This window comes from Thioalkalicoccus limnaeus (genome assembly GCF_041197575.1).
Taxonomy (GTDB): domain Bacteria; phylum Pseudomonadota; class Gammaproteobacteria; order Chromatiales; family Chromatiaceae; genus Thioalkalicoccus; species Thioalkalicoccus limnaeus.
This window is the reverse complement of the sequence record NZ_JBDKXB010000016.1, coordinates 1-57,671: the sequence shown is the minus strand read 5'-3', so window position 1 is coordinate 57,671 and position 57,671 is coordinate 1. Positions and strand designations below refer to the sequence as shown.

The 57,671-nt window shown below is 65.2% G+C and carries 47 protein-coding genes (1 of these 47 running past the window's edge); 19 read left to right on the top strand and 28 right to left on the bottom strand.

Annotated features, from left to right (window positions below):
- From ABC977_RS12270 to ABC977_RS12260, 3 genes are all read right to left on the bottom strand, one after another.
- Positions 1 to 272, bottom strand: partial view of a DUF3422 family protein gene (locus ABC977_RS12270; RefSeq protein WP_369667555.1) — the 5' end (the start) only. It extends 1,036 nt beyond the left edge of the window; only the first 272 of its 1,308 coding nucleotides appear in the window; its start codon is at positions 270 to 272; the stop codon falls past the left edge of the window.
- Between the two features lie 191 nt (positions 273 to 463).
- Positions 464 to 2,143 (bottom strand): BatD family protein, encoded by a 1,680-nt coding sequence (locus ABC977_RS12265; protein WP_369667554.1) that lies wholly within the window; start codon positions 2,141 to 2,143, stop codon positions 464 to 466.
- Positions 2,144 to 2,337: 194 nt separating this feature from the next.
- Positions 2,338 to 3,390 carry an AAA family ATPase gene (locus tag ABC977_RS12260; RefSeq protein ID WP_369667553.1) on the bottom strand — a complete coding sequence of 351 codons (1,053 nt, stop codon included), beginning with the start codon at positions 3,388 to 3,390 and terminating at the stop codon, positions 2,338 to 2,340.
- Positions 3,391 to 3,696: 306 nt separating this feature from the next.
- On the opposite strand from ABC977_RS12260, the gene ABC977_RS12255 reads away from it, so the two are divergent.
- The 3 genes from ABC977_RS12255 to ABC977_RS12245 all read left to right on the top strand — a co-directional run bounded on the left by ABC977_RS12255 (position 3,697) and on the right by ABC977_RS12245 (position 9,180).
- On the top strand, positions 3,697 to 4,368 hold the full coding sequence (locus tag ABC977_RS12255; RefSeq protein ID WP_369667552.1) for a protein-L-isoaspartate(D-aspartate) O-methyltransferase: 672 nt from the start codon (positions 3,697 to 3,699) through the stop codon (positions 4,366 to 4,368).
- 527 nt (positions 4,369 to 4,895) lie between these two features.
- Positions 4,896 to 8,753 carry a DUF3683 domain-containing protein gene (locus ABC977_RS12250; protein WP_369667551.1) on the top strand — a complete coding sequence of 1,286 codons (3,858 nt, stop codon included), beginning with the start codon at positions 4,896 to 4,898 and terminating at the stop codon, positions 8,751 to 8,753.
- Positions 8,754 to 8,847: 94 nt separating this feature from the next.
- Positions 8,848 to 9,180 (top strand): SMR family transporter, encoded by a 333-nt coding sequence (locus ABC977_RS12245; protein WP_369667550.1) that lies wholly within the window; start codon positions 8,848 to 8,850, stop codon positions 9,178 to 9,180.
- A gap of 163 nt (positions 9,181 to 9,343) precedes the next feature.
- On the opposite strand, the gene phoU is transcribed toward ABC977_RS12245, so the two are convergent.
- From phoU to lapB, 4 genes are all read right to left on the bottom strand, one after another.
- The gene (gene phoU / locus ABC977_RS12240) at positions 9,344 to 10,027 is read right to left on the bottom strand and encodes a phosphate signaling complex protein PhoU (protein WP_369667549.1); all 684 of its coding nucleotides are present in this window, start codon (positions 10,025 to 10,027) and stop codon (positions 9,344 to 9,346) included.
- Between the two features lie 342 nt (positions 10,028 to 10,369).
- Complete coding sequence (gene galU, locus ABC977_RS12235) at positions 10,370 to 11,242, bottom strand: UTP--glucose-1-phosphate uridylyltransferase GalU (protein WP_369667548.1); 873 nt, start codon at positions 11,240 to 11,242, stop codon at positions 10,370 to 10,372.
- A 128-nt stretch (positions 11,243 to 11,370) separates the two neighbouring features.
- On the bottom strand, positions 11,371 to 12,102 hold the full coding sequence (pyrF, locus tag ABC977_RS12230; RefSeq protein WP_369667547.1) for an orotidine-5'-phosphate decarboxylase: 732 nt from the start codon (positions 12,100 to 12,102) through the stop codon (positions 11,371 to 11,373).
- Positions 12,103 to 12,120: 18 nt separating this feature from the next.
- On the bottom strand, positions 12,121 to 13,323 hold the full coding sequence (gene lapB, locus ABC977_RS12225) for a lipopolysaccharide assembly protein LapB (protein WP_369667546.1): 1,203 nt from the start codon (positions 13,321 to 13,323) through the stop codon (positions 12,121 to 12,123).
- 448 nt (positions 13,324 to 13,771) lie between these two features.
- On the opposite strand from lapB, the gene ABC977_RS12220 reads away from it, so the two are divergent.
- Positions 13,772 to 14,155 (top strand): hypothetical protein, encoded by a 384-nt coding sequence (locus ABC977_RS12220; RefSeq protein WP_369667545.1) that lies wholly within the window; start codon positions 13,772 to 13,774, stop codon positions 14,153 to 14,155.
- Positions 14,156 to 14,250: 95 nt separating this feature from the next.
- On the opposite strand, the gene ABC977_RS12215 is transcribed toward ABC977_RS12220, so the two are convergent.
- The 10 genes from ABC977_RS12215 to gyrA all read right to left on the bottom strand — a co-directional run bounded on the left by ABC977_RS12215 (position 14,251) and on the right by gyrA (position 26,492).
- Positions 14,251 to 15,003, bottom strand: a complete 753-nt coding sequence (locus ABC977_RS12215; RefSeq protein ID WP_369667544.1) for a hypothetical protein — start codon at positions 15,001 to 15,003, stop codon at positions 14,251 to 14,253.
- A gap of 379 nt (positions 15,004 to 15,382) precedes the next feature.
- Positions 15,383 to 15,751 (bottom strand): PilZ domain-containing protein, encoded by a 369-nt coding sequence (locus ABC977_RS12210; RefSeq protein ID WP_369667543.1) that lies wholly within the window; start codon positions 15,749 to 15,751, stop codon positions 15,383 to 15,385.
- Positions 15,752 to 15,818: 67 nt separating this feature from the next.
- The gene (gene mgtE / locus ABC977_RS12205; protein ID WP_369667542.1) at positions 15,819 to 17,177 is read right to left on the bottom strand and encodes a magnesium transporter; all 1,359 of its coding nucleotides are present in this window, start codon (positions 17,175 to 17,177) and stop codon (positions 15,819 to 15,821) included.
- 379 nt (positions 17,178 to 17,556) lie between these two features.
- Positions 17,557 to 18,003: a hypothetical protein gene (locus ABC977_RS12200; protein WP_369667541.1), complete on the bottom strand. Its 447-nt coding sequence runs from the start codon at positions 18,001 to 18,003 to the stop codon at positions 17,557 to 17,559.
- A gap of 369 nt (positions 18,004 to 18,372) precedes the next feature.
- The gene (locus tag ABC977_RS12195; protein WP_369667540.1) at positions 18,373 to 19,290 is read right to left on the bottom strand and encodes a prephenate dehydrogenase; all 918 of its coding nucleotides are present in this window, start codon (positions 19,288 to 19,290) and stop codon (positions 18,373 to 18,375) included.
- Positions 19,287 to 20,399 (bottom strand): histidinol-phosphate transaminase, encoded by a 1,113-nt coding sequence (gene hisC / locus ABC977_RS12190; protein ID WP_369667539.1) that lies wholly within the window; start codon positions 20,397 to 20,399, stop codon positions 19,287 to 19,289. Before hisC ends, ABC977_RS12195 begins: the two co-directional genes overlap by 4 nt.
- Positions 20,400 to 20,448: 49 nt before the next feature.
- Positions 20,449 to 21,531 (bottom strand): prephenate dehydratase, encoded by a 1,083-nt coding sequence (pheA, locus tag ABC977_RS12185; protein WP_369667538.1) that lies wholly within the window; start codon positions 21,529 to 21,531, stop codon positions 20,449 to 20,451.
- Between the two features lie 15 nt (positions 21,532 to 21,546).
- Positions 21,547 to 22,722 carry a phosphoglycerate dehydrogenase gene (locus ABC977_RS12180; RefSeq protein ID WP_369667537.1) on the bottom strand — a complete coding sequence of 392 codons (1,176 nt, stop codon included), beginning with the start codon at positions 22,720 to 22,722 and terminating at the stop codon, positions 21,547 to 21,549.
- A 48-nt stretch (positions 22,723 to 22,770) separates the two neighbouring features.
- Entirely contained in the window at positions 22,771 to 23,853 is a 1,083-nt protein-coding gene (gene serC / locus ABC977_RS12175) for a 3-phosphoserine/phosphohydroxythreonine transaminase (RefSeq protein ID WP_369667536.1), read from the bottom strand.
- A 29-nt stretch (positions 23,854 to 23,882) separates the two neighbouring features.
- Complete coding sequence (gene gyrA / locus ABC977_RS12170; RefSeq protein WP_369667535.1) at positions 23,883 to 26,492, bottom strand: DNA gyrase subunit A; 2,610 nt, start codon at positions 26,490 to 26,492, stop codon at positions 23,883 to 23,885.
- A gap of 383 nt (positions 26,493 to 26,875) precedes the next feature.
- Here gyrA and ABC977_RS12165 point away from each other — a divergent pair, with 383 nt between their 5' ends.
- On the top strand, positions 26,876 to 27,055 hold the full coding sequence (locus ABC977_RS12165; RefSeq protein WP_369667534.1) for a hypothetical protein: 180 nt from the start codon (positions 26,876 to 26,878) through the stop codon (positions 27,053 to 27,055).
- 168 nt (positions 27,056 to 27,223) lie between these two features.
- Here the strand turns inward: ABC977_RS12165 and rlmD are convergent, their stop codons facing one another.
- The gene (gene rlmD, locus ABC977_RS12160; RefSeq protein WP_369667533.1) at positions 27,224 to 28,564 is read right to left on the bottom strand and encodes a 23S rRNA (uracil(1939)-C(5))-methyltransferase RlmD; all 1,341 of its coding nucleotides are present in this window, start codon (positions 28,562 to 28,564) and stop codon (positions 27,224 to 27,226) included.
- A gap of 11 nt (positions 28,565 to 28,575) precedes the next feature.
- Positions 28,576 to 29,466: a cysteine synthase CysM gene (cysM, locus tag ABC977_RS12155; RefSeq protein ID WP_369667532.1), complete on the bottom strand. Its 891-nt coding sequence runs from the start codon at positions 29,464 to 29,466 to the stop codon at positions 28,576 to 28,578.
- Positions 29,467 to 29,726: 260 nt separating this feature from the next.
- Here cysM and ABC977_RS12150 point away from each other — a divergent pair, with 260 nt between their 5' ends.
- Genes ABC977_RS12150 through ABC977_RS12140 form a run of 3 tightly spaced genes read left to right on the top strand, consistent with a single transcriptional unit; the run spans position 29,727 to position 31,560 of the window.
- On the top strand, positions 29,727 to 30,095 hold the full coding sequence (locus ABC977_RS12150; RefSeq protein WP_369667531.1) for an Hpt domain-containing protein: 369 nt from the start codon (positions 29,727 to 29,729) through the stop codon (positions 30,093 to 30,095).
- Positions 30,096 to 30,102: 7 nt separating this feature from the next.
- Positions 30,103 to 31,002: a penicillin-insensitive murein endopeptidase gene (gene mepA, locus ABC977_RS12145; protein WP_369667530.1), complete on the top strand. Its 900-nt coding sequence runs from the start codon at positions 30,103 to 30,105 to the stop codon at positions 31,000 to 31,002.
- A gap of 3 nt (positions 31,003 to 31,005) precedes the next feature.
- Positions 31,006 to 31,560, top strand: coding sequence for a hypothetical protein (locus ABC977_RS12140; protein ID WP_369667529.1), 555 nt, complete (start codon positions 31,006 to 31,008; stop codon positions 31,558 to 31,560).
- Between the two features lie 22 nt (positions 31,561 to 31,582).
- On the opposite strand, the gene ABC977_RS12135 is transcribed toward ABC977_RS12140, so the two are convergent.
- Both ABC977_RS12135 and ABC977_RS12130 read right to left on the bottom strand, forming a co-directional pair.
- A complete protein-coding gene (locus ABC977_RS12135; protein ID WP_369667528.1) occupies positions 31,583 to 32,476 on the bottom strand; it encodes a DMT family transporter in 894 nt (297 codons plus the stop codon).
- Between the two features lie 175 nt (positions 32,477 to 32,651).
- Positions 32,652 to 32,843 carry a hypothetical protein gene (locus tag ABC977_RS12130; RefSeq protein ID WP_369667527.1) on the bottom strand — a complete coding sequence of 64 codons (192 nt, stop codon included), beginning with the start codon at positions 32,841 to 32,843 and terminating at the stop codon, positions 32,652 to 32,654.
- 341 nt (positions 32,844 to 33,184) lie between these two features.
- Between ABC977_RS12130 and ABC977_RS12125 the strand changes: the two genes are divergently transcribed.
- Entirely contained in the window at positions 33,185 to 33,541 is a 357-nt protein-coding gene (locus tag ABC977_RS12125; RefSeq protein WP_369667526.1) for an HPF/RaiA family ribosome-associated protein, read from the top strand.
- Here ABC977_RS12125 and ychF read toward each other — a convergent pair.
- On the bottom strand, positions 33,531 to 34,622 hold the full coding sequence (gene ychF, locus ABC977_RS12120) for a redox-regulated ATPase YchF (protein WP_369667525.1): 1,092 nt from the start codon (positions 34,620 to 34,622) through the stop codon (positions 33,531 to 33,533). The two genes, ABC977_RS12125 and ychF, sit on opposite strands and share 11 nt — an antisense overlap.
- 186 nt (positions 34,623 to 34,808) lie before the next feature.
- Here ychF and ABC977_RS12115 point away from each other — a divergent pair, with 186 nt between their 5' ends.
- The gene (locus tag ABC977_RS12115) at positions 34,809 to 35,810 is read left to right on the top strand and encodes an NmrA/HSCARG family protein (protein WP_369667524.1); all 1,002 of its coding nucleotides are present in this window, start codon (positions 34,809 to 34,811) and stop codon (positions 35,808 to 35,810) included.
- A 113-nt stretch (positions 35,811 to 35,923) separates the two neighbouring features.
- Here ABC977_RS12115 and ABC977_RS12110 read toward each other — a convergent pair whose 3' ends face one another.
- Positions 35,924 to 37,411 (bottom strand): mannose-1-phosphate guanylyltransferase/mannose-6-phosphate isomerase, encoded by a 1,488-nt coding sequence (locus ABC977_RS12110; RefSeq protein WP_369667523.1) that lies wholly within the window; start codon positions 37,409 to 37,411, stop codon positions 35,924 to 35,926.
- A 228-nt stretch (positions 37,412 to 37,639) separates the two neighbouring features.
- Here ABC977_RS12110 and ABC977_RS12105 point away from each other — a divergent pair, with 228 nt between their 5' ends.
- The 3 genes from ABC977_RS12105 (at position 37,640) to ABC977_RS12095 (ending at position 41,078) form a co-directional block, all read left to right on the top strand.
- Positions 37,640 to 37,972, top strand: a complete 333-nt coding sequence (locus ABC977_RS12105; RefSeq protein ID WP_369667522.1) for a hypothetical protein — start codon at positions 37,640 to 37,642, stop codon at positions 37,970 to 37,972.
- Positions 37,973 to 38,132: 160 nt separating this feature from the next.
- Entirely contained in the window at positions 38,133 to 40,667 is a 2,535-nt protein-coding gene (gene hrpB, locus ABC977_RS12100; protein ID WP_369667521.1) for an ATP-dependent helicase HrpB, read from the top strand.
- Positions 40,668 to 40,736: 69 nt separating this feature from the next.
- Complete coding sequence (locus ABC977_RS12095; protein WP_369667520.1) at positions 40,737 to 41,078, top strand: metalloregulator ArsR/SmtB family transcription factor; 342 nt, start codon at positions 40,737 to 40,739, stop codon at positions 41,076 to 41,078.
- On the opposite strand, the gene ABC977_RS12090 is transcribed toward ABC977_RS12095, so the two are convergent.
- Positions 41,059 to 43,599 (bottom strand): penicillin-binding protein 1A, encoded by a 2,541-nt coding sequence (locus tag ABC977_RS12090; RefSeq protein WP_369667519.1) that lies wholly within the window; start codon positions 43,597 to 43,599, stop codon positions 41,059 to 41,061. The two genes, ABC977_RS12095 and ABC977_RS12090, sit on opposite strands and share 20 nt — an antisense overlap.
- 139 nt (positions 43,600 to 43,738) lie before the next feature.
- Between ABC977_RS12090 and ABC977_RS12085 the strand changes: the two genes are divergently transcribed.
- The 5 genes from ABC977_RS12085 to ABC977_RS12065 all read left to right on the top strand — a co-directional run bounded on the left by ABC977_RS12085 (position 43,739) and on the right by ABC977_RS12065 (position 50,110).
- Complete coding sequence (locus ABC977_RS12085; protein WP_369667518.1) at positions 43,739 to 44,785, top strand: efflux RND transporter periplasmic adaptor subunit; 1,047 nt, start codon at positions 43,739 to 43,741, stop codon at positions 44,783 to 44,785.
- Positions 44,786 to 44,804: 19 nt separating this feature from the next.
- Complete coding sequence (locus ABC977_RS12080; protein ID WP_369667517.1) at positions 44,805 to 48,011, top strand: efflux RND transporter permease subunit; 3,207 nt, start codon at positions 44,805 to 44,807, stop codon at positions 48,009 to 48,011.
- A 135-nt stretch (positions 48,012 to 48,146) separates the two neighbouring features.
- On the top strand, positions 48,147 to 49,211 hold the full coding sequence (locus ABC977_RS12075; protein ID WP_369667516.1) for a ligand-binding sensor domain-containing protein: 1,065 nt from the start codon (positions 48,147 to 48,149) through the stop codon (positions 49,209 to 49,211).
- A 114-nt stretch (positions 49,212 to 49,325) separates the two neighbouring features.
- Positions 49,326 to 49,766: a hypothetical protein gene (locus ABC977_RS12070; protein WP_369667515.1), complete on the top strand. Its 441-nt coding sequence runs from the start codon at positions 49,326 to 49,328 to the stop codon at positions 49,764 to 49,766.
- A 179-nt stretch (positions 49,767 to 49,945) separates the two neighbouring features.
- The gene (locus tag ABC977_RS12065; protein ID WP_369667514.1) at positions 49,946 to 50,110 is read left to right on the top strand and encodes a hypothetical protein; all 165 of its coding nucleotides are present in this window, start codon (positions 49,946 to 49,948) and stop codon (positions 50,108 to 50,110) included.
- Positions 50,111 to 50,131: 21 nt separating this feature from the next.
- Here ABC977_RS12065 and ABC977_RS12060 read toward each other — a convergent pair whose 3' ends face one another.
- The 4 genes from ABC977_RS12060 to ABC977_RS12045 all read right to left on the bottom strand — a co-directional run bounded on the left by ABC977_RS12060 (position 50,132) and on the right by ABC977_RS12045 (position 56,717).
- Entirely contained in the window at positions 50,132 to 51,988 is a 1,857-nt protein-coding gene (locus ABC977_RS12060; RefSeq protein ID WP_369667513.1) for a phosphoenolpyruvate carboxykinase (GTP), read from the bottom strand.
- A 75-nt stretch (positions 51,989 to 52,063) separates the two neighbouring features.
- On the bottom strand, positions 52,064 to 53,173 hold the full coding sequence (locus ABC977_RS12055) for an osmoprotectant NAGGN system M42 family peptidase (protein WP_369667512.1): 1,110 nt from the start codon (positions 53,171 to 53,173) through the stop codon (positions 52,064 to 52,066).
- Entirely contained in the window at positions 53,170 to 54,918 is a 1,749-nt protein-coding gene (gene ngg / locus ABC977_RS12050) for an N-acetylglutaminylglutamine synthetase (protein WP_369667511.1), read from the bottom strand. Before ngg ends, ABC977_RS12055 begins: the two co-directional genes overlap by 4 nt.
- A 23-nt stretch (positions 54,919 to 54,941) precedes the next feature.
- Positions 54,942 to 56,717 (bottom strand): N-acetylglutaminylglutamine amidotransferase, encoded by a 1,776-nt coding sequence (locus ABC977_RS12045; protein ID WP_369667510.1) that lies wholly within the window; start codon positions 56,715 to 56,717, stop codon positions 54,942 to 54,944.
- A 214-nt stretch (positions 56,718 to 56,931) separates the two neighbouring features.
- On the opposite strand from ABC977_RS12045, the gene folE reads away from it, so the two are divergent.
- Entirely contained in the window at positions 56,932 to 57,579 is a 648-nt protein-coding gene (gene folE, locus ABC977_RS12040) for a GTP cyclohydrolase I FolE (RefSeq protein WP_369667509.1), read from the top strand.
- Positions 57,580 to 57,671: the final 92 nt, after the last annotated feature.

Sequence of the window (57,671 nt, the reverse complement as noted above, 5' to 3'; positions counted from 1 at the left end):
GTGTAGGTGACGAACTCGGTATGGCGCTCCCAGCGCAGATGAATCGAGCCGAGTTCTTCCGTGTGGTGTTGGCCGACGAAGTCCGGGACTGGCCGGTCGTAGTGGCGCAACAGGCGTTTCAGATGACGGACATTGCGCCCGGTGCCCTTTTCCCCGCACAGGGACGCGAGATGCGCGACACGGGCGGGGGCCTGCATCCGATCGTAGGCACGGGCGTGCAGTTCGGCGGTGACCAAATGGCGCTGCGGATGTTCTCGGAAAGGAAGGCTCATGCCAACGATGCTCGAAATGTTCAATGTTCAGGGAACGAAGCCGATTATCCACAGTTTCATGACTGTTGGCCCTTTCCCCACAGGGGCGAAGTCGGGTTACGGCGCGCATCGAGCGCCATACCGGACTCTTCAGGTTCCGAGTTGGCGCGCCTAGTTACCCCGCGCGGGCACCTTGAATTTTCAAGGTGCCCTTACGACCGCGGATCTTCCAGCGCCGGGGCGAGCACGACCCAAGCGCCCTCCCCGTCCCAATCCCAGGGGTCTTCACCGTAGAGACCGCGTTCGAGTCCAGCCAGGAGACCCGCGGCCTCATCGGACTCGAGGCGCGCGGCCAGCGATAAGAGGCCGTGCGGCGGATCCTCAGGCCAAGCTACCCGGCCCCAATCGAGCAGGGCTTCGCGCGCGTCGCGCGGACCGCGGCGCCGACAGGCCCGCTCGATCGCTCGTCGGCTTTCGGCCAAGCGCTGGCCGCGAGTCATCTCGGGCGGCCGGTCATCGATCGCAGCCGTCAGGGTCGCAGCCTTCAGGGTCGCAGGGCGGCGGCGCCCGCGCCACCACAAACCCAGCGTCGCCAACCAGGTCACCGCGAACGCGGCCGCCACCCAGAGCCAGGCACCCTGTGCTCCGAACCACTGTGAGAGCCCGCCGAGGCCGGTTCCGATACCAGGGCCCGCGATCACCTCGAGCGATCGGGCCTCGAGTCGGGCCTCGCGCGGACGATCGGCAACCGTATCCCACCAGGCCACGCGGATCTCGGGCAGGGTCAGAACCCCCGGTTCGGTGACGCGCAAGGCCATCCGAATCCGACGCTCGGCGACCGGGAGCCCGGCCTCGACCCGGTCCTCGTCCTCGATGGCTTCGGGATACAGGGCTACGCCATCAGGCGCTTCCAATGCCAACTCGGGCAGTTGTTCGCTGAGGACACCGGTTGCGGTGATCGTCAGGGTCCGGGTCATGGTCTGCCCGATGTGGATCACCGGCATCTTCGGTGTCCATTCGTCGCGCAGCGCGACGGACTCGGCGGGCAACCAGCGTGGATCAGCGCCATCCGGCGGTGGGCGCACCCCGAGCGTGATCGCGCGACCGCTGACCCGTACCTGGCGCGTTGCCTCGAACAGGCCATCCGGGCCGGCATCCTCATCCATGACCTCGTCCAGCGGTGCGAAGGGATCTCCGCCGAGGCCGTTGAAGTCCGGTGACGATCGCTCGATCGGCATCGCGGCGTTCAGACGTGGGGGTTGGATCTCCAGCGGCCCGGCCTGTTTTGGAAAGATCGCATAGCGGCGTTCGGTCACCGTATAGAGATCGGCACCGATCTGCTCGCTCGACTGGCGATCATCGCCGATTTGCCGAATGGTCATGCCCTCCCCCTGGGGGTCGGTCAGTCGCGGTTCCTGCAAGGGCACGCTCGTGAAGAGCCGCACCTGATAGTCGACCCGACCTTGGACGTAGGGATCCATTGGCGCGGCGATCACGTCGATGAAGACCGGCTCATCGGCGCGGGTCATCAAGGCCAGGCCGGCGTCGAGCACCTCGAGGGTCAAGGGCTCGGTGGTCAGCTCCCCCACCGTCAAAGCTGGCACCGTCAGCCAGCCGGTCCGGCGCGGCGCCAGTTCCAGGCGCCATTCGTGTGTGGTGGCCGGCGCGCCGTCGACGGCGAAGGCGCGACTCGTGTGCGCCACATCGACCAGATCGAAATCGGCCTTCAAGGCATCCAAGTCAGGCTCGTCGGGACGCTCGCCCGAGACCGTGACGAACAATGCCACGGTTTCGGCATCCGTGATCAGGTCGCGTTCGAGCCAGGCCTGGAGCTCAGCGGCAAGGCTCGTGCTCCCGAGGGAGAGGCAGATGGCCAGCAGCAGGGATCGCATCGGTCAACTCCGAAAAAGGCGGCCGCGTGACGCGCCGCTGGGGAAGGATTCAAAAATAAGCGGTGCAACTCGGCCCACGATGTCGTGGTTACGCTGCGCGAACCCGACAAGGGCTACACATGCACCGGTCGTTGCTGAACCGATAATCGGATTCGTCGAGGGTGGGCGGCAGCGCCGCTCGCTCGGCGCCGCCTCTAAGGAATCGGGACACGGGCGAGCCAGTTGGCGATGTAATCGTCCGGGGTGCGACCATCCGCCGTGGCAGCGTCGGTCAACCGGATGCGGTGGCGCAGGACCGCCGGCGCGATCCACTGGATGTCCTCGGGCGCGACATAGTCCCGTCCATCCAACCAGGCCTTGGCCCGGGCGCCGCGCTCGAGGGCCAGTGTCGCGCGGGGACTGACCCCGCCACCTAACCATCCGACCAAGTCTCGGTGATAGGTGGCCGGCACGCGCGTGGCCATCACCAAATGCACCAGGTAGCCCTCGAGATCCGGCGACAAATGAAGATCCAGGATCTGCTGTCGTGCCGCGCGGATCGCCGCCGGCCCGACCCTCGGTGGGACCGGCGCGCCGGGTTGCTGGGGCATCAACCCGGTTCGGAACGCTTGACGGGATCGGCGCAAGATCGCGCGCTCGGCCGCGTACCCCGGAAAACGCGGTTGAACACAAAAGGCGAACGAATCGAACCAGGACGGTAAAGGCGCCGCCGCATCACTCGGGTTGCGGGTGGCCATGACCAGAATGGCGCCGGTGCCGGGCACCTGATCTCCGATCCCCGTATTGGGGCGGCGCGGCTTCAAGATCCGATTGATGGCCAGGTCGACACCCGCGGTGGCCTGCTCCATCCCTTCGATGATTAGCAGGCTCGCAGGCCACCGATCAGTGCCGGCCGCATCGGGATCATCGGCTGCGGTCGCGTCGGCCTGCTCGAGGAGACGCGCGGGATCCATGTCAGGGGACACTTGCTGCCATCGCACCGGCCCTTCGAGACCGGCCGCCAACAACTCGAGCGAGCTGGACTTCGCCAGGCCAGGCGGGCCTTCGATCAACAGGTGGCCACCGGACAGCAAGGCCACCCACAACATCTCGACCATCTGTTGTTGGCCCACGAAGGCCGAGTGCATCGCGCGACGCAAGGCATCGATCTCGGCCCATGCCGCCGGGGTGCAATCGTCCTGCGGCCCGCCAGCCGGTGGCGTCGCCGGGACAATGGCTGCCGATCTCGAAGATGTTGCCTCTGTCATCTACTGCGCCTTCGCCTTGGATGAATACATCGAAACCGGGGAAACGCCGACGATGAGCGGCGCCCGTGGGATGTCGATGCCATGGGGCTATTGTCCGGAATTCAGCTGCCTATTGGTACTCTTTTGCGGTTTGTGTAATGGAGACAGGCATTTGTCGAGTGTGCTAGCCTTAACCGGGCTCATCGCGTCTTAGAAATCAGGTTCACAATGGCATCGACACGAGACGGTTTCAGAGCGCTGGCGACGGCTGTACTCGGACCTCTGTTGATGTGTGCCGCGCCGGCTGGTGGGAGCCCCGGGGGCGGCATGCCGAGCGACCGAGGCGAACGCGAGGCACTGGTGCACGCAATTGAACTCCAGGTGCAGGAGACCCGTCACGCCCTCGGGACGGACCGTCTGGATCCGGCCGTGATCGCAGCCTTGCGCGCGGTGCCGCGTCACGCCTTCGTCCCGCCTTCGCTGCGGCATCAGGCTTATCAGGATCGGCCGTTGCCGATCGGCGGCGGACAGACCATTTCCCAACCCTATATCGTCGCCATCATGAGTCACCTGCTCGGGGTGGGTCCCGGCGACCGGGTCTACGAACTCGGTACCGGCTCCGGGTATCAGGCGGCCGTGCTGGCGGAGATGGGCGCCGAGGTCTACTCGGTCGAGATCGTACCCGAACTCGCCGATCGCGCTGCCAAGACGCTGGCCGAACTCGGCTATCAAAACGTCAGGGTTCGGGCCGGCGATGGTTATCTGGGTTGGCCGGAAGCGGCTCCCTTCGCGGGAATCATCGTCACGGCCGCCGCCGGCCATGTCCCCCAACCGTTGCTCGACCAGCTCGCGCCGGGTGGTCGGCTCGTGATGCCGGTCGGTGACCCGGGGCGGGTTCAGCAGCTCGTGGTGATCGAGAAAGACCTCGACGGAGCGATCGTTCAGCGCAGTATCCTTCCGGTGCTTTTTGTCCCGGTCACAGGCGACCGCGTTCGCTGATCTTGTTCGCGACGAAAGACTGGAATTCGCGACTGGCCCAGAAAGACCACATCAGGGATCGAGCTGCGCCATGCAACAACAATAACTTTAGAGACGAAGGGGGAATGGACGATGACTCGTGGATCCTTCGCGAAAGACTGGGTATCGAATGGCTTGACGAGTTACCTGAAGTGTTGGTGGAGAAGGATCATCGCCGACGAGGTCAGCGCTGACTTAGCCGCCTGTGAGTTTGATTGCAGAGCGCTCGAGTGCTGCCAGGAATGCTGGGAAAACTGCGCGCGAAGAAGGGAGACCCAGCGCGCACTGGACCAGCCGCGCCGGGATCGACGCGATCGAGGCTGACCGCGCGGCTTGTCCCGGCGCCTCCGGTACCAGCGAAACCCGCCGTGCTGTTCGTCTGACATGGCCTCTAACGGCGAGGTGCAATCGACCCTGAAGGGGTTTGACAGGGCTTAATCCTGTTGGGGCCTGCCGCGCTGCGATAGAATTTGTGCATCGCAAAACAGCCCCTGTCTCCCCCCGCCTTGATGAACAGTTCCCCATCCCTCCGCATCCGCGAAATCCCCTACAACTACACGTCCTTCTCCGATCGCGAGATCGTGATCCGGTTTCTCGGCGCCGCGATGTGGGAGCGGATCGAGTCGTTGCGCGGGACGCGGCGAACCGGACGCTCGGCGCGGATGCTCTTCGAGGTGCTCGGGGATATGTGGGTCGTGACTCGCAATCCCTATCTGCAAGACGACCTGATCGACAACCTCGAGCGGCGGCGCCTGCTGATCCAGGCCCTCGTGCATCGGCTCGATCAGTTCGAGCAGCGTCTGAACAACAACGCGCAGGCTGCGGAACTGCTCGCAGCCGCGCGAGCCGCGGTGACCCGGTTCGGTGATGGGTTCGCGGCCGAGCGGCAGGTGCGCGACCGGCTGCGGCGTCGACTCGCCGGGGTGACACGGCCGGACAACCTCGACTTCGATGGGCTTGCCCGGGTCGCGCACGCGACCGACGCGACCGACTGGCGCGTCGAACTCCCATTCGTCGTGATCACGCCCGATACCGAGGACGAGGTCGCGCCGATCGTCGCCGGGTGCATCGACTGCGGTCTGACGCTGATTCCGCGCGGCGGCGGCACCGGCTATACGGGGTCGGCGGTCCCACTCGACCCGCGCTGCGCGGTCATCAATACCGAAAAGCTCGAGAGCCTGTCGCCGATCGAGTGGACCTGGTTGCCCGGCGTCGTCGACCCGGCCCCGACCGTGCACTGCGGCGCAGGGCTCGTGACGCGGCGGGTCGCGGAACTTGCCGAACGCCATGGGCTCGCGTTCGCCGTCGACCCGACCTCGCAGGATGCCTCGACGATCGGCGGCAACATCGCGATGAACGCCGGCGGCAAGAAGGCCGTTCTGTGGGGTACGACGCTCGACAACCTGGTGTCCTGGCGGCTGGTCACGCCAGCCGCCGACTGGCTCGAGGTCGAGCGGCTCGACCACAATCTCGGCAAGATCCACGAGCAAGAGCTGGTCCGGTTTCGGCTGACGCGCTTTGCGCCCGACGGCCGCACGCCGCGCGGCGCCCCCGAGATCCTCGAAATCCCCGGCCGCACCTTTCGGCGCCGCGGGCTCGGCAAGGACGTCACCGACAAGGTCCTGGACGGGCTGCCCGGCGTCCAGAAGGAAGGCTGCGACGGCCTGATCACGTCGGCGCGCTTCCTGCTGCACCGCATGCCCGGGCAGGTACGCACCCTGTGCCTCGAGTTCTTCGGCACCGATCTCGCCCAAGCCGTGCCGGCGATTGTCGAGATCCGAGATCATATCGCGGCCTTTCCTGGGGTCGACATCGCCGGCCTCGAACACCTCGACGAACGTTATGTGCGGGCCGTCGACTATTCGACGAAGGCGTCGCGCCGCGAGCTACCGAAGATGGTCCTGCTCGCGGACCTGGTCAGCGACGACCCGGCCGCGGTCGAGGCCGCGTCGGCTCAGGTGATTGCGCTCGCGCAGGCACGCGATGGCGAGGGCTTCGTCGCGGTCAGCGCCGAGGCGCGGCGCCGTTTCTGGCTCGACCGCGCGCGGACCGCGGCCATCTCGCGGCACACGAACGCCTTCAAGATCAACGAGGACGTCGTGATCCCGCTCGAACGGCTCGCCGACTACAGCCGCGGCATCGAACGGCTCAACATCGAGCAATCGATCGCGAACAAGCTGCGGATCATGGAGGCCGTGCTCGAGTACCTCGGCGGACCGCTGGCGGAGGCGCGGGATCCGGCCGATTACGAGGCATCGGCCGAGGCGGCAGCGATCCTGGCGGCGAAGCGCGACGCGGCCCGCGAGATCGTGAACCGCGCCTTGCGCCGTTGGCGAACCGTCCTCGATCAACTCGACGCCGCGGCGATCGACCATCCCACGCTGCTCGACGACAGCGCATCGGCCGATCTGCGGCCCGATGACACGCTGCTCGATCTGATGCTGCGGCGGACGCTGCGACAGTCGTACCGTATCGAGGTCGCGGCCCAGCTCGATGAGATCTTCGCGGGGCAGGATCTCGCGCGGGTTCGTGACAAGCTCGCGGCGATCCATCGCCGCGAGCGCGATTCGCGCCTTTTTATCGCGCTGCACATGCACGCCGGGGACGGCAATGTCCATACCAACATCCCGGTCCATTCAGCCGATTATCGGATGCTGCACGAGGCCGACCGGCTCGTCGAGCGGATCATGGCCCTTGCCCAGTCCCTCGACGGCGTCATCTCCGGCGAGCACGGGATCGGCCTGACCAAGATCGGTTTCCTCGAACCCGACAAGATCGAGGCCTTCGTCGCCTACAAGGACCGTGTCGATCCGCAGCATCACTTCAACCGCGGCAAACTGATGCCGGGCTCGGGGCTCGACGCGGCCTATACGCCGTCGCTGCGGCTCGTGCAGCAGGAGGCGATCATCCTCGAGGAGACGGAGCTCGGTGCGCTCAACGACGATATCCGGCATTGTCTGCGCTGCGGCAAGTGCAAACCCGTTTGCATGACCCATGTGCCACGCGCCAATCTGCTCTATTCCCCGCGCAACAAGATCCTCGGGGCCGGGCTCATCATCGAGGCCTTCCTGTACGAGGAGCAGACCCGCCGCGGTCTGTCGCGGCGCCATTTCGCCGAGATGAACGACCTGGCCGATCACTGCACCATCTGCCACAAGTGCGAGACACCTTGTCCGGTCGACATCGATTTTGGCGAGGTCACGATGCGGCTGCGCCGGATCCTCGTCGCGCGCGGCCACCGGCGATTCAGCCCGGGGGCCTGGGCGGCCCTGCGCTTTCTCGATGCGAGTGACCCGCGCATGGTGCGCTGGCTGCGCCGTGGGTTAGCCGAATGGGGTTTCGCCGGCATGAATCTGACGCACCGCTTCGCCCGTCGTCTCGGCCTCACGGAGCGGTGCAAGGCCCGCCCCGGCGCGACGAGTCACGCGCCGCGTCTGGCCTCCCAGGTCGTCGAGTTGGTCGCCCGCCCGGTGTCGGTCGGCCTGCCCAAACGGACCTTTCGCCAAGCGCTGGCCCTCGAGGACCGCACCCAGATCCCGATTCTGCGCGACCCAGCCCGGACCGCGGACGAGGCCGAGGCCCTGTTCTACTTCCCGGGCTGCGGCTCGGAGCGGCTGTTCTCGGATATCGGTCTTGCGACCCTGGCGCTCTTGTACGCGGAGGGCGTGCAAACGGTGCTGCCGCCCGGCTATCTGTGCTGCGGCTTTCCGCAGCGGGCCGCCGGTCGGGCCGAGCGCGGGCGCCAGATCACGATGGAGAACCGGGTGCTCTTCCATCGGGTCGCCAATACGCTGAACTACCTCGATATCCGCACCGTCATCGTGTCCTGTGGGACCTGCATGGACCAGCTCCTCGAATACGACTTCGCGCGGATCTTCCCCGGCTGCCGGCTCCTGGACATCCACGAATATCTGATGGAGCGTGGGGTTCGGGTGCCCGAGGTCTCAGCGACCCGCTACCTGTATCACGATCCATGCCATACGCCGATGAAGACCCATGCGCCGCTGCGCGTCGCCTCGGCGCTGATGGGCCGAACGGTCACGCTGTCCGATCGCTGTTGCGGCGAGGCCGGCACGCTCGGCAGCGCCCGGCCCGATATCGCAAACCAAGTGCGTTTCCGCAAACAGGAGGAACTCACCCGCGGCATCCGGGAACTGACCGGTCAGGATCGCGTCACAGACGACGCGGTCAAACTGTTGACCGCGTGCCCGGCCTGTCAACAGGGCCTGGCGAAATACCGAGAGGACACAGGGTTAGCGACGGAATACATCGTCGTCGAACTCGCACGCCACCGGCTCGGCGACGGCTGGCAGGATCGCTTCGTCGAGCAGGTCAAGGCTGGCGGGATCGAACAGGTGTTACTCTAAGCCGAGTACTGTCAGCTTTCATGCTTTCGGACTTGCCTTGACGCCGGCCTCTGGCGTTGCACGAGCGGTCACACAGGGGGAGTACCCAGACCTCATGTCCCATTGGTTGCTGCTTGGCCTGGCCATCCTATCGGAGGTGATCGGGACAGCGTTTCTGAAGAGTTCCGAGGGCTTCACGAGGTTGTGGCCCTCGGTCATCGTCCTGGTCAGTTATGCATCGGCCTTCTATCTGTTGTCGCTCGCGATCCGGACGATCCCGGTCGGTATCGCCTATGCGGTCTGGGCGGGCGTCGGGGTCGCGCTGATCGCGTTGATCGGTTGGGCCTTCCTCGGTCAGGCGCTCGACCGGCCGGCCATTGCCGGCATCGGCCTGATCATCGCCGGCGTGGTCGTGCTGAACGCCTTCTCATCGAGCGCCCCGCATTAGGGCCGCGGTCAGCGCGGCCGAGAATCAAGCCAAGGGTACACGCGGATCGCCTTTTCGCGACCACGGATGAATCCGGATTCTCCGCTCGAGCTACTGCTCTATCCGCGTTCATCCGTGCGCATCCGTGGCTGTTTTCCACGTCCGCTCTAATCGATTCCTGGCCTCAGGTCAGGTCGCCCGTTTCGCGTTTGCTGAGCCGTCTACCCGTGATCCAGTAGACCAGATCCTCGGCGATGTTCGTCACATGGTCGCCGATGCGCTCCAGCGACTTTGCGATGAACAGGACCTGGGTGCAGCTGGTCGCGGAGTTCGGGGTCTGGCACATGGTCTGCAGATGGGTGTTGAAGACCTCTTCGTACCGGGCATCGATCTGCTCATCCTGGCCCCAGATCGTCTTGGCGGAGGCGGCATCGCCTTGCTCGATCGCGTTCAGGATGCCTTCCAATTGCACGCGGACGGAATCGGCCAGGTCACGAAGCCCGGTGAAATCGATTGGTTGACCCTGTTCGGCGATGATCGACGCCCGTTTGGCGATGTTCTTCGCATGATCGGCAACACGCTCCAGATCGGTCGCAATGCGATCGCAACTCATCAGCGCACGCAGGTCGGTCGCCATCGGTTGGCGCATCGCCATGATCGCCGAGACTTCCAATTCGATCCGCTGATCCAGGTCATCGACCTGCTGGTCGGCGGCCAAGATGGCCGGGGCCGTGTCGGCTACGGGCTGACCGAACAGCGCCGTCGCCGCAACGAGTTGATCATGCGCCAACCGGCCCATCCGCAGCAGGTCGTCGGTGACGGTCCGCAGCACATCATCGAACGACCGAACGGTGTGTTCTCTTGTCATATTTCGCTCTCCGGGCTGGCACGCCCTGATATGGTCCCGATCGATTCGGGCGACTCCTCGAGCCGGTCGCACGTCGATCGGCTTCGTTATTGATCATATCCCGCTTCGACCCGACCAACGCTGGCCACAGACACCGGGCCTCGGTGACACCGTTGCCGTCGCGTTGTCGCTTGGCCCTGTTGGTGGCGGAAGGCGAGCGAGGCCGCCCAAGCGCTGTCACGCCGACCATGCATCATTTGACCAGTTCGATATGACGGTCTCGGGAAGGGTCCGTGACCTTCTCGTTAAGGCTGATGGCGATCCGGGACATCGCCATCGGCGCGGTTCGCTCCTGTTCGCACCCTACAGGCGCAAGTTCTTCAGGTAATCGGCGAACGGCCCGCCCAGCTCTGGGTGCTGCAGGCCCAGTTCGACTGTCGCCTCGAGATACCCAAGCTTGCTCCCGCAATCATAGCGTTTCCCCTTGAACGGATAGGCGATGACCGGCTCGTCGGCGAGCAGGGCCGCGATGCCGTCGGTGAGCTGGATCTCGCCGCCGGCGCCGGGACGGGTTTCGGCCAGCTTGTCGAAGATCCGCGGCGTCAGCAGGTAGCGGCCGACGACCGCGAGATTCGATGGGGCGTCGTCGGGAGCCGGCTTCTCGACGATCGAGACCACGCGCAACTCGCCGTCGGCGCCGCGTTCGGTCGCGACGATGCCGTATTTGTTGGTCTCGTGGCGCGGAACCTCTTCAACACCGAGGACGCTGCAACCGTAGCGTTCGTAAACGTCGGCCATCTGCGCGACGACCCCAGGGCCATCATTCTGGATCAGGTCGTCGGCGAGGATCACCGCAAAGGGCTCTTTGCCGACCACCGGTCGAGCACAGAGCACGGCATGACCCAGACCCAATGCCTCGGCCTGGCGCAAATAGATGCAGCTGACATCGGGTAGCACGACACCGCGGACGATGTCGAGCAACTTTTTTTTCCCGCTGGCCTTCAGTTCCATCTCGAGCTCATAGGCCTTGTCGAAATGATCCTCGATCGACCTCTTGTTGCGGCCCGTGATGAAGACCAGTTGCTGAACGCCTGCCGCCTCCGCCTCCTCCGCCGCGTACTGGATCAGGGGCTTGTCGACCACCGGCAACATCTCCTTCGGACTCGCCTTGGTGGCAGGAAGGAAACGGGTGCCCAATCCGGCGACGGGGAAAACGGCCTTGTTCAGCTTTGCCATGCTATTGCCTCTTGTCAGTTGTCTTTGTTCCGGACCTAGGGCCAGCAGCGGCCCCGGGGAGGGTCGTGCGGCGGACGAGGAACTCAAGGCACTTGGCGCCGCCACCGCGTGGGCCAAGCGCGCGAGCCCTAGTTCTTTTCGCGGGCGGCGGGCGGCCGATCCAGCCCCTCGATCTCGGATTCGATCGCCGCCAACGCAGCCATCGGGTCGGGGGCCGCGGTGATCGGTCGCCCGATGACCAGATAATCGGCACCCGCGACAAGGGCCTCACGCGGGGTCATCACGCGCTTCTGATCGCCGACCGCCGTCGTCGCCGGCCGAACACCGGGTGTCACCAAACACAATCCTGGGCCCACCGCGGCGCGCACCAGCGCGGCCTCGCGCGGCGAACAGACGATACCATCGAGCCCAGCCTCGTTGGTTAGACGAGCGAGTTGCAGGACCCGCTGAGCCGGGTCGCCGGGGCATCCGATCTCGCTGAGATCGGTCTCATCAAGACTCGTCAACACCGTCACCGCGATCAGCCGCGGCGGTCGTGATCGGCCCACGAGGCGCTCGCGGGCAGCGACCATCATCGCTCGGCCACCCGATGCATGGACGTTGATCATCCAGACACCGAGGTCCGCGGCCGCGGCACAAGCGGCCGCGACCGTGTTTGGTATGTCGTGAAATTTGAGATCGAGAAAGACCGCGAAGCCGTCCCGCTGCAAGCGTTCGACGAAAACCGGACCGAGCCGTGTGAAGAGCTCCTTGCCGACCTTGAGTCGACAGCGCGCGGGGTCCAGCTGTGCCGTCAGCCGCAGGGCCTCGGCTTCGGAAGGACAATCCAAGGCGACAATGATGCGCGGTTCTTCTGTCACGGACCAACTCCTTGATTCTCAGGCGGGAGACTTATCGGCAGCCACCGCCGGTGCGCACCATGCCGCGGTGCCGAGCGGCTCCGGTTGCAGAAGGCGGACCGTGTCCCAACGCTTACAGCTTGGGCACTGCCAATGTATATGGCGGGCGGTAAACCCGCAGTTCTGGCATTGATAGGCAGGTAGGCGTGCGGCCAGATGCCGAACGATGACCAGCGTCACGTCGATCGCATCGGCGGCGTCCTGGTCACCCTGCCATTCGAGAAAACGGACGAGACCGGCCAAATCGGCGTACTGGGTCAAATGCGTCCTGAGAAGCTCGACGGCTGCTTCGTCACCCTGTTGCTCGCGAACCCGCTCGGCCAACGCGACCAATAACATTGGATTCGGACGCCCCAGGTACAGACTCTCGAGTTCGGCCCGCAGATCTGTCTGCCCGCCGCGTTCCAGACTGGTAACGAATTGCGGCAGGATCTCGGGCATGAAGGATGGATCCTGCCGCACGATACCGCGGTACAGGACCAATGCTCGCGCATAGTCGCCGCGGCGCATCAGGATTTCACCCTGAAGCATGCTGGCGCGGACGCACCGCCGATCGCTGCTTCGGGCCGCCTCGAGATGGGCTTCGGCACGCTCGATCTCCCCGGCCTCGAACGCCTGTTCGGCGAGCTCGCAGCGATAATGCGCCATCGCGGTCCGCACGCTCTCGACACCCAGGGCCTCCAGTTGCTCGGCCACCTCGAGCCCCCGCACCCATTCCCTTTCTTGCTGGTAGATTTCGGCCAGTGCCTCCAGAGCCCGGCGGCGCTGAAGGCCGAGCTCGAGGAGTTCACCGAACAGCCGCTCGGCGCGGTCGAACAGACCCGCCCGCATGTAGTCCTGGCCCAACTCGTAAAGGGCGAAGCCTCGCTGTTCGGGCTCCAGATTGTCGCGTGCGACCAGGTTCTGATGGATCCGAATCGCGCGGTCGACCTCGCCGCGCCGGCGAAATAGGCTGCCTAGCGCCAAATGGACCTCGACCGTTTCTTGGTCAACCTCTGCGAGCTTGACGAAAACGTCGATGGCCTTATCCGGCTGTTCATCGAGCAGGTAATTCAAACCACGAAAGAACGACGGGTGCCCGATCTGCGGCGCGGCCGCGACTTTCGCCCTTTCGGAACGGCGGGCCGCAAACCAACCGGACGCCGCGGCAATCGGCAACAGCAAAAACAGGAGCTCAGTCACCCGCTTCTCCATCCTTGCGCTGGCCTGCCCTGCCGACGTGACCTTGCACCGACGTGGCCGTCGGCTTCGCGCCCATGCCGCCGTGCCGCGGCGGCCATCGGGGCTGCCCGAGGGGACTCCGTCGACCGGCGGGCGCGGTTCCCGCTCGGGGACGCGCGGCCCGGACCGGCGGGATCGGGAGGGGCTGGGATTCGATCGGTGCGATCACGTGTCGGGGATTCTCGAATTGGGGAGAACGTCGTCGCGGTCCGGTTTATCTGGCGAGCGGATATCCGATTATGATACAGATAACGGATGGTGGCCGCATGAGGGTCCTGGGCGGGACCTGGTATCCGACGCGGCCCGACATGTAACCGGGGCTATGATATCTGTCCGCGGACGCAGCCGAGGTTGCCTAGATTCAGATTATTCTCAGTTAATCATGCCGTTATCAATTGTTTGGTTTTTTTTGTCCGTAATTCTCATCATCGGCCCGACGGCCACGGCCCGTCCGTTCATCGACGAGGACACGCAGCAATTGCTCGTCGAGGCGATCGAGGCTGCTGCGTTCGTCGATCTCTTCCACGAACGGTGTCGCTCGGATCGATCGGGCCGTCGCACCGAGAACCTGAACAAACTGATCACCAGCAAGTTCCGGATCACGATCGTCGGCGTGCAGGACGATCTGTTCCCGGAGCGATCCTTCCGCCGAGCCCGCGAGCGCCTGCAAGAGGAGTTCGGCGAGATGCTGCGCGAGGCCGGGGGTTGCCGGGAGGCCCGTGCCAGCGGCATGGCCGAGGCGCTCGGCGAGCGCTACCGCGAGTTGTTCAGCGCCGTCGAGGCCCTTCCCTGACGCCGTTGACAAGCCTGGAGGCCATCGGGGCCACCGGCCTGTCGTATGTGTCGCATGATTCGAGCAGGTTCGGCAACGACCTGGCCAACGCGCGATCACAGGTCGAAGACGTTCCGGAACCGAAAGGCCTCGAGCAGGGCGCCACTCACGGCGCCACCGATCAAGCCACCGATCACCGCGATCGGGATTTCGCGCTGCACGGCGTGGCTGATGGCCAACTCGGAAGCTTCGGCGAAACCCGTGATGGGCCCGACCATGAGCCAGAGGCCGCCGGCGGCGCAGGCAGCCAGGATCGCGATCACCAACGATTCGATCAGGTTGCAGTATTCGGTTCGCGATTTGGGTGTCGTCACGCCGACCCACCAACGGACCGAAACCACATACAGCATCCCGTTGACCGACACGAGAAAGGCCAGAATCACCGCCAGCGAGACCAGATCCGTCCAAAACGCCGCCGTCGCCGCAAGCAGACCGCCGCACGCGAAGCCGCCCATGGCTCCGGCCAAGGCCTTGCCGGGCACCCCGAGAGAACACCGGTCGGGGAAGCGGGCGATGAGTCCCAACCCAGCTCCGACCAGCGCGGCGATCGTGGCCACGCCCGGCACATCGAAGCGATCTGGCATCGCGAAGAACAAAAAGGTGGCAACCGTCAATCCGATGCCGGTTGCCGCCAAGGCTACCCCTCGCGCGCCGTAGAAGATCGCGCCGACGGCCCCCGCCAGCGCCGCCGCGAGGACGTAGGACCAGGCATCGAGCCCAAGGGTGTCGAAGCCGAGGTAGAGTCCGGTGAAGAGCGGCGCGTAGATGAGGCCGGCAAGGCTCCAAATCAGCGCACGATTGAGAATCATGGACCCGCGTGAGAAAAGAAGATCAAAGGACATCGGGGAATTTCGGAACGGAGCGCACAGACGACTGCGGGCCAGGATCGACATGAGGAGACGATCGGCCCACCACGGCGAACGGAGGCGATTCGACAAAGTGCTCTGCGGGGTCTTGCCAGACAACCTGGGAACGGAAGCTGCCAGCCTATCCCACTGGCATCGACTCGGCAAGCATTCCGGTGTCAGGAATCGGCCGGCGAACCGGACAGCGTCACGGATCCCGTGCTGACCGGTATCCCGGAGCGGATCCTGGCGGTTCTGCTCCGGTCCGAACTCCCGGCCAGTGACTCATGGCCGGGCTCGAACGCATGGACTCGTCAGGTCCCGGGCGATGCGAGAGCCAGGGCTACAACTCGAGTCTGGGCCACGGGTTCGGCCGCCTGGGCCGCAACAGATCGGGCCTGCTGACTTCATGATGTGCGTGTGTCTCGATCACCCCGCGATACAGCTCAGGCTGTGGATCACAGAACATAATACCGATCCCGTTCGATTCGCGATGGATGACCAAAGCAGGCAACAACCACTCCCGTCCCAGACAATCGAATTCGAGTTCGACGAAAGTCCCGGTCGGCACCGTCAAGGCCCTGACATCGAGGTACAAGCCTTGAACGGACAGGTTGCGGGCCGCGGCCTCCGAAAACCGCCGACGACGGTACCGAATGTAGACCAGGAAGTCGACTGGATGACGGGTGCTGTAACGGCGTTCGACAGACATGATCGGGCTCCTGCTGAATGCTCCCTGCATTTTCCGAGCAGTCTAGTCCAGGGACATGACATTGCGGTTACGAACCGACCTCCGGCAACCCGAGTACCGTCGTGGCGATCGCGAAATAAATCACGACACCGGTCGCGTCGGCGATCGATGTGATCAGCGGGGCACTCGCCGTCGCCGGATCCATCTTGAGCCGACTCAGCACGAACGGCAGCGACATGCCGATCAGGCTTCCGACGATGACCACGATCTGCATCGACAGGGCGACGACGAGCGCGATCTCGGGCCCACCGCGCCACAATCCGAGGCCCGAGACCGCCAGGGCCATGGTCGCGCCCAACAGACCGGCGACGATCAGTTCGCGGCCCAACATGCTCGCCCAGTCCTTGAGCACGACATCGCCGGTCGCGAGGGCCCGCACCATCAAGGTCGCCGATTGGGATCCGGCATTACCGCCGCTGTCGACCAACAGCGGCAGGAAGAATACCAGGGCCACATAGGCCAGGATCGTGTCCTCGAAATAGGCGATACCGGCCCCCGAGAACAGATTGCCGAACACCAACAGCACCAACCAGAAGACGCGCTTGCGATAGAGCAGCGTGATCGACGCCTCCTTCAGACCGCGACCGAGCTCGCTGACGGCACCGACCTTGCGGAAATCCGTATCCGTCTCGGCCTGCTCGACGTCCATCGCATCGTCGTAGGTCACGATGCCGACCAGCATGTTACCCCCGTTGATCACCGGGACCGCCAACAGATCGTATTTGGCGATCAGATGGACCGCTTCCTCGCGGGGCGCGCTAGCGCTGATCCAGACCGGGCTGGGCTTCATCAGATCGCCGATGCGCGCCGTTGGGTCAGCAAGGATCAGTTCTCGCAACGAGATGACGCCAATCAATCGCCGGCCCTTGTCGATGACGTAGGCTTGATAGATGGTCTCGGTATCCGGCGCCACCCGACGCAGCTCGTCGATCGCCTCGGCCGCGGTCAGCCCCGGGCTCAGGGTCGCGTAATCCGAGGTCATCACCGAGCCGACCGTCTTCTCGGGATAGGCCGCCAACTGCCGGATATCCTCGCGCTCCACTTGAGCGAGGGCCGGCATGATGGTGTCGCGCTGGTCATCTGACAGGCGGTTGTACAGATCGGCCCGCTCGTCCGAGGACATGTTCAGGAACAGCTCGGCCAGGCGGCGCCGGTCCAGATGCTGGGCGATCCTCACCTGCTGATCCTGGTCGAGGTAGCCAAAGACCTCCGCACGGGCCGCAGGCGACGCCATGCCCAGCACCAACGACTGGTCCCGCGCGGGATGCTGCGCGAGCGCCCCCGCGATATCCGCCGGGTGAGCGCGTTTCTCGATGACCGCGTAGTCGGCCGCGTTGCGGGTGGCGATGATCCCTTTCAGGGATACGACGACATCGAAATAATCCATGATGACACCTCCAAAAGGCTCGATTGGATCCACCGATCGCCGCGCGTCTGGATGCGCATGGCTGGCGTCAAGATTCTCTTGTCGGACGACAAGCCGGGCGAGCAACCAATGGATGCAGGCAAAACGATTGGCGCGCCATCGATCCACGATCGATGACCGAATCAGGAAAGGGCTCGCGGATCCTTATACGAACCGACCCGCGGATACGCCGAGGCGGGTCAGTCGATACGAGGTCCGTCGGCCCACGGTTTAGGGTCTGGGTCCAACCGAATCCCCTCCTCGCGGTCGCGCGAATGGAATGCCGAAGCGAATTCGACTTGATCGAGCAAAAGGCGAACCGACCGGTCCCCGTCTCGCCCGATCGGGGTCCGAGTGCGCTTCAGCGGGCGCCGTGGTCGGCCGAGGGCCGGGTCATCCAGCGCACCGAGCTTACGCCGGCGGTGTCCCCCATCTGTCTCACGAAGCGTGCGAGATGGACCCGGCGCGGCGCGTCGCAGCGAATGTCGACGGTCAACCTCGTTACCCCGCTGGCTGACTGCGTCTTCCGAAAAACATGCTGCGCGGCCAAGTCCGCCGCATCGAGTTCGCGTGACAAGAGTGCCAGGGCCTTCTCGGCGACGGCGCGGGATCGGCAGTCGACCACGAGCCGATACAGTGGCGCGTCGATTCGCTCGCCGGACATCGGCCGATGCGGCAACGGCAGCCATTCATTCCGCGTCGCCAACGGGCGACCTGGTCGTGGTCGACGATGCCGCCCGATGAGCCCGGCCAACGCGGTCAGCCCCGGAAGCACGGAGCTTCGCCGTTCGAGTTCACACCGAATCATCACCTTGCTCCTCTCGATAACGGGAGGGGTGGCGAGTGGCGATTCAACAACGCCAACCGTGCGCCATCCACCAAAGGAAAGGATGGGCGACAGCCAACGAAAGGCCAGTAGAAGGAATTGTATGGCCGGATCAAGATGCTCCGGCTAGGGCACCGCGCCAGAACAGGCGCGGGGAGAGAGGTCCCGTCGAGCCTGTCAGGTCACGCTGCCGATCCGAGATCGACTACTGTCACCAGAATCGGTACTCACCGAAAACCTCCAGAGTTGGGAAAACCGAAGCAGGTTAAGGCCAGCCTTCCGCTGTGTCAACCACCCCGCGCATCCGAGCACCGCCGCGGGCGAGCCACGCCAGCATCAGGCCCCAGTGCGTCACGACGCCGAGGACGACCGATTTGGCGGCACATCCGCGCCCGCCGAAACCTCGTTCGGGCCGTCGACGTAGCGGTCGCGCGCGGCCTTCGCGCGCGCGAAGATCTCGAGCAGGCGATCGCCATCGCCACGCTGGATCGTGTCGGCGAGGTCGTTGAGTTCGACGGCGAAGCGTTGCAGCATGTCGCCGACGGCCGTGCGGTTGGCGACGCAGATGTCGCGCCACATGACCGGACTGCTCGAGGCGATGCGCGTGAAATCGCGGAAACCGCCGGCGGCGTAGCGGAAGATCTCGTCGTTTTCCCGCATGCGGGCCAATGCATCGACGAGGCCGTAGGCCAAGAGGTGCGGCAGGTGGCTGGTCGCGGCAAGGATCTCGTCGTGGTGGACGACATCCATCAGCGAGACCTCGGCCCCGCAGAGTTCCCAGAGCCCGCGCACGCGGTCCAGGGCCTCGGGATCCGTGCCGGGCAAGGGCGTCAGGATCACCCGCCGCTGGCGGTAGAGTTCCGGGAACGAAGCCTCGACGCCGCTGCGTTCGGTGCCGGCGATCGGGTGACCCGGCACGAAGCGCGGCGGCACCCGACCGAAGACCACCCGTGCATCCTCGACGACGCTGCCTTTGACGCTGCCCCCGTCGGTCACGATGGCCTGGTCGCGCAGGTGCCCCTTGATGCGCGCCAAGGTAGGGCGGATCGCGCTCAAGGGCGTGGCCAGGAAGACGAGATCGGCACCTACCACGGCCTCGGCCGGATCGGTGCTGAAACGGTCGATGACGCCGAGATCCAAGGCCCGCTCGAGATGCTCCCTCGACCGACCACAGCCGACGATCTCGCCAACCTGCCCCGCGGCCCTCAGGGCGCGCGCCAGCGAGCCTCCGATCAGCCCGACCCCGATGACGGCGAGCCGGTCGATCATTGCGCGAGAACCTTTTCCAACGCGGCCAGCAGCCGCGCGTTCTCGGCCTCCAGCCCAACCGTGATGCGCAGATGGTTCGGCAGTCCATAATTGGCCACCGGCCGCACGATGCAGCCCTCGCGCAGCAGGGCGTCGTTGATCGGCGCCGCGAGCCGTCCAACGTCGACGGTGACGAAATTGCCGACCGACGGAATGAACGCGAGGCCGAGGCGCACGAACCCTTCGGTCAACTGCGTCAGACCAGCCCGGTTCATCGCGACATGTCGCGCGATGTGGTCCGCATCGGACAGGGACGCAAGTGCCGCGACCTGTGCCAGGCTGTTGACGTTGAAGGGCTGGCGGACGCGATTGAGCAGATCAGCGATCGCCGGATCGCTTATGGCATAGCCGACGCGCAGCGCCGCCAGCCCATGCGCCTTCGAGAAGGTTCGGGTCACGATCAGGTTCGGAAAGTCATCGAGCCAGCGCGTCGCATCCGGATAATCGGGCGTCTCGACATATTCGACATAGGCCTCGTCGACGACGACGACGCAGGTCGCCGGGAGCCCGGCGATGAACGCGTGCAACGCATCGGCCGCGACCCAGGTCCCGGTCGGGTTGTTGGGATTCGCGATCCAGACGACTCGTGTCTGGTCATTGACCAGGGCCGCCATCGCGTCCAGGTCATGTCCATAGTCGCGGGCCGGCGCCACGCGCGCCGTCGCGCCGACCGCCTGCGTCGAGATCGGATAGACGGCGAAGGCATGGGCCGAGAACAAGGACTCGCTGCCCGGCTGCAGGAAGACCCGCGCCACCAGATCGAGACAATCGTTGGACCCGTTACCCAACGTGATCGCGGCTGGGCTGACGCCATGATGGGCGGCCAGCGCGGCGCGCAGTTCGTAGCCACCTCCGTCGGGGTAGCGACCGAGCTCCGGCAGCGCCGCGCGGATCGCTTCCGCGACCCGCGGACTCGGACCCAGTGGATTTTCGTTGGACGCAAGCTTGATCGAATCGCGGATGCCGAGCTCCCGTTCCAATTCGGAGATGGGTTTGCCTGGCTGATAGGGGGTCAACCCGGCCAGGCCGGGCGCCGCGAGCGCGAGAAAAGGATGGTCAACCTGGTTCATCGTTTTCCTGGAAAATACCGTGGACAGGGGTCAGACCCCGTTGTGGGCTTCAAAGGACCGCCTCGGGATAGGAGCCCAAGACCTTCAAAAACAGCGTCTCGCGCCGCAGGTGATCGAGCGCGGCGGCCACCGCCGGGTTTTCGCGATGACCGATGATGTCGACGAAGAAGACATAGTCCCATACGCCGCGCCGTGACGGACGGGATTCGATCCGCGTCATGCTGATCTTGTGATCGGCCAATGGCGTCAGCATCGCGTGCAGACCACCCGCCTCGTTCCGACAGGCCAGCAGCAGGCTGGTCTTGTCATGGCCACTGATCGGCGCATCGGCTCGACCGATGATCAGGAACCGGGTCGTGTTATCCGGCTCGTCCTCGATCCGAGTGGCCACCAAACCGAGACCGTAGATCTCGGCGGCCGCGTCGCTCGCCACCGCGGCCGTTCCCGGGCGCTCGGCGACCATGCGCGCGGCCTCGGCATTGCTGGCCACCGGGACTCGTTCGGCGTGGGGCAGGTTCTGATCCAACCAGCCGCGACATTGGGCCAATGATTGCTGGTGGGAATAGACCGAATGGATCGACGCGAGGCTCGACTCGAGACTGAGCAGATGGTGATGGATCCGGACGCAGACCTCGCCACAGATGAACAGGGGCGAGGTCATGAAGGTGTCCAGCGTGTGGCTGACGACACCTTCCGTCGAGTTCTCGACCGGTACGACGCCGAAATGCACCGATCCGGCCTCGACCTCGCGAAAGATCTCCGGGATGGTACCGAGCGGTACGGTCGACACCGAATGGCCGAAGTGCTTGAGTGCCGCGGTTTGCGTGAAGGTGCCGGCGGGCCCCAGATAGGCGACCGCCAGCGGTTGTTCCAGCGCCAGGCACGCGGACATGATCTCGCGGAAGAGACGCGTCATCTCCTCGTCGTCGAGCGGGCCCGGGTTTTCCGCCTTGATCCGCCGCAGGATCTGCGCCTCCCGCTCGGGCCGGTAGAACTGGTGATCGCCGGCCTTGGACTTGATCAAGGCGACCTGGCGGGCACAGGCGGCCCGCTCGGCGATCAGGTCCATCAATTGATGATCGATCGCATCGATGCGCTCGCGCACATGGCTCAGTTCCGCTTCCTGACTCATGCCTCCCCCGTTGGCCTAACAGCCGATACCAAGACACCGCACCGACAAGACGCCATCGATCTCGCGGATCGCCGTGGCCGTGTTCGCCGGCACCGGCTGATCGACATCGATCAGGGTCACCGCGACCTCGCCGCGCGAGCGATTCAGCATATCGAGGATGTTGAGCCCGGCCTGCGCCAGGTCGGTCGAGATCTGACCCAGCATGTTCGGCACGTTGCTGTTGACGACGGCCAGCCGGTAGCCGCCGTTCGGCGGCAACTGGATCTCCGGGAAGTTCACCGAGTTGAGCACGTTACCGGTCTCCAGGTAGTCCCGGATCTGATCGGCGACCATGACCGCGCAGTTCTCCTCGGCTTCACAGGTCGAGGCGCCGATGTGCGGCAACGTGATGACCCGTGGGTGGTCCTTGAGCCGGTTGCTCGGGAAGTCGCAGACATAAGCGTAGAGATGCCCCTGATCGAGCGCCTCCACCGCTGCGGCGTCGTCGATGATGCCGTCGCGCGAGAAATTCAGCAACACGGCCCCCGGGCGCATGATCCGAATGCGTTCGGCATTGATCATGTGACGGGTCTCATCGGTCAAGGGCACGTGAAAGCTGATGAAGTCCGCGCGCGAGACCAGATCGTCGATGCTGAGCGCCGGCTGCACATCGGATTCCAACTGCCAGGCCCGCTGGACCGTGATCGTCGGATCATAGCCGATCACCCGCATCCCCAATGCGCGGGCCACATTCGCGACCTTGACCCCGATGGCACCGAGCCCGATCACGCCGAGCGTTCGGCCAGGCAACTCAAGCCCGACGAACTGTTTCTTGCCGGCCTCGACGGCCTTGTGAATCGCCTCGTCATCCCCTTCGAGCTCGCGCGCAAACCGCCAAGCCTGACCGATATTGCGCGCGGCGAGCAACATGCCGGCCAGCACCAGTTCCTTGACCGCATTGGCATTGGCCCCCGGCGCGTTGAAGACGGCGACGCCGCGACCGGTCAGACGGGCCACCGGGATGTTGTTGACGCCGGCACCGGCCCGACCGATCGCCTTGACGGTGCTGGGGATCTCGATCTCGTGCATGTTCGCCGACCGGACCAGGATCGCATCCGGGTGGGCGATCTCCGAGGCGACCTCGTAACGATCACGCGGCAACCGGTTCAAGCCGGCCACCGCGATATTATTGAGCGTTTGAATCTTGAACATCGGGGTTCTCACAGGACTGGAACGGGTTTGGGTACAGCGACGACAGGGTCAGCCGTAGCGGCGTTCGAAGTCCTGCATGAAGGTGATCAGGGCCCGCACCCCCTCCTCCGGCATCGCATTGTAGATACTTGCGCGCATCCCACCGACCGAGCGGTGCCCCTTCAGCGTCAGGAGCCCCGCCGCCTTGGCCTCGGTCAGGAAGGTCGCATCGAGATCCGGATCGGCCAACGTGAAGGGCACGTTCATCCAGGAGCGGGCGCTCGGATCGACCGGGTTGGCATAGAAGCCGGATTCATCGATCGCGGCATAAAGCGCCGCGGCCTTGCGTTCGTTGATCTCCGCCATCGCCTGGAGCCCGCCCAGATCCTTGAGCCACGCGAAGACCAATCCAGCCAAGTACCAGGCATAGGTCGGCGGCGTGTTGTACATCGAATCGTTGTCGGCATGGGTGCGGTAATCGAACATCGTCGGCGCGCCGGCGATGGGCGAGCCGATCAGATCCTCGCGCACGATGACGATCGTCAAGCCGGCTGGACCGATGTTCTTCTGGGCGCCCGCGTAGATCAGGCCGAAGCGCGCGACCTCGATCGGTCGCGACAGGATCGTCGACGACATGTCCGCGACCAGCGGCTTGTCGCCGACCTCGGGGACATAGGGAAACTCGACCCCTTCGATCGTCTCGTTCGGCGTGTAGTGGACATAGGCGGCCTCATCACGCAGCGCGAGCTCGTCCTGCGCCGGCGCCCGGGTGAAACGGCTCGCCTCGGTCGTCGCGGCGACATGGACCGGGCCGAAGCGCTTGGCCTCGGCGATCGCCTTCTTCGACCAGGAACCCGTGTTCAGATAGTCGGCACCGTTGCCGCGCCCGAGCAGATTCATCGGGATCATCGCGAATTGGCTCGAGGCCCCGCCCTGCAGGAAGAGGACCTTGTAGTTCGCCGGGATCGCGAGCAAGTCGCGCAAATCGGCCTCGGCCCGCTCGGCAATCGACATGAACTCTTTGCCGCGATGGCTCATCTCGGCGACGCACATGCCGCTGCCGTGCCAATCGAGCATCTCGTCCATCGCACGCCGCAGCACGAGCTCGGGCAGCATGGCCGGACCCGCACTGAAATTGAAAGGTCGGGACATCGTTGAATCTCCGTTCGAAACTGTTGCTGTCAATCGGCCGCTTGGTCGGCATCGCCGTTGGCGGCAGGGTCATCGCCATCGCTGGCCCCATTCTCGGTCGGCTCATCCCCATTCTCGAGGGCGACGATCCGCTCGACATAGGCGAGCCTCTCGCCATCGCCGAGGTTGATCAGCTTGACGCCCTGGGTATCTCGACCCAGCACCGGGATCCCCCCCACCGCGGTCCGCACCAGCGTGCCGCGCACCGTGATCAGCATGATCTCATCCTCGGGCCGCACCAGCACGGCACCGACCTGGGCCCCGTTACGCGCCGAGGTACGGATCGAGATGACCCCTTTGATCCCGCGGCCCTTGGTGGGGAAGTCCTCGACCGGGGTCCGTTTGCCGTAGCCGTTCTCGGTCACGGTCAGCACGGTACCCGGCTCGGCGACCAGCAGTGCGATCACCCGTTGTTCGTCGCCCAATTGGATACCACGGACGCCGTGCGCGGTTCGGCCCATCGCGCGAACCTCGGCTTCGTTGAAACGCACCGCCTTGCCCGCCGACGAGAAGAGCATCAGGTCCTGCTGGCCATCGGTGATCGCCACGCCAACGAGGTACTCATCCGGACGCAGATCGATCGCGATGATGCCGCGCGATAGCGGCCGCGAAAAGTCCTTGAGCGGGGTCTTCTTGACGGTGCCGGCACTGGTGGCCATGAATACGAAGTAGCCCTCTTCATAGCCGCGGACCGGCAGCACCGCATTGATCCGCTCGCCCTGCTCCAGCGGAAGCAGATTGACCATCGGGCGGCCGCGCGCATTGCGGCTGGCCTGCGGCAGCTCGTAGACCTTGAGCCAGTAGACGCGGCCGCGACTCGAGAAGCAGAGTACCGTATCGAGCGAATTGGCGACAAAGATGCGATCGATGAAATCCTCGTCCTTGATCGTGGTCGCGCTGCGTCCCTTGCCGCCACGCCGCTGCGCCTGATACTCGCTGAGCAGCTGAGCCTTGACGTAGCCGAGGTGCGACATGGTCACGACCATGTCCTCCGGCGCGATCAGATCCTCGAGCGTCAGGTCCGCGTGATCGATGAGGATTTCGGTCCGGCGTGCGTCGCCGAACTGATCGCGGATCGCCGTCAGTTCATCGCGGATCACCTGCATCAGCCGGTCCGGGCTCGAGAGGATCAACAGAAGCTCGGCGATCTTCTCGAGAATCTCCTCGAACTCTTTGAGGATCTTGTCCTGTTCCAGACCGGTCAGGCGATGCAGACGCAGGTCAAGGATCGCCTGGGCCTGGGTCTCGCTGAGGCGATAGCCGTCGTCGCCGAGACCCAGGCCGGCGGCCAGGTCCTCGGGCCGAGTCTCGGTGGCTCCGGTGCGCTCGAGCATCCCGATCACGGCACCAGGCCGCCAGGCCCGCGCCAGGAGCCCAGCCTTGGCTTCCGCCGGCGTTGCCGCGGCACGGATCAGCGCGATCACCTCATCGAGGTTCGCCAAGGCCACGGCCAAACCCTCGAGGACATGGGCGCGGTCGCGAGCCTTGCGTAGCTCGAACAGGGTCCGGCGGGTCACTACATCGCGGCGATGGCGCAGGAAGTATTCGAGCATCTGCTTGAGGTTCAACAGACGCGGGCGACCATCGACCAGCGCCACCATATTGATGCCGAACACCGTCTGCATCTGCGTGTGCTGATAGAGGTTGTTCAGCAGCACGTCCGGATAACAGTCGCGCTTGAGCTCGATGACGATCCGCATTCCGTCCTTGTCGGATTCGTCGCGCAACTCGGCGATGCCTTCGATCTTCTTGTCCTTGACCAGATCGGCCATGCTCTTGAGCAAGCGAGCCTTATTGACCTGATAAGGGAGCTCGGTGACGATGATGGCCTCGCGACCGCTGCGCTTTTCGGTCTCGGTGTGGGTGCGGGCGCGCATCACGACCCGCCCGCGGCCGGTTTGATAGGCCTCGCGGATGCCACGGATGCCGTTGATCAATCCGGCGGTCGGGAAATCCGGACCCGGAACCCGCTCCAGCAGCCCCTCGAGCCCGACCTGCGGGTCCTCGATCAACAGAAGACAGGCCTCGATGATCTCACCGAGGTTGTGTGGCGGGATGTTCGTCGCCATGCCAACGGCGATGCCCGAGGAGCCGTTGACCAAGAGATTGGGAAAGCGCGCCGGCAGAACCGCAGGTTCGTTCTCGGTGTTGTCGTAGTTCGGAACGAAATCGACCGTCTCCTTGTCGAGATCATCGAGCAGCGCGTGGGCGATTCGCGCCATCCGAACCTCGGTGTAACGCATCGCCGCCGGGGCGTCGCCGTCGACCGAACCGAAGTTGCCCTGACCGTCGATGAGCATGTACCGCATCGAGAAGGTCTGCGCCATGCGGACGATGGTGTCATAGACCGCGGTGTCGCCATGCGGGTGGTATTTACCGATGACGTCGCCGACGACGCGGGCCGATTTCTTGTAGGGTTTGTTCCAATCGTTGCCCAGTTCATTCATCGCGAAGAGGACACGACGATGAACCGGTTTGAGACCGTCCCGGACATCGGGCAGGGCCCGACCCACGATCACGCTCATCGCGTAATCGAGGTAGGATTGCCGCATCTCGTCTTCCAGGTTGACGGGCAGAACTTCTTTTGCAAACTCCGGCATGAGCGTGTTGAACCAAGAAAAAAGGCCGCGCCGCACCACAGCGACGAACGGCGGACCCCGTCAGGTCGGGCACTGGAGTGCCACTCCAGCGGCACCCACGGACCGTTGACTGGGGGCGGGCCTCCGCGCACCCTGTTATCGTGGCGCAGGCGTCCCGGTGGAAGCACCTCGGGCGAGCGGATTGGGAAACACTTAATATTACCACGGACACCTGGCTTCGCGATGTCCCCGGCCGCTCACAGCTTCGAACCGAGGTCACCGATGCCGGCTCGACAGGGTCCTAGCGAGCGGCTGCGGCCGCCGAGAACCCCGGCGGCACGAAATGGCTCGCCCTGACCCACTGCCACTGTCCTGGCCCACTGATCGATGAGGAGGACCAAACGATGCGTGCATTCGACGCCGAACAGACCTTGTTGCAGGATCTGAAGGATGAAGGGCACATCGTGTTGACCAAGGAGACCGAGGCATACACCGTGACCGCGGTGCGCCATCCGACGCTCGGCAAGCTCGTCATCGTCGAAGGTCTCGATGGCCAGGGAGTCGTCGTCGAGGCCGGTGAATGACCGATGCCGGCGCCATGCGAAGCCATCCAAGGGGTTACAGGTGCTCTGACACGACGCGGGCTCTCGGGCATCATGCCAGGGAATCAGCACGGCACTCGACCACGCAGTCGATGATCGGTCAGTGTCGACCAGGCCCCTGATCCCAGGCCCCTGATCCCAGGCCCCCGATCAGGGCGTCGGCGCGTCGCGCTCGAACAGGGCCATCGATTCCAGATGCCCCGTGTGCGGGAACATGTCCATCGCGCCAGCGGCGACCAGGCGATAGCCGAGGCCATTGACCAACCGATCGGCATCGCGGGCGAGGGTCGTGGGGTAGCAGGACACGTAGAGGATCCGTCGCACACCGAGACGGGGTAGCCAATCGAGTACCGCAAGTGCTCCGCTGCGCGGCGGATCGAGGAGGGCCTTCGAGAAGCGCTCCTGAAGCCAGGGCGCTCGGGCGACTTCGTCGCCATACAGATCGGCGGCCTCGAAATGAGCCTGCGTGATCTGATTGCGTTCGGCGTTGCGGCGCGCCCGCGTGACCAGCCCGGGATCCCCTTCGACGCCGACGACCCGACCGGCGCGACGCGCGAGCGGCAACGTGAAATTCCCCAGGCCGCAGAAGAGATCCAGCACCGCTTCGTCGGGTTGCGGATCGAGCAACTCGAGCGCTCGATCGACCATCAGGCGATTGAGTGGCAGATTGACCTGCGTGAAGTCGGTCGGCTCGAAACCGATGCGAACCGCATGACGAGGCAACTCATAGTGCAGAGCGGCCTCTTGCCCAGGTAGTGGCCGGATGCTGTCGACACCACCCTCTTGGAGATAGATGTGCAAACCGGTCGCAGCCCCGAGCGCGACGAGTCGCGCTTGATCGGCCGGTCCCGGCGGGGTCAGCGCACGCACGACGAGGACCCCTGGTCCGTCACCCATCGCAAACTCGATCTGCGGAATCTGCGCACGGATCGCCAGCGGCTGCAACGCGTCGGCGATGGCTGCGATCTGCTCACCGACCGAAGGATGAAGGATCTCGCAACGGGTCAGGTCGGTGATGAACGAGGTTCCGCGCTCACGAAAACCGACCAGCACACGGCCTTTCTTCGCGACATAGCGGACCCCGAGCCGCGCCTTGCGCCGATAGCCCCAGGATTCGGCCGACAGGGGATCCAGCCAAGTCTCGGGCGTCACCTGCCCGATCCGTTTCAAGACGTCGGCGAGGATCCGCTGTTTCATACCGATCTGCGCGCCCGCTGCCATGTGTTGCAGGCAACAGCCGCCGCAGACACCGAAATGGGGACAGCGCGGGGTGACCCGTTCCGGTGCTGCCTCATGCACGGCCACGACCCGCCCCTCGTCGAAGCGTCGCTGACAACGGGTATAGCGAACACTGACCCGTTCGCCAGCCAAGGCCCCATCGACGAACAGGGCCTTGCCGTCGACATGGGCTAGCCCGCGTCCGTCATGGGTCAAGGATTCGATCTCGACCTCGATCGGCGTCTCGGGCAGCGCTTTGCGTTTGCGGGTCATGAGCCTGGCCGTTAATCGGGGAAGACGCCGGTCGACAGATAGCGATCGCCCCGGTCACAGATGATCGCGACGATAATCGCATCCTGGACCTCGGCCGATAGTGCGAGCGCCGCCGCAACCGCACCACCCGACGAGATCCCAGCGAAGATGCCTTCCCGGGACGCGAGATCGCGCGCCGTCTGCTCGGCCTGAGCCTGGGAGACGTCGATGATGCGATCGACCCGCGCGGGATCGTAGATCTTCGGGAGATAGGCTTCCGGCCAGCGCCGGATCCCCGGGATGCTGGCACCCTCCGCCGGCTGGACCCCGACGATCTGGATCGCCGGGTTATGTTCCTTCAGATAGCGCCCGGTCCCCATGATGGTGCCGGTAGTGCCCATCGCGCTGACGAAATGGGTCACACCGCCATCGGTGTCGCGCCAGATCTCGGGGCCGGTGGTTTCGTAATGCGCGGCCGGGTTGTCGGGGTTCGCGAACTGATCGAGGCGCCGCCCTTCGCCGCGCGCCGCCATCTCGTTGGCCAGGTCGATCGCGGCCTCCATACTGCCGGCACGCGGTGTCAGGATGATCTCGGCACCGAAGCTGCGCATCACCGCCCGCCGTTCACGACTCATGTGCTCGGGCATGATCAGGACCATCCGGTAGCCCTTGATCGCCGCGGCCATCGCCAACGCGATCCCGGTGTTACCGCTGGTCGCCTCGATCAGGGTGTCGCCCGGCTGGATCTCGCCGCGGCCCTCGGCACCCTGGATCATCCGCACTGCCGGGCGATCCTTGACTGAACCGGCCGGATTGCTGCCCTCCAGTTTGACGAGCAGTTGGTTGCCGGTCGCGCCCGGAAGGCGCTGCAACCGCACCAATGGCGTGCGGCCGACGAAGTCCTCGATTGTGGGCAGGGTCATCGGTAACGATCGAGCGATCACAAGAAGCTATTGACCGACACGATTGTGCAACAGTTGGTTCGCGAGGGCAAAAGGAAGGGACAGGGCGGGCAAGAGAGACTGGAAATCTTGCTAAACCAGGCGGGGGCGCGTTAAAAGGGGTGCCGGGAGGTCAGCAACGCCGTGGACCGGTTGCCGGTGCCGCGATGGACGATGACTTCGAGGTCTCTTGCCGGATACCGGTATCACCCGGGCTGGTCCGAACACGGGAGTAGGTGGCTATGATGGGATGGCACCGCGAGGAAGCACCGGATGACCAGGTTCGCGACGAGGCCGCAGCACAAGCCGCGGCCGGCGGCGATGCCGCCCTCGCCGCCGACCTGTTGGCGGCGTTGGTCGTGGCCCTGCCCGACGATCTGGCACGAATTCGGCGTGCCGTCGACATGGGGATGGAGACCGAGGTGGTCGAGATGGCTCACCGCCTTCGCGGCGCGACCCGCTATTGCGGCGTGCCGGCGCTCGATCGGGCGTTGGCGGCCTTGGAGCAAGCGGCTGGATCCGGCGCGGATCTCCGCGTGGACATGGCGCGTGTCGACGAGGCCGCCCGGGGCCTGATGCAACTGGTGCAAGACTTGCCTGAACGGGGATGATCGAGACATGAGTAGTTCGACCCGCATCGTGCCTTCCGGAGGCGACGTCGTCGCGGTAAGGGCCGGGATGCAGATCGGCCGCGCGCGACGCATTGGGTTCATCCTCGTGGTGACGGCGCTCGTGGCCGGTGTCGCCGAGGCCAGTCCCTGGGCCGGGATCACGACCCCGAGTGCCGGCCCACCGGCCGTGATCGGCGCAGCGGCGAATGGTTGCGTAGCCGGCGCCGTCGCGCTGCCCGAGGCGGGCGTCGGGTATCTGAGCATTCGCCGCGAAAGAAACCGCTACCACGGCTACCCGAGACTGGTCGAATTCGTCGAGGATCTGGGCGAACGGCTGGCCCGTCACCAGGATCTCGTCATGCTCGTCGGCGATCTGGCGCAGCCGCGCGGGGGGCTGATGGATTCCCTGCACGTCAGCCACCAGAACGGCCTGGATGTCGACATCTGGTTTCGACTGGTGCCGACGATGCAAAGCGTTGCCTGGCGTGCCGGCGACATCGGGGCCTTGCCCAGCATGGTGCAGCCGGATGGGTCCGGGCTCAGCGTCCACTGGGGCCCGCCCCAGCGTTTCCTGCTCCAGGCCGCGGCCACGGATCCGCGCGTGGACCGAATCTTCGTCAATCCGGTCATCAAGCGTGCGCTGTGCGAAAGCGAAACCGGTGATCGCGAATGGCTACGTCGTGTGCGACCCTGGCGCGGACACGATGCCCATTTCCATGTCCGCCTGGCCTGTCCACCGAGCAGCCCCGAGTGTATCGCGACCCCCCCGCTACCGGTTGGCGACGGCTGCGGCGCGGAACTCGCCTGGTGGTTCAGCGATGAAGCACGTCGGCCGCCGGCGCCTGGCGGTGCGCGCCAGCCGGATCCGATGCCTGCCGCGTGCCAGGCTTTGCTCTACGGACCCTGAACGATGGCGCTGAGAATCAAGAGCCACTGGATGAATGAGGACGCCGAGCGATCTTTGCCCGAGATCGCCGGCGCCCTGGCCTTCATCGCCTGGCGCATCGCGCTGGACAAAGCGATCAATCTGCACTGCGAACGCTTCGTCTACCGAGACGATCGACAACGGATCGATGTGATCGAGGAATATCTGGTATTCCTGATCCAGATCGCCGATCGGCTCGCGCATCGCCGTCTCGATGAGACGGATCGACGCACGCTGATCACGCAGTTCGCGGCCAGGGTCACCGAGCATGTCCAGGACAACAGCCTGGACCTGTTCGGCTCCGGCGACTATGGCCGCCCCTTCATCGAGCGGCTGAACCAGCGTTCCGACGAGTACGCCGCCTTCCAATTGGCGGAGGATGGTCCGAGTTATGCGTTCTTGCGCCACTTAGGCCACGAGATCCAGTCGCTGATGGGCCGGGTCGACGATAACCGCTGGGTCATCGACCAGGTCATGGACAAGGACGGCTACGAAGCTTATAAAACCTTTTCCCGGGCCTTCGACAATCTGTTCGACTGATGCCGCTCGCTTGACTCGTGCGCTACCGCGGGCGGCGCCGATCGAACTGCGTCAACGCGATACCGCCCAGGATCAAGGCCAACGCATGCAGGTGGTGCGGTTGCGGTGACTCGCCGAGAAAGAGGATCCCGATGCCAACGGCCCACAGGGGGATCAGGAAATTGAGCTGCGAGACGAACGAGGGACCGGCGCTCTTGATCAAGCGATAGTAGACGACGGCGGCGGCTGCGGTCGAGAAAACGCCGAGAAACAGCAGCGCGGCCGTGGCGGAGGGGGCATCGATAAGCCAGGCTGGATCGGGCCCATCGACCCACACGAGGCTCATCAGGGCCGCGATGGTCGTCACCGCCGCCGCTGTCGACACCGCATCGCTCGGGGGACGCAGCCGCGCCAGGATCGCCGAGACCGCGTAACACCAGGCCCCGACCAACACCGCCAACATCGCCAGCAGGTTGCCCTCGTTGCCGACGTCCGGCAGCGCCGTTGCCGGCCCGAGCAGGACTAGGACACCAACGAAACCGAGCAGGAAACCGCCGACACGGAATCGCGTCAGCTGTTCGCCGGGGACCAGGAAGTGCGCCAGGCTCAGCGTCGCCAACGGCATCACCGCCATCAGGATACCGGCGAGTCCGCTATCGATCGATTGCTGGCCCCACGCGATCAGCGAAAAAGGCAACAGATTTCCGGTCAGGGCCATCAACACGAAGAACGACCAGACGCGCCAGCCACGGGGCCAACGCCCGACCGCGAGCGTCGCGACGGGGACCAGGATGATCGTTGCGACCAGCAATCGCCCGCTGACGACCCAGTCGAACGGCAGGCTTCCAAGTGCCACTTTCGTCGACAAAAAGGACGAGCCCCACATCACCGTGAGGGCCAGGAGCATGACCCAGTCGGCTGCGCTGTGGCGCTTCATAGCGAAACCAGCGAAACCGCAGCAACGAGTCCGTATGCCATCCATTGCCACCCACGGATGCGAGACGCGAAAAAAACCCCGCGCAGAGGCGGGGAACACGACAAGGAGTCTTGAGGTGCATCCGGGCCGACCGATGACGCCGGCGCCAGCCTGACGCACCTCGCCTGGCTCGCCGCTACCCAGGCGACGGGGGCGATTCGGGGGGCCTCAACGGCGGAGCCTCGTCGTTCAGCGGACGACGCAAGGACACGCGAATCGGGCCGGGGCCAAGCGATGCAGCGCTGACACCGAGGTAGCGCGCCGAATCTCTGAGGAAGCGCTCGATGGCGTAGGTCTGCAGGGTCTCCCGATAATCGTATCGCATCATGGTCCGGCCCTCGAGGCTGAGAATTTCTGAGTAACGCTCTCGGAAATAGAGCAACACATCGATGCCTGTCAGGCAAGCTAGACTTTATGTGGTTTTTGCCGCAAAGTTTACAAGTACCGCCTGATCCGTGATGCCCGGCCGCTCGCAGGCCGACTTGCATTGGTCGCTGGCGGCCGCAAATGACGACAAACGCAGGGCTGGGGCAACGTCCGTCAGGATGTCTCGCGGCCCGTCTGGCAGCCTCCATCTCTGCGCTGCTGCCCCCTTTGAGTTCTGATCCACGTGGATCCACGCGCCGGACACTCCGATTGCCCGGGATCCCACCGAGGTAGCCATCATCCATGTCAATCCGCATCAGTGGTGACCTGCTGGCCTTGGACGCCAGCATCCGATCGATCATCGAGCAGCAGGCGCAACGCCTGGCCGCCCGCTTCCCAGAACGGGGGCTCCGCACCGAAGCAAAGATCCTCGAAGAGTTCGATCCGGTTCGTGGGCATCGAATCCGTTGCGAGTTGAAGCTCGATTTCCCGGGCGGACGCCAGGTCGTCGTCCGCGAGGCCAGGAGAGAGGCCACAGAGGCCGTGCTGGCCGCCTTTGCCGCGGTCAAGGTGCAGGTACGACGCCTTATCCGCCCCACGCTGCCACAGACTAGCGAGGAAGCGACGCCACCGCTGCAAGCCGTCGGCATCAGACATTGAAGCGAAAATGGATCACGTCGCCGTCGCACACGATATAGTCCTTGCCCTCGGAGCGCAGCCGCCCCGCCTCACGCGCCCCCTGCTCGCCGCGACAGGCCACGAAATCCCGATAGCCGATGACCTCGGCACGGATGAAACCCCGTTCAAAATCGCCATGGATCACACCGGCCGCTTGCGGGGCCTTGGTCCCCTGGGGGATCGTCCAGGCGCGCACCTCCTTGGGACCGGCGGTGAAATAGGTTTCCAGACCCAACAGCCGATATCCAGCCAACACGACGCGGTTCAGGCCGGGCTCCTCGAGCCCGAGATCGGTCAGGAACTCGGCGCGCTCGACGGCATCCAGCCGCTGGATCTCCGCCTCGATGGCCGCGCAAACCGGCACGACCTCAGCCCCTTCACGCGCAGCGAGCGCGGCCACCTGGTCGAGAAAGGGGTTATCGACGAAACCGTCTTCGGCCACGTTCGCGACGTACATGACGGGTTTCGCCGTCAGCAGAAAGAGGTCTCGCAACATGACCTGCTCCTCTTCGCTGAGGCCCATGGCCCGCACCGGGCGGCCCGCGTCGAGTTGCGCGCGGACCCGTTCGAGCAGTGTCTTGCGCGCAAGCATCGTCTTGTCGCCGGTCTTGGCGGAACGGGTCGCCCGGTCCAATGCCCGGTCGATCGACTCCAGATCAGCGAGGGCCAATTCGGTCTCGATCACTTCGATATCGCCGATCGGATCGACGCGCCCGGCGACGTGCACGACATCGTCGTCAGCGAAACACCGCACGACATGGGCGATCGCGTCCGTTTCGCGAATGTTGGCCAAGAACTTGTTGCCGAGCCCTTCGCCCTGCGATGCGCCGGCAACCAAGCCGGCGATGTCGACGAACTGCACCGTGGTGGGAACCACCTTCTGCGGTTTGACGATGTCAGCGATCACGTCGAGCCGCGAATCCGGCAAGGGCACGACCCCGACGTTCGGGTCGATCGTGCAGAAGGGGTAGTTCTCGGCCGCGATCGCGGCCTGAGTCAAGGCATTGAAAAGCGTGGACTTGCCCACGTTGGGCAAGCCGACGATACCACATTTGAATCCCATTTTCGTCCGCCAATCCGGCAAAACTTCGCATGTTAGCCGAATGTCCTCGCAGGCGTCAGGTCTGCATGCGCTGGACCCCTTTGCGGATCCCTCGCGGCCACCGCCACCTCGGTGGCGGGGCGTTTTCTTTCAACCGAGACTGAATGGAGGAAGGGAGCCCGATTGCGATCCGAGGAAGCCAGGCCGATGACGCTTCCCCGTACCGACCAAGCGGCCGGGTTGTCCCGCAGCATACCCATGAGCGAACAACAGATCATCGCGGTTTTCGGCGCCACCGGTGCCCAAGGTGGCGGCCTCGCGCGTGCCATCCTCACCGATCCGGACCGCCGTTTCGCGGCGCGGATCATCACACGCAATGCCAACTCGGAAAAGGCCCGAGCGCTGGCCGAACAGGGTGCCGAGGTGGTCGTCGCGGATATCGATGACGAAGCCGGCCTCCGGGCCGCGCTGCAAGGCGTCTATGGCGCCTTCTTCGTGACCTTCTTCTGGGAGCATTTCTCGCCGGAACGGGAAAAGAACCAGGCACGAAACATGGCCAACGCGGCACGCGCCGTCGGTCTGCGTCACGCGATCTGGTCGACGCTAGAGGATACGCGTCGCTGGGTTCCGCTCGAGGACGACCGCATGCCGACGCTGATGGAGCACTACAAGGTCCCGCATTTCGACGCCAAAGGCGAGTCGAATCGATTCTTCGACGAACTGGGCGTCCCGACGACCTTTCTGCTGACGTCGTTCTACTGGGACAACCTGATTCACTTCGGCATGGGCCCGCGCCGCGAAGCCGATGGACGCCTGGTGTTCCAATTGCCGATGGGCGATCGGCGTCTACCGGGCATCGCCGCCGAGGATATCGGCCGCTGTGCCTACGGCATCTTCAAGCGCGGCGAGCAGTCGCTCGGACAGACCATCGGGATCGCCGGCGAACTCCTGACCGGCGAGCAGATGGCCGATGCGCTTGGCGACGCGCTTGGCGAGCCGGTCCACTACCAGGCGATCCCACCGGCGGTCTACCGGGGCCTGGGTTTCCCCGGTGCCGAAGACCTCGGCAACATGTTCCAATTCAAGCATGACTTCAACGACGACTTCTGTGCCGCGCGAGATCCGGCGATCGCGCGCGCACTGTACCCTGGCCTCCAATCGTTCCGCGACTGGCTGGCGGCGAACAAGGGGTTGTTAGCGGTGAACTGAACCCTCGGCAAGGCTGGGCGGCGCAGACGCAGAGTACCGCTGCGCCGCACCGGCCACCCCGGTGCCGGGTGGCCGTCACGCAAGGCCCTCGATGGCACCGCACGCGGGCGAGATCAGTTGTCCTTTGGCGAGCGGTTGTAGGCGTCCTCGAGACGCACGATGTCATCCTCGCCGAGATAACTGCCGGATTGCACCTCGATGATCTCCAGCGGGATGATGCCCGGGTTCTCCAGCCGGTGGACGGTCCCGAACGGGATATAGGTCGATTGGTTTTCCGTCAGCAGGAACTGCTGGTCACCGCAGGTCACGCGCGCGGTGCCGGATACGACGATCCAATGCTCCGCACGGTGGTGGTGCATCTGCAGCGACAGGGACTCGCCGGGTTTCACGGTCAAACGCTTGACCTGGTAGCGTTGGCCCTGGCCGATGCCCTCGAAGGATCCCCATGGACGATGGACCCGTTGATGGTGACGATGCTCGCTCCGTTCTTCGCGCGCGAGAAACTGCGTCACCGCCTTGACATCCTGCGCGCGATTCTTGTCCGCGACCAGGACCGCGTCGGGCGTCTCGACGACCACCAGGTCTTCGACTCCGACCACGGCCAGCATCCGGTGCCGCGCGATCAAGAGATTGTTGCGCGCATCATGGACGAAGGCATCGCCTTCGAGAACGTTGCCCGATGCGTCGCGTTCGCTGATCTCCCAAAGCGTCGACCAGGCGCCGACATCGGACCAACCGACATCCAGCGGCAGCACCAGCACCGGTGGCAACCCGGTATCCGGTGCGTGCGACACAGGCTCCATGACCGCGTAGTCGATCGAGTCGGCAGGACAGTTCGCGAAGATGTCGGCCGCGACGCGCGCGAAGTCACCGTCGCGCTGGTTCGTCGCATAGGCCTCGGTGACCGCGGCAGCGATAGCGGGCTGAAAGCGGCCAATCAGTTCGAGCCACAGGCTCGCGCGCAGCATGAACAGGCCGCTGTTCCACAGATATTCCCCGGACGCCAGGTAGCGCTCGGCGGTTTGGAGGTCCGGCTTTTCGACGAAGCCCATCAAATGGTACGCGTGACCGACGAGATTCGGCTCGGCGACGAGCTCGCCTTGCCGGATGTAACCGTAACCGGTCTCGGGTTTCCGTGGGACGATACCGAAGGTGATCAGGGCCCCTTCGCTGGCTAATCGAAAGCCATCGGCGACGCGCGCCCGAAAGGCCGGTTCCTGGCGAATGCTGTGATCGGCCGGCATCACCAACAGGACCGGATCGGTGCCGCCTGCGGTCGCCGCCAAGGCCGCCAACGTCAGGGCCGGGGCTGTATTCCGTCCTTTGGGCTCGAGGAGGATCGCGGCGACTGGCCGCGCCATCAGCCGAAACTGCTCGGCTACGAGGAAGCGATGGGCCTCGTTGCAGACGATGATCGGATCCATCACCTGGATCCCGGCCCCCGGATGCTCCGCGACCAAACCGTCGAGACGGCAAACCGTCTCCTGGAGCATCGTGTGGTTGCTCGTGAGCGGATGGAACTGCTTCGGATAGGCCTCCCGCGAAAGGGGCCAAAGCCGGGTTCCGGAACCACCGGAGAGGATCACGGGCTGCAGGGACATGGCAGACTCCAGGCCGCGTTCGGCAACTGCTTGACCGGGATTAGAGCAAGTCGGTCACGGTGCGTCAATCGAACCATCGGATCACGAACCGCCCTCGCGATCATCGGCGGGCGATCCCCAAACGGGCGCGGGCATGCCCCTGATCTGCGATGAAGCCCGCGGGCACGACGGAGTATGCTAGGGTTTCGCGTCGACGACTTCGTCCGCGGCAACTGGAGACTCTTCGACATGAAAGGCGTCCTTTGGGCGATGGTGTTTCTGATCATCGGCGGCCTCGTCGGTGGTTTCATGGCGCTCGGTTTCGGCGTCAGTGTCGGTGTCGCGAGCGGGCTCGTGCAGGGGGCCCAGGCGGGGACCTGTGTCACGGTCGAGACCGCCAGCGCGCTGGGTCTGATCGACGCCAACGATCGGGATTCACTGATCCGGTCCGCGATCACGGCGATCCGCGACAAGGCCCAGGATCTGCCCGGCCAGAGCCAGACCGACTGGGTCGCCGACACAGCGGGTTGCGCAGCGCTGATCGCGGGCCTGGACCCGGCCAGTGGCACGCCACCGCGTTGAGCCACGTCCCGGCCGTGGGAGCGCCTCGCGACGCCAGTGCGCCACGACGGCGCCCCGGGCGCCCCTGGCCGGGGCATCCGGATGATGCCGTCGATCTGACCACATAGGGGGCCGAGGCGTCATCAACGCCCGCGCACTCCCTTCACCCACGTTGTTCGTCGTGCGTTCGACCCCGACCCTACCCCCGCTTCCAATCGATGCTTGCTTGACACCGCTGGTCGAGGCACTGGCCGCCGGCCACGCGGTGCTGACCGCGCCACCGGGATCCGGCAAGACGACGAAGGTGCCTTTGGTGCTGCTGGAGGCCGACTGGCTGGCGGGACGGACGATCCTGTTGCTGGAGCCGCGCCGGCCAGCGACCCGGATGGCCGCGGCCCGGATGGCCGATCTGCTGGGCGAGGCCGTCGGCGACAGCATTGGTTACCAGATCCGTTTCGAGCGCCGGGTCGGCCCGCGCACCCGTATTCAAGTCCTGACCGAGGGGGTGCTGATTCGGCGCATACAGGAGGATCCGGCACTGGACGATGTCGGGCTCGTGATCTTCGATGAGTTCCACGAACGGACCCTGGCGGCCGATCTCGCGCTCGCGCTGACGCTGGACACCTGGTCCGCATTACGCCCGGACTTGCGGCTGTTGATCATGTCGGCGACGCTCGATGCCCAGGCGATGGCGCGGCGGCTCGGCGCTGCCCCGGTGATCGAAGGGCAAGGTCGCTCCTATCCGGTCGCGATCCACTATCGCGGACGTTCACGGGTTCGAGACCTGGCGGCGACCGTCGTGGCGTGCATCCGCCGGGCCTTGGACGAGCAATCCGGCGACCTGCTGGTCTTCCTACCCGGCGTCGGTGAGATCGAGCGGGTGCGGGCCGCCTTGTCGCCGGGCCTGGGGCCGAATCTGGAGCTGTTGCCATTGCACGGCAACCTATCGGGCAGCGACCAGGACCGCGCCCTCCGTCCAGGCCCGTCGGGGCGACGCCGGATCCTCCTGGCGACCGATATCGCCGAAACAAGCGTCACGATCGACGGTGTGACGACCGTCATCGACTCGGGCCTGACCCGCAAGCCGCGTTTCGATCCCGGTTCGGGTTTGACACGACTGGTCACCGAGCCGATCTCGCTCGCCTCGGCCACTCAACGGGCCGGACGGGCCGGACGCCAGGGACCCGGAACTTGCTACCGACTCTGGTCGCAGGATCAGGAGATCGGCCGTCCCGCGCAACGGCCAGCCGAGATCCTTCAGGCCGATTTGGCCCCGCTCGCGCTGGAACTGGCCCTGTGGGGCGAGCAGGATCCGGCGCGTTTGAGTTGGCTCGATCCGCCGCCGGGGGCGGCCTGGCACCAGGCCATCGCGTTGCTCCGGGACCTCGAGGCGCTGACGCCCGAGGGCCGACTGACGCCGCTCGGCCGACGACTCGCCAACTGGCCGGTGCATCCGCGACTCGCGCGCCTCCTCGCCGCGGCGCCGTCGCCGGCCGCCCGCGATCTGGCCGCCGACCTCGCCGCGTTGCTTTCCGATCGTGATCCCTTTATCGCCACCCCCGACCAGATGACATCGGCCGACCTCGGCTTGCGCCTGCAAGCGCTCGACGATCAGCGCGCCGGTCGCCCGACGCCTGGTCTCGATCGACACCGCCTGCGCGCCGCCGCGCGCCTGAGTGCGGCTCTTCGGCGTTCGACTCGCGTCTCGGTGGACAGCGAGACGCCCGCCCCGACCTGGCTTCAGGAGCCGGGTGCCCTACTCGCGCTGGCCTACCCCGACCGTGTCGCGCAACGACGCGGCTCCGACGAGCACCGTTATCGGCTGGCCGCCGGCCCCGGGGTCCAGTTGGCCCGCAGCGACCCGCTGACCCGCGCGCGCTACCTGGTCGTCGCCGAGCTCGATGCCGCCGGTCAGGACGGGCGCATCCGGCTCGCACTGCCGATCTCCGAAGAGGCCCTGCGCGAGGTGCTGGCGGCGCGCATCACGACCCGCGAACAGCTCGAATGGGATCCCGCGCGCGAGGCTGTCGCGGCCCGTCGCGAGACGCGGCTCGGTGAGCTGGTGCTGGCCGCGCAACCGCTGCCCGTGCCTGATGATGACCGGGTCCGGGCATTGCTGGTGGAACAGGCGGCCACGCGGTTCGATCAGGCATTCGACTGGAACGATCCGGCACGTCAGCTCCAGGCCCGTGTGGCCCTGATGCGCCGTCTCGAACCGGAGTCCGGCTGGCCGGATCTGTCGGACGAAGCCCTGCTCGCGACCTTGCCCGACTGGCTCGGCCCCTGGTTGCCTGGGCTCACGCGCTTGGCCGACCTGCGCGCCCTGCGATTGGCCGAGCTGCTCGAGGCTCGGCTCGACTGGCCGCTCCGCCAGCGGCTCGCGGACGAGGCCCCGACGTCCTTCACGATGCCCACCGGGCACCGCCGCCGGTTGGACTATGCGAGCGGCCCGGTCCCGACGCTAGCGGTCCCGCTGCAAGAGTTGTTCGGCGCTCGCCAGACCCCGACCATCGCCCGCGGGCGGCTCCCGATCCGCCTGCAACTGCTATCGCCGGCGCGCCGCCCAGTGCAGGTGACTCAAGATCTGGCCGGGTTCTGGGCGCGCGCCTACCCGGAGGTGCGAAAGGAGTTGCGCGGCCGCTACCCGAAGCACCACTGGCCCGAGGATCCACTGACGGCCGAACCCGTCGCCGGCGTCATCCGGCGGCGCCGCTGACACAGACACGGATCCCGAGCCGACCGCCACGGATTGAAGGCGCTCCGACCCTGACCTATAGTGGCGGTCATGAAGATTGACCCCGTCAAGCTGTTTGCGGCCCTCGCCCATGAGACCCGGCTGCGCTGTCTGGTATTGCTGGATCGCTGCGGAGAGCTGTGCGTCTGCGAACTGACCGATACGATCGGCGCCGCACAGCCGCACATCTCTCGTCACCTCGCGCAGTTGCGCGAGGTCGGCCTGGTCGCCGATCGTCGCGACGGGCTCTGGATCCATTATCGAATTCACCCAGATCTCCCAGCCTGGGCGCGTGAGGTCCTGACTCGGACCGCCGCGGGGCTTGCCGACGACCCGCCATACCGCGAGGACCGGGCTGGGCTCAAGCGCGTCACTAGAAAAGCTCATCGATAAGTTGGGCCGGTGAGCGCCGACCCGACACCGCCGACGACCCGGCATCCTGCCCCCAGCCATCCGCATCGCCGAGCGGTGTCGGCCAACCCCGTCCCGGCAGCCACTCCTGAATCCGTTGCGGCCCCGGCCCCCCGGTCTCGGCGCCGGATTGGCGATCGATCCAAACGAGGGCCAAACCCGGCGGCGGATCCAGGACCGCCTCGGGCGTCCCGTCCAGCGCCTCGGCCATGAAATCGGCCCAGATCCCGAGCGCCGCCCGCCCCCCTTCTTCGCCACGGCCGAGCGGCGCGAAATCGTCGAACCCCATCCAGGTCACGGCCACCAGATCCTTCTGATAACCGGCGAACCAGGAGTCGCGGATCCGGTTCGTGGTCCCTGTCTTGCCGACGATGTCGGCGCGCCCGAGTGCCTTGGCCCGCTGCCCGGTACCTTCATCGATCACCGAACGCAACAGCGAATGCATCTGAAATGCCAGGACGGGGTCCAGAACCCGCGGCGCCGGACCGGCCGGCGCGGCGTAGCCCGCGCCGAGCGGGCGGGTCCAGGCCGCGCCGCGTCCGTAACGGAACCAGCAGTCCGTGCAGGCCAGCCGCGGGGCGGCCTCGAACAGGACATGGCCGTTGCCGGTCTGCACCCGTTGGATCAGGTGGGGTTCGACGCGAAAGCCGCCGTTCGCGAAGACCGCGTAACCGGCTGCCATCCGCCAGGGTGATGCCTCACCGCTGCCCAGGGCCAGCGACAGGCCGCGCGGCAAGGTCTCGGGGGCGAAGCCGAAACGCGTGATGAAGGCGCGCGTCTCGTCGATCCCGACGCGCTCGAGGAGGTCGATGGTCGCAAGATTCCGCGACTGGGCCAACGCGACCCGCACCCGGATCGGACCCAGCGTCCGACGATCGGCGTTGCGCGGCTGCCAAACGCGACCCCTGGATTGCGGCACCTGGATGGGTTCGTCATGCACCAGGCTGGCCGCGGTCCAACCGCGATCGAGCGCTGCGGCATAAATGAAAGGCTTGAACGCCGATCCCGGCTGGCGGCGTGCGTCGACGGCCCGATTGAACGCGCTCTCCTGAAAGCTGTAGCCGCCGACCAAGGCCAGGATGGCGCCGCTTTGCGGAGCCATTGCGACGAGGGCACCGGTCACCGCCGGCGCCTGCGCGAGTCGCCAGCCGGCCTGCTCATGAGGTCTGACCCGGATCAGATCGCCGACTCGCAGCACGTCGGTCACATGGCGCGGGGCCGGGCCGCGGCGATTCTGGTCGCGCCAAGGGCGCGCCCAGCTGATCGCGTCTCGGCCAAGGCGCACGGTCTCGCCATCGCCGAGAAAGACCTCGGCGCCCTGCTCCGTGACGGCCGTGACGATCCCGGCGCGCATCCCTGGCCAGTCGGTGACATCGGCCAAGTAGCTCGCAAGGTCGTCAGGGTCGCTTCGCGCAGGGTCGAGCCGCGTCTCGGGACCGCGATAGCCATGGCGCTCGTCGTAGGCGATCAGCCCCCGGCGCACCGCGGCCTGGGCCTGATCCTGCAACTGGGCGTCGATCGTGGTCACCACGTGCAGACCCAAGCCGTAGACCTCCTCGCCGAAACGCTCGACCATCTCGAGGCGGACCATCTCCGCGACATGACCGGCCGTCAGGTCGGCCGGCTGGTGATGGAGTCGCGCCCGATCGGGTTCGGCCAGCGCGCCGCGGTAAGCCGCCTCGTCGATCCGGCCCAGTTCGAGCAGGCGACCGAGGATGTGGTCGCGGCGGGCCAACGCGCGCGCGGGATTGGTGACCGGGTTCAGCGTCGACGGCGCCTTCGGGATCCCGGCCAGCATCGCCATCTCGGTGATCGTCAAATCAGCGAGGGCCTTCCCATAGTAGACCTCGGCCGCGGCCGAAACCCCATAGGCCCGGTGGCCGAAGAAGATCTGGTTCAGATACAGCTCGAGGATCTCGGGCTTGCTCAAGACGTCTTCGACACGCACGGCGAGCAGGATCTCCGACAGCTTGCGACGCAACGTCTTCTCCGGTGTCAAGAAGAGATTCCGCGTCAGTTGCATCGTGATGGTGCTGCCCCCCTGCGCCGGCCGGCCGGTACGCAACACCTCGAGCGCGGCCCGGGCAAGACCCGATCCATCGATGCCGCGGTGATCGAAGAAACGGCTGTCTTCGGCCGCCAGGAAGGCATCGATCAGCGCCGGAGGGATCGCCTCGATCGGCACCGGGCGGCGCCGTTCGATACCGAATTCGGCCATCAGTGCCCCGTCGGCCGAATAGATGCGCAACGGTTCCCGATAGCTGTGGACACGCAGTCCGTCGATCGCCGGCAGGCCAGCGACGAGCGACTGGAGGTAGATGGCCGCAACGAGAGACAGCGGCAGCGCCAACGTGAACGGCAGCGCCAGTCCGGCCGCCGTCAGGCTCGCAAACCAATGGAATAGGCCTGGCGCGGTGCGTGGGCTTCCGCCCGCGCTGCGCCGCCGGACACCGCACAAGGACCTGTGATCTCGATCCGGATTACCAACGCTTCGCGCGAGCATCGGCGAATTTCTCCAACAGAGTGCGAACCCCGTCCTCTTGCGACAGGTCTGAATGCCGTAAACTGGCGTCCCTTGGACGCGGATCGCCCGCGCTACCAGTCATTGCGTCCCTACCTTGACGAGAAGTGACCTCCGACCCATGCCATTGGCACACCAAACCAGGCTCCCGAGCCAGCGCCTGACCCGGTCGCGACCTGGCACCGCCATCCTCGTGGCCGCCCTGTTCGCCGCGGCGGTCCCGATGACGGTTGCCGCGACGGGCCTGGTGACCGCCAAACCCGCCGAGCGCGTCCTCACCTTAACCGGTTTCACGCGACCACGCGCAGAGTTTCCGCTGGTTGCCGAGACCACCGGGCGCATCGACGAGGTGCGTTACGACCTCGGGGACACGGTCGGCGAGGACGGCCTCTTCGCTATTGTCGACGATACCTTCATCCGACTCGACATCGACGAAAACCGAATCCAGCAAGACCGCCTGCGCGCCCAGATCGACTATGACGAACGGGAGGCCGCCCGCTACCGGGAATTGGCGCGCCAGCAGAACGTCGCGGCGTCCCAGGCCGAGGCCTTGGAGCAGGCCCTGCGCAACAATCGCCACGAACTGCTGGCCCTCGAGACCCGGCAGCGCGGCTTGGAAGAACGGCTCGCGCGCACGCGGATTCGCGCCCCGATCGGCTGGCGCGTGACCGAACGGGCGGTCGAACCGGGTCAATGGGTGCGTGAGGGTGAGCCGATCGGTGCGGTCGGCGACTTCACGACGCTGCTGGTCCCGTTCGCGCTGACCCCGGAGCAATACAGGCTGCTGCAAGGCGATGCGACCGATCTGTCGCTGGAGCTGCCGGATCTCGGACACCGTGTCCCGGCACGCCTGTTTCGAGCCCACCCAGGTTTCGACCCGGGGACCCGCAAGATCCCGGTCGACCTCGAGGTCGGCGGGCAACTGGAACCGCGCCGCGGCGGACTGCGGGCGCGTTTGACGCTGTCACTGCCCACACCCAGCGCGGCCGTTCTGCTGCCCGGGGCGGCCGTCGAGCAGAGTTACGAGGAACACTGGGTCACGCGGGCCGACGGCGAAAGGATCCAAGTGATCGTCCTTGGGCGCCTGAACGGACCGGATGGCGACATGGTGCGGGTCAGCGCTGCGGCGCTGCGCCCCGGCGATCGTGTCCGGGTCGCGAGCGACTGACCCGGCGCGACCAACAGACATGGAGCGCTTGATTCGTTTCACCCTGCGTCAGCAGGTCTTTTTCAATCTGCTGTTCGTCGTCCTGATCGTCGCCGGGGCCTTCTCGGTGATGAGCGTCCCGGTCGAGCGCTATCCAGACATCCAGTTCGGCAGCGTCCAGGTCAGCACCATCTTTCCTGGGGCCGCGCCCGCCGACGTCGAGGCATTGGTCACGACCAAGATCGAGCAGGCGCTCGAGGGACTCGAACAGGTCGAGTACATCCAGTCGAGTTCCCGTCGCGATTACTCCAGCATCCTGGTCAAGTTCCACGACGACACCGATTACGAACGCCTCTACGATGACCTGCGCTTTCGGGTGCTGGGCGTGCTCGGCGAGCTGCCGGACGAGGTCGAGCCACCGAGCTTCAGCCTGTTGCGAACCTCGACCTGGTTGCCGGTCGTCGCGGTCAATCTGGTCGGAGATCGGTCCAACCGTGCCTTGACCCTGATGGCCGAGGAGATCAAGGTCAGCCTGACGCAGATCCGGGGCGTCGCCCAAGTCGAGCTGGCCGGGGAGCAAACGCGCGAGTTTCATTTGTACCTGGACCCCGCGCGGATGGCGACGCACGGGATCAGCTTCGATCAGGTCGCGGCGGCCTTGCAGGATGCCAACCTGATCCTCCCGGCCGGGCGCTTTCGCGATGCGTCGGGTGACTTCATCATCCAGGTCGACGAACGGTTTCGCGACCGTTCCGACGTCGTCGATACCATCATCCGGCGGGATCTCGATGGATCCTTCGTCACCGTCGAGGATGTGGTTTCGGAGGCCCATGTCAGCTACCGCCGGCCGAACGTGGTGGCCACCGTCAACGGCGAGGACTGCGTCACGCTGCGCGTGGTCAAGGCCCCCGATGGCAACGCCCTCGAGATCGACCGCGAGATCCGACGGATCATCGCCGACACGGCACCCAACCTGGCGTCCCAGGGCGTCGAGGTGATTCTGACCCAGGATTCGACGCTCTACATCAACGAGGCCATCAGCACCTTGGGATGGAATCTGGCGGCCGGCATCGTGCTGGTCAGCCTGATCCTCTGGTACTTCCTCGGTCTGCGCAATGCCGGCATCGTCACGATCGGGATACCCTTCGCCTTTCTCGTGACCATGGCCTTGGTCAAGATCACCGGGCACTCGCTGAACGAGATCACCCTGTTTTCGTTCGTGCTGGTGACCGGAATCATCGTCGACGACGCGATCGTCGTGGTCGAGAACATCTACCGCCATGTCCAACGTGGCGAGGAGCTCGACGAGGCGATCGTCAAGGGGACGAGCGAAGTGCTCCTGCCGGTGATCTCGGCCACCGCGACCACGGTGGCCGCCTTCCTGCCGATGTTGATCATGACCGGCTACACAGGCGAGTTCTTCGCGTTGATCCCGAAGGCTGTCGCCTTCGCGATCCTGGCATCGCTGCTCGAGTGCCTGTTGATCCTGCCGTTGCATTACCGCGACATCGGCCCACGGCCAGGCCAAAGGCTTGGGATCGAGGAGCGTGACCGCGCGCCGCTGCGCTGGTTGCGACGCGTGACCGACCGCTTGATTCGGGTGGCGCTGCGTCACCGCTGGTCGAGCCTCGGCAGCACGCTGATCGCCTTCGTCGTCGCCGTGGCGATCCTCGCGGTGTCGGTCGCCGGCATCGCACCGCTGATCCGTATCCAATTCTTCCCCGATGATTACACCCTCTATTACGCGGTCATCGAGGGGCCCGCCAACACGCCGATCGAAACAACGGTCGAGAAGACCCGGGCCGTGTCGCGGTTCATCCTGGCCGACGGCGATGGCTATGCGCGATCGGCCGCCGGCTTCGCCGGCTTCTTCGTCAACGAGGACTTCGAGGAAGAATTCGGCCACCACTTGGGCATGGTCATGGTGGCGCTTCCGGCCAAGGAGGCGCGCGCCTTCGAGGATCCCCTGGCCCATCTCGATCGGATGCGGGAGCGGCTCGAATCCGAATTCGCCGTCGATGGCTTCCGCATCCGGGTGCGGGCCGAACAGGAGGGACCACCCACCGGCAAGGATGTGACGATCCGCGTCGTCGGGAATGACGAGGATCGTGTCGAGGCCTTGAGCAGCGAGATCATCGATGCCTTGCAAAAGGCCCCCGCGATCGGCCCCCACCTGGTCGAGTTGCAGGACAATCGCGGGCACCCAGCGCGGGTCCTGCGGTGGATCGTCGACGAGCAGCGGGCACACGAACTGGGGCTCACGAAGGGCACAGCGGCACGGCTCGCCGCCGCGGTGCTCGATGGACGCTATATCGGGAAATTTCGCCTCAGCGACGACGAGATCGATCTCAAGCTCAAGATCGATCCGACCTACCTCGATACGCCGGAGGCGGCACTGGCGATCCCGGTCGTGCAACACGATCAGGGGCCGGTCTTCCTCGGCGACATCGTGCAGCTTGCGACCGAACAGCAACCTGGCGAGTTGAATCGTTATCGCGGCCAGCGCAGCCTGACGATCACCGCCAATCTTCGCGCTGGGGCACCGATCTCATCCCCCTATGTCGCGGCCTGGACCGAGCAACATTTCCAACAGATCCGCGACCGGTATCCGGGCGTCACGATCGCGTTCGGGGGGGAATACGAGACCACGCAGCGCTCCTTCGACAGCCTGACCCGGGCCTTCGGCATCGCCGTCTTGCTGATCTATCTGATCCTGGCCACGCAATTCCGCTCCTACAGCCAGCCCCTGATCGTACTGTCGGCCGTGATGTTCGCGGTCATCGGCGTCGTCTTCGGCCACCTGTTGACGCGCAGTATCTTCACCGTCAACAGCTTCATCGCCATGGTCGGCGTCACCGGTGTCGTCGTCAACGGGGCCTTGGTCCTGCTGGATTTCATCAATCGTCGTTACCGCGAAGGGGCCACGCGCCACGAGGCCATCGTAACCGCCGTCCACATCCGACTGCGTCCGATCCTGTTGACGGCCTTGACCACGATCCTCGGCCTGCTGCCGATGGCGATTGGCTTTCCCAGTTATTCGGTGGTCTGGGGAACCATGGCGACCACCTTCATCACGGGTCTGGCAACGGCCGCGTTGCTGACCCTGTTCATCGTGCCGGTGGCTTGGGATCTGCTGGCCGAGCGACAGGAACGACGCACGAATGGCCCGCGTCGATCGACACCCGATGGCGCCGACGGCGACCGACGCGAGGGCATCGAAAGCGACGCCCCGAGCCGCCCCGGCTGATATCATCAGCCCTTGGTTCAAGCAGCGTGGTACCCACGACGGCGACCAGGGCATCCCCCGGGCGGTCGCCGCTCGCACACGCGAGGGTGGTACCTGGAAGACACGGCCACAGGCCCGCCTCCATCGAGATCCCTGATGAGTCGTCGACATGCCCTACCCCTGAGCACCCTCATCCTCGGCGTCGTACTGGTCGCCGCCACCCCCTGGATCCCAGGCGGCACGCGGCTGATCCCGACGGATCTACCGACCATGGATCACGTAACCGCGCTCGTGGGCGACGGCGGCAGTCTCTTCGCCGCGACGCAGGCCGGCGAGATCTGGCGCTACCGGGAACACGGCTGGGAAAGGTACGCCTCCGATCCGCAAGGACGGGCCATCACGGCCCTGCTGGGAGATCCGAGACGCACACCGGTCGGCACGGCCGTTGGTTTGTGGGTCGCCGATGGCGAGATCCTGGCGAGGGAACCGCCAATCTCCGCCCGGATCTCGGCTATGATCGTCACCGAGCAGGCCTTGGTGCTGGCCACCGGCGAGGGCTTGCGGATCCACACCGAGGGTGCCTGGCACGATCCCTCGCCGCCGCTCCGCGCCTACCAGCTGTACCGGCAGCGCGGCCCTGGTATCGATCACATCCATGCCGGGACCATCGGCGATGGGATCCATGGAGCGCCCACCACGCGCCTGCTCGGCGATTGGTCGCCGAACGACAGCGGTCTGCCCGCCGACATCAAGGTCTTGAGCTTCGCCGAGACGCCCGGCGGCCGCCTGCTCGCTGGCACCGATCGTGGTCTCTACTGGCAGAGGGCTCCCGGGGCGATCTGGCAGGTCCTCGATGTCGGCTTGGGGACGCGACGCATCCTGGCCCTGCATCACGACCGCGGCGACGACACGCGACAGCGCCTGTGGATCGGTTCCGACGAAGGACTTTTCGTCGCCGAACTGTCTGACGACGCCCAGGGTGAGCTCGCGGCAAGCGAGCCGGCACGACCCATCCCGGCGCATCGCGCGCCCCCAGAGGTGGGTGTCGGTTGGATCGTCGCAACCGATGGCCGGCTGTTCGTCAGTGCTGGCCAAGTCTACCAGGTCACAACCGTACCTCTCCGGGATCGGTACCTGTTGACGGTGGCCGGGGCCGGTCTGATCGGTGTCGGCCTCTGGTTGGCGCTGAGACGCCGATTGCAGCGAACCGCCCGGATCTGATGGCAATCCTATCCTGATGGCAATCAGGGGCCAACGCTGTCACCAAGGCTCGGGATGACCGAAGTCGTCGTGACGCGAAAGTATTGACAACCAAGAGTAGAGAAAGCCGGACAGATGAAACGAAAGACGCTTAACAGACTGATATTGATTGCTTGTTTTGTGATCCCGCTGGCCGTGATTTGGGTTGCCTGGGGCGGCGGGCTGATGCCGCGAGTTTGGCAACTCAATCAGATGATCAAGCAAGACCCGGTGCTGGCCGAGTATCCCTATCGCTTTCGCGCTGTACTGTTGGCCAGCGGCGTGGCGACCTTGACCCGCCCGCATGACGGTCAGGTGCCCGCAATCCTGTTCCTCGAACATGTCGAACCCGAGTTGGCCACCAAATCACCGAACGACCCGGCCATCCTGGCCGCCCACGATCGCCTGCGCGAGCATGAGAATCGCGCCGCGCGGGTCGCCTTGATGCATCCCGAGGTCGATAGCGTCGAATGGGTTCTCGATCGCGCCTGGTTCCATCGCGAGAAGATACCGATACCACCCAAGATTGGACCTTGACGACCGGTGGTTGGGCACACCGGGCGATCCGCCCGGTGCCTAACGCACGCCTCCCCCAGTGGAAGCGGGTATAATCCGGCCGCTGAGACGCCCAGGGATCGGGTTCGCCTCGACCAACCAGCGATCGCCGCGGGAGGGCCCGGCGGCGATCTTAAGCCCTACGAAACAACGAGGTATCTATGCATACGATGGAAATCATGGTGTACGTGATGGTCGCCATCGCTCTGTTGACAGCAGCGGGCGCCATGATGGTCTTCAAGAAGAAACGCTACCCCGGGCTGCTGTTCTTCTCGTTGATGATGGTCGGCTATTCGGCCTTCGCGATCTATCTCGTGAACCAGTAGGAAGGATCTGCCTCTGGCCCGTCAGACGTCCCGTTCCGGCGCCAGGCACCAATGTTCGGGTGAACGCCAGAGTGCCGAAAGCAACAGCTCGCGCGTAAAGAAGAACTCCTTCGGCAGCTTGTCGTAAAGCTGTGCGAAGAGCTCCTCGTGGCCGAAGAGCTCGACCTTCCAGGCCTCCCGGTCGACCTTCATCACCTGGTCGAAATCGGTCGCGGAGAAGTCGAGACCGGTCATATCGATGTCCTGGTGGCGTGGCATCCAGCCGATCGGGCTTTCGACGGCCGGGCTCCGGCCATTGGCCCGATCGATGATCCACTGCAATACGCGCATGTTGTCGCCGAAACCTGGCCAGACGAAGCGGCCCTGGTCGTCTTTGCGAAACCAGTTGACTCCGAAGATCCGAGGTGGATCGGGAAGATTTCGGCCGAACTGCAACCAATGGTTGAAGTAGTCGGCCATGTGGTAACCGGCGAACGGCAGCATCGCGAACGGATCCCGACGGACCTGGCCGAGATTGCCGAAGGCCGCGGCCGTCATCTCCGAGCCCATGGTCGCTGCCAGATAGACCCCGAAGTTCCAGTTGAAGGATTCATAGACGAGCGGGACGGTGGTACTGCGCCGGCCGCCAAAGATGAAGGCCTTGATCGGAACGCCCCGCGGATTCTCCCAGTCCGGATCGATACTCGGACACTGGCTGGCCGGGACCGTGAAGCGCGCGTTGGGATGGGCGACTGGCTTCCCGGACGCCGGATCATGGACCTGGCCAGTCCAGGTCAAGGTCCCCTCCGGTGCGGCATCGCTCAACCCTTCCCACCAGACATCGCCGTCGGGGGTGACCCCGACGTTCGTGAAGATCGCGTTCGCCCTCAGCGCCGCCATCGCATTCGGGTTGGTCTTCAGATTGGTCCCGGGCGCGACGCCGAAATAGCCGGCCTCCGGATTGATCGCATAGAGCTGGCCCGTTTCGTCGGGTTTGATCCAGGCAATGTCGTCACCAACCGTCGTGATCTTCCAATCGCTGAATTCCTTCGGCGGAATCATCATCGCGAAATTCGTCTTTCCGCAGGCACTGGGGAAAGCGGCGGCGACGTAGGTCTTCTCGCCGCCCGGCGACTCGGCGCCGAGGATCAGCATGTGCTCGGCGAGCCAACCCTCGTCGCGCGCGATGCACGAGGCGATTCGAAGCGCGAAACACTTCTTGCCCAACAGCGCGTTGCCGCCATAGCCGCTCCCGTAGGAGACGATCGAGCGCTCCTCGGGAAAGTGCACGATGTACTTGACATCCGGATTGCACGGCCATCTCGCGTCCGATTGGCCCGGTGTCAGCGGTGCGCCGACCGAGTGCAGGCATTTGACGAAGTCGTCTTGTCCGAGGACGTCGATGACCGGCTTGCCCATCCGCGTCATGATGCGCATGTTGACGACGACATAGGCCGAATCGGTCAATTCGACACCGATCTGGGATATCGGCGAGCCCAATGGACCCATGCTGAACGGAATCACGAACATCGTGCGCCCGGTCATGCAGCCCTCGAACAGACCGTTCAAGGTCCGCTTCATGACCCTCGGGTCCTCCCAATTGTTGGTCGGCCCGGCATCCTCCTTGCGCAGACTGCAGATGAAGGTGCGGTCTTCGACCCGCGCGACATCGCTCGGATCAGAGAAACAGGCAAAGCTGTTCGGCCGCTTGGCCGGATTCAAACGGACGAAGGTACCCTGTTCGACGAGCTGGTTCGTCAGAAAATCATATTCCTCCTGCGACCCATCGCACCAATAGACCCTGTCCGGTCGACACAGCTCGACCATCTCGCGCACCCACTCGAGTAGCTCAGGATGATCGACTCCATCGGAATAGTCGGTCTTGGGCAATGACATCATGGCTCTCTGCTCGTGAATCGTCTGAATTCGAATGTTGGACTGGAACAAGGATCGACCGCGAGTCGGCGGTCGCGTTCAACCGGGCTGGGTCGGGAAGCCCGTGCGCGGACCGATCTCGTACCGATCGCGGGCAAACAGCGCCGGTCCTTGCATGTAGATGGTCAGCAGGCGCCCGAGCGATTCGAGCGCATCGAAGTGGATCCGTTCGTAACCGTGCGAGGCATCGACACCGAAGGTGACCAAGGCCGTGCGGACGTCGTTCCCGGCCTCGAGCGCTGCGGCACTATCGGAGCGATAGTAACGGAAGACGTCACGCTGATGGCGGATATCGAACTCCTGGCACAGCTGGATGATGCGGTGGGTCAGATGGTAATCGAAGGGGCCGCTCATATCGGCCATGCAGATGGTCACGCCGAACTCGCTCGAATTCTGACCCGGCGCCGTCGTGCCATTGTCGACCGTCAGCATCTCCGCCACGTCTTGGTGCAAGGCCGCCGAGGCCCCGGAACCGACCTCCTCTGAGATCGTGAACAGCGGATGCGTATCGACCGGCAGCACGACCCGCTCGCGCTTGACCGCCTCGATCGCCGCCAGCAGCACGGCGGCGCCGGCCTTGTCATCGAGATGTCGGGCGTTGATGAAACCGGTCGTCGTGACCTCGGGGCAGGTGTCGATCGCGACAAAGTCTCCGACATGGACACCGAGCCGGAGCAGATCCTTGAGATCATGTACGATCTCGTCGATCCGCAGCTCCAGATAATCCCAACCAGCGGGTTGCGCGTCGATCTCCGGGCCGAACGTATGGCCGGAGGCCTTCAGCGGCAGGATGGTCGCGCGGTGTTGACCCAAGTCGGTGTAGAGGGTACAGCGAGCACCCTCGGCAAACCGTCCGTTCCAATGTCCGACCGGGACCAGCTCGCAGCGACCGTTGCTTTTGAGTCCCTTGACCATCGCGCCCAGCGTGTCGATGTGGGCGACGATCGCCCGATTCGGCTGCGAGGCCACGCCTTTCAGCGTCGCTCGGATCGCGCCGCGGCGGGTCAGGTCGAACGGCACGCCGAGCCGCTCGAGCTCCTCGCAGACCAGATGCACGACCCGATCCGTGTAGCCGGAAGGGCTGGGCGTATACAACAGCTTGAGCAAGATGTCGGTCAGGTACTGGGTATCGATCGACAGGGATCTCAAGAGGCATTCTCCCGTAACGCGGTCTGCGGAAACAACAGGTCGACGAAGCGTTCGGCCGTTGGTTGCGGCTCATGGTTCGCCAAACCGGGACGCTCGTTGGCCTCGATGATCGCATAATCGGGGCCGTCGACGGCCGGGACAATGAAATCGAGTCCGGTCACCGGGATCGCCAGCGCGCGGGCCGCGGCGATGGCGTCCTCGGCCAGCCGCGGATGCAGATCGGCGGTCACATCGTGGATCGTGCCGCCGGTGTGCAGGTTCGCGGTCTTGCGCACCGTCAAGGCGACACCGGCCGGCAGGATGTCATCGAGTTCGTAGCCCTCTTGCCGACAGCAGCGCGCGGTCTCGTCATCGAGAGGGATGCTGCTCTCGCCGCCGGTGGCCGCGCGCCGCCGCCGGCTTTGCGCCTGGATCAGGTCGCGGATGCTGTGTTGACCGGTGCCGATGACCTGTGCCGGCCGCCGGACCGCCGCGGCGACGACCTGATAATCGATGACGACGATGCGCAGGTCCTCGCCGGCCACCATTTCCTCGAGCAACACATGGGCGGAGAAGCGCCGTGCGACCTGAATCGCCTTTTGCAGTGCCTCGGCATCGCGCACGTCGACGCTGATCCCGGCGCCCTGCTCGCCGCGCGCCGGCTTCACGACGACCCGGCCAAAACGCGACAGGAAGGCCTCGGCCTGATCGAGGGCTTCGACCCGGACCTGCTCCGGAACCCGCAGACCGGCCCGGCGCAACAGGCGGTGCGTCACCGCCTTGTCGTCACAGCGGCTCATCGCGACCGCCGTGGTCAGCTCGCTCAAGGATTCGCGGCAGACGATCCGCCGGCCGCCGAGCACCAATGCGAAGTAGCCGGCCTCGGCATCGAGGACCTCGACGCCGATGCCGCGCCGCCGTGCCTCGTTGACGATGATGGTCGCATAGGGATTGAGGCGTTCCTGGGGCGCGCGGCCGATGAAAAGGGGTTCGTTGTAGGCGTTCTTGTTCTTCAGCGCAAAGGCCGGAATCCGCGCGAAGCCGAGCTTGCGATAGAGGCGGATCGCCTGGACGTTGTCGTGCATCACGGACAGGTCGAGAAAGGCCCGACTGCGCGCCTGGTAATACTCGATCACCTGGCGGACCAGGGCCTCGCCGATCCCCGGATGCGGCGCCTGCGGGTCGACCGCCAGGGCCCACAGACTGGCCCCGTTTTCCGGATCGCCGAACGCCAACGCATGATCGACGCCGGTGACGACACCGAGAATCCCACCATCCTGTTCGTCCTCGGCGACCCAGTAGGTCAGGATCTTCGACGCCCGATGTTCCCAGATGAAATCCGGGCCTGGCGGCACCATGTGCCGGCGGACATAGAGACGCTCGATGGCCTCACCGTCCTCGCGGCTGTTCAATAGCCGTACGCGAAACCCCTTCGGCCGGCGTGGCGAGTGCTGATAGCGCTCGAACCACAGCCGAAAGGTGTGGGACGGATCCAGAAACAGGTCCTGCGGCGCGTGCGACAGGACCACGTGCGGATCGCTCAGATACAAGGCCACGTCACGCTTGCCCGGTCGCTCCTCCTGGAGCGTGGTGGCAATGCGTTCGAGATCCGTGAAGGTCTGTCCGAACAGCAACCGTCCCCAACCGCAATCGATGAAGACTTCGGTCCCCGGATGCTGGTCCTTGCGCGGCTGCCGATCCCAATTCTTGACCGATGGGGCGTGACTGCGGGCAAGGCGGTGCTGGATGCGTTCTTTCGCGCTCATCGTCGTGTCCTCCTCCCGATGATTCAGAGCCCGTGCTGTTGCAACCAGAGTTCCAGCAGCGCGACTTGCCACAACTTGGAACCGCGTAGCGGCGTGATATGGGCCTCCGGCGCCGCGAGCAATTCGTCGACATAGGTCAGGGTGAACAGATCGCGTTGCCGCGCGCGCTCGGAGTGCAACAGCTCGCGCACGAACGCGAGTACGTCGCCACGCAGGTACTTGAGCGCTGGAACCGGGAAATAGCCCTTCGGCCGATCGATGACGGCGGCCGGGATGACCCGCCGGCCGAGCGCCTTGAGCACCCCCTTGCCGTCATCGACCAGCTTGTGTCGATCCGGGATCCGCGCCGCGAGTTCGACCAGTTCGTGGTCGAGGAAAGGCACCCGGGCCTCGAGCCCCCAAGCCATCGTCATGTTATCGACGCGCTTGACCGGGTCATCGACGAGCATGACGAGCTGATCCAACCGCAGTGCCTTGTCGACCGGCGCCGCCGCCCCGGGGCGCGCGAAATGCCCGGCGATCAAGGCCCGACTGTGGTCCTCGCCGTGAAACCGCGGCGCGACGGCACGCAGGTATTCGGCGTGGTCGCGGTCGCAGAAGGCGGCGGCGTAGTCGCTCGCCGGATCGCGGCTGCCGACCAGCGGTGGGTACCAGTGATAGCCGGCGAAGACCTCATCGGCGCCCTGCCCGCTCTGCACGACCTTGACATGGCGACTGACCTCCTGCGACAAGAGATAGAACCCGATCGCGTCATGGCTGACCATCGGCTCCGACATCGCGCGCACGCAGTTCGGAAGCTCCGGCAACAACCGCGATGCCGAGTCGACGCGTATCTTGTGGTGCTCGGTGCCATAGTGGCGAGCGATCAGATCCGAGTACTGGAACTCATCGCCGACCTCGTCTCCGACCGTCTCGAAGCCGACCGAGAAGGTATTGAGACCGCGCTGTCCCTGCTCGGCGAGCAGTCCGACGATCAGGCTCGAATCCAGCCCCCCGGACAGCAGAACGCCGACGTCGACGTCGGCGACCAAGCGGCGCGCAACCGCGCGCCGCAGCGCCTCGAGCACCCGGTCCTGCCAGTCCTCGAAGCTCAGATCTCGTTCGTCGTCGCGGGTCTCGAAGCGCGGTTCCCAGTAGTGCCGCTGCGTCTGACGACCGTCCGGCTCGATGACCCGTATGGTCGCCGGCGGCAGCTTGCGCACACCGCGCAGCATCGTGTAGGGCGCTGGCACCACCGCGTGGAAATGCATGTAATGATGCAACGCGACCGGGTCCAGATCTGTGTCGATTCCGCCGCCCGCCAGCAACGCCGGCAGCGTCGACGCGAAGCGCATGCGACCCGGACCCTCGGCATAGTACAGAGGCTTGATCCCGAGGCGATCCCGGACCAGCGTCACGCGCCCCGAGTCCCGCTCGGCAATCGCGAATGCAAACATGCCGTGAAAACGCTGCACACAGTCCGGTCCCCACGCGGCGAAGGCCTTCAGCACGACCTCGGTGTCACCGCTCGAAAAGAACCGGTAACCGAGCCCTTCCAGCTCGCCGCGCAGCGCCCGATAGTTGTAAATGCAGCCGTTGAACGCGATCGTCAGCCCCAACTCGTTGTCGACCATCGGCTGGCCGGCGTGGGCACTGAGATCGATGATGCTCAGGCGGCGGTGAGCCAATCCGACGGCTCCTTGCAGATGGACGCCTCGGCCGTCGGGACCACGTGGTTGCATCGTTTCGTTCATCCGGTCCAACGCACCGATGTCGACGGGTCGGCCGTCGAAACGAATCTCACCACAGAATCCACACATAACAAGGGCTCCATTTGATCAAAATATCTGAAGTATAAAGGATTTCGGCGGGCATCACCAATCCGGAGAGGACGCGGTCGCCGTATCGACGCCGGTTGCGCCCGCTACTCGTCTTTCCTTTTCGACTGGTGGCCCCACCATTGCGCGAGAACGGCCATCGTAGGCCGGCAACCTCGAACGCCCGGCCCATAGCCCCCACGGAGGAGATCCGATCGTGAGCGAGAAAGAGCAGTTCTCTCGGGTCCTGGCCCATAGTCATTACGCCCCGAACCTGGATGCCGACAGCGACGAGGAGGTCTACGACCCGAAGAAGGAGGCCCTGGTGCGGTCGATGCTTGTCGCACTCGGTGAGAACCCGACGCGCGACGGCCTCCGACGCACCCCACTACGGGTCGCGAAGGCGATGGACTTCCTGACCAGCGGCTACCAGCTGTCGGCCGAGGATGTGATCAAAAAGGCCCTATTCGACGAAGACTGCAAGGAGATGGTCGTCGTGCGCGACATCGAGTTCTACTCGCTGTGCGAACACCACATGCTGCCCTTCTTCGGCCATGCTCATGTTGGCTACCTGCCGAACGGCAAGGTCGTCGGTCTCAGCAAGATCGCCCGTGTCGTCGACGTCTTCGCGCGCCGCCTCCAGGTACAAGAACGCCTGACCAACCAGGTCGCGGATGCGCTGATGACGCACCTGGGCGCCCATGGGGTCGCTGTCGTCATCGAGGCGAGCCATACCTGCATGATGATGCGCGGCGTCCAGAAGCAGCGCAGCACGACCGTCTCCAGCGCGATGCGCGGCGCCTTCCAGGACGACCCGCGCACGCGCGCTGAGTTCATGTCCTTCATTCGCAGCGGGGCTGGATGACAGGCATTGCGCGTGGCCTAGGCCAACCTTTCAGGCCGAGCATCAGGTCCATGACGTTCGTGCCGGTCGGGCCGGTCTCGACCAGATCGCCG

Bases quoted from the DNA above. Each gene is read 5' to 3' on its own strand.
- mgtE (WP_369667542.1), bottom strand. From the start codon at position 17,177: ATGGATTATTTCGATGTCGTCGTATCCCTGAAAGGGATCATCGCCACC.
- mepA (WP_369667530.1), top strand. From the start codon at position 30,103: ATGAGTAGTTCGACCCGCATCGTGCCTTCCGGAGGCGACGTCGTCGCG.
- ABC977_RS12130 (WP_369667527.1), bottom strand. From the start codon at position 32,843: ATGATGCGATACGATTATCGGGAGACCCTGCAGACCTACGCCATCGAG.
- serC (WP_369667536.1), bottom strand. From the start codon at position 23,853: ATGTCCCGACCTTTCAATTTCAGTGCGGGTCCGGCCATGCTGCCCGAG.
- rlmD (WP_369667533.1), bottom strand. From the start codon at position 28,564: ATGACCCGCAAACGCAAAGCGCTGCCCGAGACGCCGATCGAGGTCGAG.
- cysM (WP_369667532.1), bottom strand. From the start codon at position 29,466: ATGACCCTGCCCACAATCGAGGACTTCGTCGGCCGCACGCCATTGGTG.
- ABC977_RS12165 (WP_369667534.1), top strand. From the start codon at position 26,876: ATGCGTGCATTCGACGCCGAACAGACCTTGTTGCAGGATCTGAAGGAT.
- ABC977_RS12125 (WP_369667526.1), top strand. From the start codon at position 33,185: ATGTCAATCCGCATCAGTGGTGACCTGCTGGCCTTGGACGCCAGCATC.
- ABC977_RS12140 (WP_369667529.1), top strand. From the start codon at position 31,006: ATGGCGCTGAGAATCAAGAGCCACTGGATGAATGAGGACGCCGAGCGA.
- ABC977_RS12195 (WP_369667540.1), bottom strand. From the start codon at position 19,290: ATGATCGACCGGCTCGCCGTCATCGGGGTCGGGCTGATCGGAGGCTCG.
- ABC977_RS12150 (WP_369667531.1), top strand. From the start codon at position 29,727: ATGATGGGATGGCACCGCGAGGAAGCACCGGATGACCAGGTTCGCGAC.
- pheA (WP_369667538.1), bottom strand. From the start codon at position 21,531: ATGAGTCAGGAAGCGGAACTGAGCCATGTGCGCGAGCGCATCGATGCG.
- ABC977_RS12265 (WP_369667554.1), bottom strand. From the start codon at position 2,143: ATGCGATCCCTGCTGCTGGCCATCTGCCTCTCCCTCGGGAGCACGAGC.
- ABC977_RS12070 (WP_369667515.1), top strand. From the start codon at position 49,326: ATGAAACGAAAGACGCTTAACAGACTGATATTGATTGCTTGTTTTGTG.
- ABC977_RS12060 (WP_369667513.1), bottom strand. From the start codon at position 51,988: ATGATGTCATTGCCCAAGACCGACTATTCCGATGGAGTCGATCATCCT.
- ABC977_RS12075 (WP_369667516.1), top strand. From the start codon at position 48,147: ATGAGTCGTCGACATGCCCTACCCCTGAGCACCCTCATCCTCGGCGTC.
- phoU (WP_369667549.1), bottom strand. From the start codon at position 10,027: ATGACAAGAGAACACACCGTTCGGTCGTTCGATGATGTGCTGCGGACC.
- ABC977_RS12085 (WP_369667518.1), top strand. From the start codon at position 43,739: ATGCCATTGGCACACCAAACCAGGCTCCCGAGCCAGCGCCTGACCCGG.
- ngg (WP_369667511.1), bottom strand. From the start codon at position 54,918: ATGAGCGCGAAAGAACGCATCCAGCACCGCCTTGCCCGCAGTCACGCC.
- ABC977_RS12105 (WP_369667522.1), top strand. From the start codon at position 37,640: ATGAAAGGCGTCCTTTGGGCGATGGTGTTTCTGATCATCGGCGGCCTC.
- gyrA (WP_369667535.1), bottom strand. From the start codon at position 26,492: ATGCCGGAGTTTGCAAAAGAAGTTCTGCCCGTCAACCTGGAAGACGAG.
- ABC977_RS12250 (WP_369667551.1), top strand. From the start codon at position 4,896: ATGAACAGTTCCCCATCCCTCCGCATCCGCGAAATCCCCTACAACTAC.
- ABC977_RS12110 (WP_369667523.1), bottom strand. From the start codon at position 37,411: ATGTCCCTGCAGCCCGTGATCCTCTCCGGTGGTTCCGGAACCCGGCTT.
- ABC977_RS12180 (WP_369667537.1), bottom strand. From the start codon at position 22,722: ATGTTCAAGATTCAAACGCTCAATAATATCGCGGTGGCCGGCTTGAAC.
- ABC977_RS12065 (WP_369667514.1), top strand. From the start codon at position 49,946: ATGCATACGATGGAAATCATGGTGTACGTGATGGTCGCCATCGCTCTG.
- ABC977_RS12045 (WP_369667510.1), bottom strand. From the start codon at position 56,717: ATGTGTGGATTCTGTGGTGAGATTCGTTTCGACGGCCGACCCGTCGAC.
- ABC977_RS12135 (WP_369667528.1), bottom strand. From the start codon at position 32,476: ATGAAGCGCCACAGCGCAGCCGACTGGGTCATGCTCCTGGCCCTCACG.
- ABC977_RS12215 (WP_369667544.1), bottom strand. From the start codon at position 15,003: ATGATTCTCAATCGTGCGCTGATTTGGAGCCTTGCCGGCCTCATCTAC.
- ABC977_RS12260 (WP_369667553.1), bottom strand. From the start codon at position 3,390: ATGACAGAGGCAACATCTTCGAGATCGGCAGCCATTGTCCCGGCGACG.
- ABC977_RS12245 (WP_369667550.1), top strand. From the start codon at position 8,848: ATGTCCCATTGGTTGCTGCTTGGCCTGGCCATCCTATCGGAGGTGATC.
- hisC (WP_369667539.1), bottom strand. From the start codon at position 20,399: ATGAACCAGGTTGACCATCCTTTTCTCGCGCTCGCGGCGCCCGGCCTG.
- ABC977_RS12095 (WP_369667520.1), top strand. From the start codon at position 40,737: ATGAAGATTGACCCCGTCAAGCTGTTTGCGGCCCTCGCCCATGAGACC.
- galU (WP_369667548.1), bottom strand. From the start codon at position 11,242: ATGGCAAAGCTGAACAAGGCCGTTTTCCCCGTCGCCGGATTGGGCACC.
- ychF (WP_369667525.1), bottom strand. From the start codon at position 34,622: ATGGGATTCAAATGTGGTATCGTCGGCTTGCCCAACGTGGGCAAGTCC.
- ABC977_RS12210 (WP_369667543.1), bottom strand. From the start codon at position 15,751: ATGTCTGTCGAACGCCGTTACAGCACCCGTCATCCAGTCGACTTCCTG.
- ABC977_RS12080 (WP_369667517.1), top strand. From the start codon at position 44,805: ATGGAGCGCTTGATTCGTTTCACCCTGCGTCAGCAGGTCTTTTTCAAT.
- ABC977_RS12200 (WP_369667541.1), bottom strand. From the start codon at position 18,003: ATGATTCGGTGTGAACTCGAACGGCGAAGCTCCGTGCTTCCGGGGCTG.
- ABC977_RS12255 (WP_369667552.1), top strand. From the start codon at position 3,697: ATGCCGAGCGACCGAGGCGAACGCGAGGCACTGGTGCACGCAATTGAA.
- ABC977_RS12090 (WP_369667519.1), bottom strand. From the start codon at position 43,599: ATGCTCGCGCGAAGCGTTGGTAATCCGGATCGAGATCACAGGTCCTTG.
- ABC977_RS12115 (WP_369667524.1), top strand. From the start codon at position 34,809: ATGACGCTTCCCCGTACCGACCAAGCGGCCGGGTTGTCCCGCAGCATA.